Annotated in this window: 53 protein-coding genes and 1 tRNA gene (2 of these 54 only partly in view); 27 read left to right on the top strand and 27 right to left on the bottom strand. The window is 48.1% G+C overall.

Annotation, left to right across the window (positions count from 1 at the left end):
• From parE to nudF, 5 genes are all read right to left on the bottom strand, one after another.
• Positions 1 to 1510 carry the 5' portion of a DNA topoisomerase IV subunit B gene (gene parE / locus K0504_RS01580; RefSeq protein WP_220102380.1) on the bottom strand. The gene continues 380 nt to the left of window position 1, outside the view, so 1510 of the gene's 1890 nt are visible here — the first part of the coding sequence; the start codon lies at positions 1508 to 1510; its stop codon lies off the left edge, out of view.
• A gap of 91 nt (positions 1511 to 1601) precedes the next feature.
• Positions 1602 to 2174, bottom strand: a complete 573-nt coding sequence (locus K0504_RS01575; protein ID WP_220102379.1) for a YqiA/YcfP family alpha/beta fold hydrolase — start codon at positions 2172 to 2174, stop codon at positions 1602 to 1604.
• Entirely contained in the window at positions 2175 to 3005 is an 831-nt protein-coding gene (cpdA, locus tag K0504_RS01570) for a 3',5'-cyclic-AMP phosphodiesterase (protein WP_220102378.1), read from the bottom strand.
• Between the two features lie 4 nt (positions 3006 to 3009).
• Positions 3010 to 3486, bottom strand: coding sequence for a DUF1249 domain-containing protein (locus K0504_RS01565; protein ID WP_220102377.1), 477 nt, complete (start codon positions 3484 to 3486; stop codon positions 3010 to 3012).
• Positions 3479 to 4129: an ADP-ribose diphosphatase gene (nudF, locus tag K0504_RS01560; protein WP_220102376.1), complete on the bottom strand. Its 651-nt coding sequence runs from the start codon at positions 4127 to 4129 to the stop codon at positions 3479 to 3481. Before nudF ends, K0504_RS01565 begins: the two co-directional genes overlap by 8 nt.
• 208 nt (positions 4130 to 4337) lie before the next feature.
• Between nudF and tolC the strand changes: the two genes are divergently transcribed.
• Together tolC and K0504_RS01550 are read left to right on the top strand one after the other, a co-directional pair.
• Positions 4338 to 5666, top strand: a complete 1329-nt coding sequence (tolC, locus tag K0504_RS01555) for an outer membrane channel protein TolC (protein WP_220102375.1) — start codon at positions 4338 to 4340, stop codon at positions 5664 to 5666.
• 351 nt (positions 5667 to 6017) lie between these two features.
• Positions 6018 to 6299, top strand: a complete 282-nt coding sequence (locus tag K0504_RS01550; RefSeq protein WP_220102374.1) for a hypothetical protein — start codon at positions 6018 to 6020, stop codon at positions 6297 to 6299.
• A gap of 77 nt (positions 6300 to 6376) precedes the next feature.
• Here the strand turns inward: K0504_RS01550 and hldE are convergent, their stop codons facing one another.
• The gene (hldE, locus tag K0504_RS01545; protein ID WP_220102373.1) at positions 6377 to 7801 is read right to left on the bottom strand and encodes a bifunctional D-glycero-beta-D-manno-heptose-7-phosphate kinase/D-glycero-beta-D-manno-heptose 1-phosphate adenylyltransferase HldE; all 1425 of its coding nucleotides are present in this window, start codon (positions 7799 to 7801) and stop codon (positions 6377 to 6379) included.
• 131 nt (positions 7802 to 7932) lie between these two features.
• Between hldE and lpxL the strand changes: the two genes are divergently transcribed.
• Positions 7933 to 8871, top strand: coding sequence for an LpxL/LpxP family Kdo(2)-lipid IV(A) lauroyl/palmitoleoyl acyltransferase (gene lpxL, locus K0504_RS01540; protein ID WP_220102372.1), 939 nt, complete (start codon positions 7933 to 7935; stop codon positions 8869 to 8871).
• Between the two features lie 39 nt (positions 8872 to 8910).
• On the opposite strand, the gene K0504_RS01535 is transcribed toward lpxL, so the two are convergent.
• Genes K0504_RS01535 through K0504_RS01525 form a run of 3 tightly spaced genes read right to left on the bottom strand, consistent with a single transcriptional unit; the run spans position 8911 to position 13835 of the window.
• Positions 8911 to 9438 (bottom strand): hypothetical protein, encoded by a 528-nt coding sequence (locus tag K0504_RS01535; protein WP_220102371.1) that lies wholly within the window; start codon positions 9436 to 9438, stop codon positions 8911 to 8913.
• Complete coding sequence (gene glnE, locus K0504_RS01530; protein WP_220102370.1) at positions 9374 to 12277, bottom strand: bifunctional [glutamate--ammonia ligase]-adenylyl-L-tyrosine phosphorylase/[glutamate--ammonia-ligase] adenylyltransferase; 2904 nt, start codon at positions 12275 to 12277, stop codon at positions 9374 to 9376. Before glnE ends, K0504_RS01535 begins: the two co-directional genes overlap by 65 nt.
• Positions 12278 to 12329: 52 nt before the next feature.
• Complete coding sequence (locus tag K0504_RS01525) at positions 12330 to 13835, bottom strand: CYTH domain-containing protein (RefSeq protein WP_220102369.1); 1506 nt, start codon at positions 13833 to 13835, stop codon at positions 12330 to 12332.
• A gap of 144 nt (positions 13836 to 13979) precedes the next feature.
• Here K0504_RS01525 and K0504_RS01520 point away from each other — a divergent pair, with 144 nt between their 5' ends.
• The 4 genes from K0504_RS01520 (at position 13980) to putA (ending at position 20026) form a co-directional block, all read left to right on the top strand.
• The gene (locus K0504_RS01520) at positions 13980 to 14660 is read left to right on the top strand and encodes a TIGR00153 family protein (protein WP_220102368.1); all 681 of its coding nucleotides are present in this window, start codon (positions 13980 to 13982) and stop codon (positions 14658 to 14660) included.
• Positions 14661 to 14690: 30 nt separating this feature from the next.
• Positions 14691 to 15959 carry an inorganic phosphate transporter gene (locus K0504_RS01515; protein ID WP_220102367.1) on the top strand — a complete coding sequence of 423 codons (1269 nt, stop codon included), beginning with the start codon at positions 14691 to 14693 and terminating at the stop codon, positions 15957 to 15959.
• A gap of 142 nt (positions 15960 to 16101) precedes the next feature.
• Positions 16102 to 16701 (top strand): TIGR04211 family SH3 domain-containing protein, encoded by a 600-nt coding sequence (locus tag K0504_RS01510; RefSeq protein WP_220102366.1) that lies wholly within the window; start codon positions 16102 to 16104, stop codon positions 16699 to 16701.
• Positions 16702 to 16897: 196 nt separating this feature from the next.
• Complete coding sequence (putA, locus tag K0504_RS01505) at positions 16898 to 20026, top strand: bifunctional proline dehydrogenase/L-glutamate gamma-semialdehyde dehydrogenase PutA (RefSeq protein ID WP_220102447.1); 3129 nt, start codon at positions 16898 to 16900, stop codon at positions 20024 to 20026.
• Positions 20027 to 20124: 98 nt separating this feature from the next.
• Here the strand turns inward: putA and K0504_RS01500 are convergent, their stop codons facing one another.
• Entirely contained in the window at positions 20125 to 20868 is a 744-nt protein-coding gene (locus K0504_RS01500) for a general secretion pathway protein GspB (protein WP_220102365.1), read from the bottom strand.
• A complete protein-coding gene (locus K0504_RS01495; RefSeq protein ID WP_220102364.1) occupies positions 20869 to 22413 on the bottom strand; it encodes an ExeA family protein in 1545 nt (514 codons plus the stop codon).
• Positions 22414 to 22589: 176 nt separating this feature from the next.
• Here K0504_RS01495 and K0504_RS01490 point away from each other — a divergent pair, with 176 nt between their 5' ends.
• Together K0504_RS01490 and K0504_RS01485 are read left to right on the top strand one after the other, a co-directional pair.
• A complete protein-coding gene (locus K0504_RS01490) occupies positions 22590 to 23834 on the top strand; it encodes a multifunctional CCA addition/repair protein (protein ID WP_220102363.1) in 1245 nt (414 codons plus the stop codon).
• Between the two features lie 99 nt (positions 23835 to 23933).
• On the top strand, positions 23934 to 24125 hold the full coding sequence (locus tag K0504_RS01485; RefSeq protein ID WP_220102362.1) for a hypothetical protein: 192 nt from the start codon (positions 23934 to 23936) through the stop codon (positions 24123 to 24125).
• Positions 24126 to 24193: 68 nt separating this feature from the next.
• Here the strand turns inward: K0504_RS01485 and K0504_RS01480 are convergent, their stop codons facing one another.
• The gene (locus K0504_RS01480; protein ID WP_220102361.1) at positions 24194 to 25345 is read right to left on the bottom strand and encodes an iron-containing alcohol dehydrogenase; all 1152 of its coding nucleotides are present in this window, start codon (positions 25343 to 25345) and stop codon (positions 24194 to 24196) included.
• A gap of 170 nt (positions 25346 to 25515) precedes the next feature.
• Here K0504_RS01480 and K0504_RS01475 point away from each other — a divergent pair, with 170 nt between their 5' ends.
• Entirely contained in the window at positions 25516 to 26394 is an 879-nt protein-coding gene (locus tag K0504_RS01475) for an AraC family transcriptional regulator (RefSeq protein ID WP_225917892.1), read from the top strand.
• 15 nt (positions 26395 to 26409) lie between these two features.
• Here the strand turns inward: K0504_RS01475 and K0504_RS01470 are convergent, their stop codons facing one another.
• The 4 genes from K0504_RS01470 to folB are packed head-to-tail and all read right to left on the bottom strand — an operon-like array spanning position 26410 to position 28544.
• Positions 26410 to 26856 carry a GNAT family N-acetyltransferase gene (locus K0504_RS01470; protein ID WP_220102360.1) on the bottom strand — a complete coding sequence of 149 codons (447 nt, stop codon included), beginning with the start codon at positions 26854 to 26856 and terminating at the stop codon, positions 26410 to 26412.
• A gap of 14 nt (positions 26857 to 26870) precedes the next feature.
• Entirely contained in the window at positions 26871 to 27674 is an 804-nt protein-coding gene (locus K0504_RS01465) for an undecaprenyl-diphosphate phosphatase (protein ID WP_220102359.1), read from the bottom strand.
• A 28-nt stretch (positions 27675 to 27702) separates the two neighbouring features.
• On the bottom strand, positions 27703 to 28185 hold the full coding sequence (gene folK, locus K0504_RS01460) for a 2-amino-4-hydroxy-6-hydroxymethyldihydropteridine diphosphokinase (RefSeq protein WP_220102358.1): 483 nt from the start codon (positions 28183 to 28185) through the stop codon (positions 27703 to 27705).
• A 5-nt stretch (positions 28186 to 28190) separates the two neighbouring features.
• Entirely contained in the window at positions 28191 to 28544 is a 354-nt protein-coding gene (gene folB, locus K0504_RS01455) for a dihydroneopterin aldolase (RefSeq protein ID WP_220102357.1), read from the bottom strand.
• 134 nt (positions 28545 to 28678) lie between these two features.
• On the opposite strand from folB, the gene plsY reads away from it, so the two are divergent.
• Positions 28679 to 29311, top strand: coding sequence for a glycerol-3-phosphate 1-O-acyltransferase PlsY (gene plsY / locus K0504_RS01450; protein ID WP_220102445.1), 633 nt, complete (start codon positions 28679 to 28681; stop codon positions 29309 to 29311).
• A gap of 97 nt (positions 29312 to 29408) precedes the next feature.
• On the opposite strand, the gene tsaD is transcribed toward plsY, so the two are convergent.
• A complete protein-coding gene (tsaD, locus tag K0504_RS01445) occupies positions 29409 to 30422 on the bottom strand; it encodes a tRNA (adenosine(37)-N6)-threonylcarbamoyltransferase complex transferase subunit TsaD (RefSeq protein ID WP_220102356.1) in 1014 nt (337 codons plus the stop codon).
• Positions 30423 to 30622: 200 nt separating this feature from the next.
• On the opposite strand from tsaD, the gene rpsU reads away from it, so the two are divergent.
• The 9 genes from rpsU to K0504_RS01400 all read left to right on the top strand — a co-directional run bounded on the left by rpsU (position 30623) and on the right by K0504_RS01400 (position 42161).
• Positions 30623 to 30838: a 30S ribosomal protein S21 gene (rpsU, locus tag K0504_RS01440; protein ID WP_220102355.1), complete on the top strand. Its 216-nt coding sequence runs from the start codon at positions 30623 to 30625 to the stop codon at positions 30836 to 30838.
• A 34-nt stretch (positions 30839 to 30872) separates the two neighbouring features.
• Positions 30873 to 31322, top strand: a complete 450-nt coding sequence (locus K0504_RS01435; protein ID WP_318837906.1) for a GatB/YqeY domain-containing protein — start codon at positions 30873 to 30875, stop codon at positions 31320 to 31322.
• A 112-nt stretch (positions 31323 to 31434) separates the two neighbouring features.
• On the top strand, positions 31435 to 33201 hold the full coding sequence (dnaG, locus tag K0504_RS01430) for a DNA primase (protein WP_220102354.1): 1767 nt from the start codon (positions 31435 to 31437) through the stop codon (positions 33199 to 33201).
• Between the two features lie 101 nt (positions 33202 to 33302).
• On the top strand, positions 33303 to 35150 hold the full coding sequence (gene rpoD, locus K0504_RS01425) for an RNA polymerase sigma factor RpoD (RefSeq protein WP_220102353.1): 1848 nt from the start codon (positions 33303 to 33305) through the stop codon (positions 35148 to 35150).
• A gap of 279 nt (positions 35151 to 35429) precedes the next feature.
• Complete coding sequence (locus K0504_RS01420; protein ID WP_220102352.1) at positions 35430 to 36581, top strand: efflux RND transporter periplasmic adaptor subunit; 1152 nt, start codon at positions 35430 to 35432, stop codon at positions 36579 to 36581.
• Between the two features lie 10 nt (positions 36582 to 36591).
• Positions 36592 to 39753, top strand: coding sequence for an efflux RND transporter permease subunit (locus tag K0504_RS01415; protein WP_220102351.1), 3162 nt, complete (start codon positions 36592 to 36594; stop codon positions 39751 to 39753).
• A gap of 203 nt (positions 39754 to 39956) precedes the next feature.
• Positions 39957 to 40033: transfer RNA gene (locus K0504_RS01410), tRNA-Ile, on the top strand.
• A 203-nt stretch (positions 40034 to 40236) separates the two neighbouring features.
• A complete protein-coding gene (locus K0504_RS01405) occupies positions 40237 to 41214 on the top strand; it encodes a thymidylate synthase (RefSeq protein ID WP_220102350.1) in 978 nt (325 codons plus the stop codon).
• A complete protein-coding gene (locus K0504_RS01400; protein ID WP_220102349.1) occupies positions 41211 to 42161 on the top strand; it encodes an alpha-glutamyl/putrescinyl thymine pyrophosphorylase clade 3 protein in 951 nt (316 codons plus the stop codon). The genes K0504_RS01405 and K0504_RS01400 overlap by 4 nt, the downstream gene beginning before the upstream one ends.
• Before the next feature lie 10 nt (positions 42162 to 42171).
• Here the strand turns inward: K0504_RS01400 and K0504_RS01395 are convergent, their stop codons facing one another.
• The 7 genes from K0504_RS01395 to K0504_RS01365 all read right to left on the bottom strand — a co-directional run bounded on the left by K0504_RS01395 (position 42172) and on the right by K0504_RS01365 (position 50843).
• A complete protein-coding gene (locus K0504_RS01395; RefSeq protein WP_220102348.1) occupies positions 42172 to 43266 on the bottom strand; it encodes an ImmA/IrrE family metallo-endopeptidase in 1095 nt (364 codons plus the stop codon).
• 390 nt (positions 43267 to 43656) lie between these two features.
• Positions 43657 to 45231 (bottom strand): replication endonuclease, encoded by a 1575-nt coding sequence (locus K0504_RS01390; RefSeq protein ID WP_220102347.1) that lies wholly within the window; start codon positions 45229 to 45231, stop codon positions 43657 to 43659.
• Between the two features lie 242 nt (positions 45232 to 45473).
• Positions 45474 to 45707 carry a DNA-binding protein gene (locus tag K0504_RS01385; protein ID WP_220102346.1) on the bottom strand — a complete coding sequence of 78 codons (234 nt, stop codon included), beginning with the start codon at positions 45705 to 45707 and terminating at the stop codon, positions 45474 to 45476.
• A 269-nt stretch (positions 45708 to 45976) separates the two neighbouring features.
• Positions 45977 to 47233, bottom strand: coding sequence for a TPR end-of-group domain-containing protein (locus K0504_RS01380; RefSeq protein ID WP_220102345.1), 1257 nt, complete (start codon positions 47231 to 47233; stop codon positions 45977 to 45979).
• A 78-nt stretch (positions 47234 to 47311) separates the two neighbouring features.
• Complete coding sequence (locus K0504_RS01375; protein WP_220102344.1) at positions 47312 to 48223, bottom strand: hypothetical protein; 912 nt, start codon at positions 48221 to 48223, stop codon at positions 47312 to 47314.
• A 58-nt stretch (positions 48224 to 48281) separates the two neighbouring features.
• Complete coding sequence (locus tag K0504_RS01370; RefSeq protein ID WP_220102343.1) at positions 48282 to 49514, bottom strand: site-specific integrase; 1233 nt, start codon at positions 49512 to 49514, stop codon at positions 48282 to 48284.
• 381 nt (positions 49515 to 49895) lie between these two features.
• Positions 49896 to 50843: an SDR family oxidoreductase gene (locus tag K0504_RS01365; RefSeq protein ID WP_220102342.1), complete on the bottom strand. Its 948-nt coding sequence runs from the start codon at positions 50841 to 50843 to the stop codon at positions 49896 to 49898.
• A gap of 262 nt (positions 50844 to 51105) precedes the next feature.
• On the opposite strand from K0504_RS01365, the gene K0504_RS01360 reads away from it, so the two are divergent.
• The 7 genes from K0504_RS01360 to K0504_RS01330 all read left to right on the top strand — a co-directional run bounded on the left by K0504_RS01360 (position 51106) and on the right by K0504_RS01330 (position 54346).
• Positions 51106 to 51987 carry an AraC family transcriptional regulator gene (locus K0504_RS01360; protein ID WP_220102341.1) on the top strand — a complete coding sequence of 294 codons (882 nt, stop codon included), beginning with the start codon at positions 51106 to 51108 and terminating at the stop codon, positions 51985 to 51987.
• Positions 51988 to 51991: 4 nt separating this feature from the next.
• Positions 51992 to 52360: a DUF4345 family protein gene (locus K0504_RS01355; protein ID WP_220102340.1), complete on the top strand. Its 369-nt coding sequence runs from the start codon at positions 51992 to 51994 to the stop codon at positions 52358 to 52360.
• A gap of 132 nt (positions 52361 to 52492) precedes the next feature.
• The gene (locus K0504_RS01350; protein ID WP_220102339.1) at positions 52493 to 52705 is read left to right on the top strand and encodes a hypothetical protein; all 213 of its coding nucleotides are present in this window, start codon (positions 52493 to 52495) and stop codon (positions 52703 to 52705) included.
• Between the two features lie 61 nt (positions 52706 to 52766).
• Positions 52767 to 53093: a hypothetical protein gene (locus K0504_RS01345; RefSeq protein ID WP_225917891.1), complete on the top strand. Its 327-nt coding sequence runs from the start codon at positions 52767 to 52769 to the stop codon at positions 53091 to 53093.
• 222 nt (positions 53094 to 53315) lie between these two features.
• Positions 53316 to 53675 (top strand): hypothetical protein, encoded by a 360-nt coding sequence (locus K0504_RS01340; RefSeq protein ID WP_220102338.1) that lies wholly within the window; start codon positions 53316 to 53318, stop codon positions 53673 to 53675.
• A gap of 33 nt (positions 53676 to 53708) precedes the next feature.
• Entirely contained in the window at positions 53709 to 53885 is a 177-nt protein-coding gene (locus K0504_RS01335) for a hypothetical protein (RefSeq protein WP_220102337.1), read from the top strand.
• A complete protein-coding gene (locus tag K0504_RS01330; protein WP_220102336.1) occupies positions 53882 to 54346 on the top strand; it encodes a nuclear transport factor 2 family protein in 465 nt (154 codons plus the stop codon). Before K0504_RS01335 ends, K0504_RS01330 begins: the two co-directional genes overlap by 4 nt.
• Before the next feature lie 99 nt (positions 54347 to 54445).
• On the opposite strand, the gene K0504_RS01325 is transcribed toward K0504_RS01330, so the two are convergent.
• The 3 genes from K0504_RS01325 to K0504_RS01315 form a co-directional block, all read right to left on the bottom strand.
• Entirely contained in the window at positions 54446 to 54802 is a 357-nt protein-coding gene (locus K0504_RS01325; protein ID WP_220102335.1) for a hypothetical protein, read from the bottom strand.
• Positions 54803 to 54926: 124 nt separating this feature from the next.
• Positions 54927 to 56486: an ATP-binding cassette domain-containing protein gene (locus K0504_RS01320; protein ID WP_220102334.1), complete on the bottom strand. Its 1560-nt coding sequence runs from the start codon at positions 56484 to 56486 to the stop codon at positions 54927 to 54929.
• Positions 56479 to 57671: the 3' portion of an ATP-binding cassette domain-containing protein gene (locus tag K0504_RS01315; RefSeq protein WP_220102333.1), read on the bottom strand. The gene runs 535 nt beyond the window's last position; only the last 1193 of its 1728 coding nucleotides appear in the window; its start codon lies beyond the right edge, outside the window; the stop codon is at positions 56479 to 56481. The genes K0504_RS01320 and K0504_RS01315 overlap by 8 nt, the downstream gene beginning before the upstream one ends.

Below are 57671 nucleotides of genomic sequence, written 5' to 3'. Positions count from 1 at the left end.
CGCATAGCAAGGTGGCAATGTGCAATCCGTCGGAATCGGCATCGGCTAGGATACAAATTTTGCCGTATCGCAACCCACTTAAGTCGACGGAGTTTGGATCAATGCCAAGCGCAATGGCAATGTCGTGCACTTCCTGCGAAGCTAAAATCTGTTCAGATTCCACTTCCCAAGTATTCAAAATTTTTCCGCGCAGCGGCATGATGGCTTGAAACTCGCGATCACGTGCTTGCTTGGCCGAACCACCAGCAGAATCACCTTCCACTAAGAATAATTCGCCGCGCATTGGGTCATCGCTCGAGCAATCAGTTAGCTTACCCGGCAATGCGGGGCCCGAAGTGACTTTTTTACGAACCACTTTGGCGCGCGAGCGCATGCGCTTTTGAGCATTGGAAATACACATTTCCGCCAGCGCTTCGGCAAAATCAACATGTTCATTGAGCCAAAGGCTGAATGCGTCTTTCACAACGCCGGAAACAAACGCCGAGCACTGGCGCGACGAGAGGCGCTCTTTGGTTTGCCCAGCAAATTGCGGATCTTGCATCTTCACTGACAAGATATAGGTGCAACGAAGCCAGATATCATCGGGCGTTAATTTGACACCACGCGGCAAGATATTGCGGAATTCACAAAATTCGCGCATGGCTTCCAGTAAACCATTGCGGAAACCATTAACGTGCGTGCCGCCTTGCGCCGTTGGAATCAAGTTAACGTAACTTTCTTGCGGACCATCACCACCTTCGGGTAACCACAACACGGCCCAATCAACAGCTTCGTTGTTGGCCGCCATGGCACCAATGAACGGTGCCTCCGGCAACATGATGAATTCTTTAACTGAATCTATCAGGTAGTCTTTCAAACCGTCCTGATAACACCATTCATGGGTTTCGTCTTTGTCTTTATTAACGTATTTAATCTGCAAGCCTGGGCATAGCACCGCTTTGGCTTTGAGCACATGACGTAGGCGCGTGTCCGAGAAGTTAGCTGAATCGAAATAACTTGGCTCTGGCCAGAAGCGAACGCGAGTACCGGTATTGCGTTTACCAACCGTGCCGGTGACCGTTAGCTCTTGCACTTTTTCGCCTTGTTCAAAGGCAATTTCATGCACTTTACCGTCACGCTTAACCAAGACCTCAAGACGTTTGGTCAGGGCGTTTACGACCGAAATACCAACCCCGTGCAAACCGCCTGAGAACTGGTAATTCTTATTCGAGAATTTACCACCCGCATGCAGCTTACTGAGAATTAGCTCAATGCCGGAAACACCATGCTCGGGATGGATATCGACCGGCATGCCGCGACCATCGTCAATAATCTCCAGCGATTGATCGTCATGCAAAATGACTTCAATCTTACTGGCATGGCCGGCCAACGCTTCATCGACACTGTTATCAATGACTTCCTGTCCCAAATGGTTTGGGCGAGTGGTCTCGGTATACATGCCGGGGCGGCGTTTTACCGGATCTAAACCACTAAGTACCTCAATGGCATCGGACGTGTATTGCTCAGACATAAGACGCTTTGTTAAAAAAAGGATGCCTAATAGTTCAAAAAGGCTGTAGGGATGTCAACTGTGGTAGTGCTCTTAGCGAAGACTACTTGAGCTAACCCATGAGAAACGCCAGCATGCTGGCTAAATCTTGTTCAAAATGCTGGTAACTGTGGTCTCCACCTTGGCGGATTCTCACATCACACCCGACAAAGTAATCTGCGGCTTGCTGATAGTCGAGCACTTCATCTGAAGTTTCGAGCCAAACTTGAACTCGCTCCGGTTGCTGTACCGTTTGCTCAATATTTTTTAGCTGAGTCATTTGCTGCTCGCCAAGCTCAAACTTATTCCCAGTGTAAGGGTTGGTTTGCGGCCCCTGATAATCTTTTAGCAACCGGTAAGGCGCAACGGCCGGATTAATCAATACCGCTTTGAGAGGATAATGTTCAGCCAAAAAGTGGCTATAAAATCCGCCCAGCGACGAACCAATAACAGCCACCGGCTCAGGCATGGCTGCTTCGATCAATTGACGTAACTGTGCGATTGCGGCTTCTGGCTCATCAGCCAAGCGCGGGACTTGGTAAATCACATTGGGGTGGTGCTGCGCTAAATAGCGACCCGTAACTTGGGCTTTATGAGACTGCTCTGAACTCATAAAGCCGTGGATATAAAACAGGTTCAAAGCCAATTAATAACCCTGCGCTCGCAGATCTGGAACAAACGCATCATCCGGCAAGCGTTTCAACTCAGTCAGTAATTGGCCATCTGGATTTAACGTCAGATAGCGATACCCCGGCGGACGTTTATCGAGCGCAAATTGCTCGGAGCGAGGCTTAAACTGAATGCAGGTTGATGGTGTCGCGATCAAGTGTAAATGGTCACGATTTTGCTGCCAGTCTTGATGAACATGGCCCCACACCACACCGCGAGCATTAGGCGCAGCGCTAAGTAGTGACAGTAACGACTCGCCATTTTTCATGCGATGTTGGTCGAGCCAGCGGCAGCCCATCGGTACCGGATTATGATGGACAAAAACCAAGGTATAACGATCGGGGTATTCAGTCAGCGACTCGGACACAAAATCCAACTGCTGCTGCGCCAGTTCGCCGAATGTGAAACCGCGAACTTGCGAGTTCAACATCAGCAACTGCCAATGCTCGGTGAGCACCCGATCAACGCTTGAAAGCGGCTCTGCGCTGAGCAAGTCCGGCATAATTAAGCCGTCATCATGGTTGCCGGGAAGCCAAACAATTGGCTTAGCCAAGGTGGCGATGGCTTCGGCAAAAACCTGATACGAAGCGGGGCTGTCATCCTGAGAAATGTCGCCGGTAACCACAACCAAGTCAAAAGCTTGGTTGTCAGCTTTAACACTTTTTAGCACCGCCTCAAAACTATCTCGGGTATTCACCCCAAGGAGCTCTTTTGCCGGATCACCAAATAAGTGAGTATCCGTGATTTGTAGAATGCGCAGAGGCCCAGCTTCTGACGCTTGTAAAGTCAGATAGTCCTGTGTATTCAATTTGTTACCAATTAATCAATTTTTTATGTAATTCGTTATTTGCACCAACACCGTGGTCAAGACAAAAGCTCAACCACTCGGCAAGAAATTGATTCAGCTGCATTTTTTCGTCACGCTGATGCATCCGAACATTAGGATAATCATAGCGTGCACGAACCCCACAGATCTGCTGACAACTTAACACTTCTGCCATCTGTGCATCATGGTACAAACGCACTTGCATAGTGGGTGCTAAATAATCTGGCATACCCTGTCGGTGCTGAGTTAACAACATCGTGGTGGTGTATGGTGCTTGATCTTCAACGGTCAGGCATAGACTTTCACCGGCTTGACTAAACGTCATGGTGGCTTCACCGGCTAATCCATTGACGAGCTTCAACAAACTGGCATAGTTGCGGGCACAACAGGCGTGCAGTTCCGTTAAGTTAGGAACATAGCGTTTCGCACCGCGCTGTGATGTACCAACACCAAATCTAGCCATTTGAACTAAGCCACAAATCCCGAATGCGTTGATGATTCATTGCCAACCATTGTAACCCGATAATGCTGGCAGCATTGTCAATTTTTCCATCTTCCAGCAGTTTTAAAGCTTGTTGCCGTGAATAGCAATGCACTTTGATGTCTTCGTGTTCGTAGTCTAAGCCGTGTATTCCACCGGCGTTGCGACTATCGATGGCCCCGACATATAAGCTAATGCGCTCGCTACAACCACCCGCACTCGGTAAATAACTGCAGATAAATTCAACTTGGCCGACCGTTAAACCGGCTTCTTCAATTGACTCGCGCCTTGCAACGTCTTCAGCCGTTTCTCCGGGTTCAATCATCCCCGCAACCAATTCAAGCAACCAAGGGTTTGATGATGTCTCAAGTGCGCCGAGCCGAAATTGTTCTACCATAACAACTTGATCGAGTTTTGGATCGTATGGCAGTAACACCACGGCATGGCCTCGCTCAAATAATTCACGAGTCATGACCGATGACCAACCGCCGGCAAATAATCGGTGGCGCAATTGGTATTTTTTCAGCTGGAAGAAGCCGTTATAGGCCAAGTCGGTGGACACAATTTCGACATCGGATGCCGTAAAGCTTTGTTCGCAGGGGCTGACGCTGTCGCCTTTAGTCATCAAGAGTCCTTAGCTAAGCATTGGTGTTACCAACAGAAATTTACATTTTTTCAATTGGAAGATTACGGAATAAGTTCATAATAAACGTGCAAAATCATATACACTATCAACGGGCGGCTGTTGAACATTAATGTTACTGAGTTTTTCAGCAACATTAGCGTTGAACAGCCTCTTGTACCAGTTCAGTATCAGGAATGGGATTACACCAATGACTAAGACACTTCGCGCATTGAGCATCGGAATTGCCCTTGCCGTTAGCAGCGCCGCCACACTCGCTGATGATCTTCACCAAATTTATCAAAAAGCACTTGAGAAAGATCCGGCCTTACGGCAAGCAATCGCCTCAAGAGATGCAGCCATGGAAGCCACGGGTGTTAGCATGGCGGCTTTGCTGCCTCAAATCGCATTATCAGCCGAATTTTACAGCCAAAGCAGTAATCGAGATGCTCGTGAGGTAGACAATCAAAATGCGACGTTGAGCTTGTCTCAGAGCATTTATGATCGCTCGAACTGGGTGAACTTGGATCGCTCCGATAAAGTCGCCAGTCAAGCAGAAACCAGTTATCAAGCCGCGCTACAAGATTTAATGTTGCGAGTGAGCACAGCTTACTTCGATGTACTTAGTGCTGGCGACCAACTTGAGTTTGTACAGGCCACTAAAAAAGCAATTGCTCGCCAACTTGAGCAAACCAAACAACGCTTTGCGGTAGGCCTGACAGCAATTACCGATGTGCATGAAGCTCAAGCTGAATATGACCAGTCCGTTGCCGATGAAATTGTCGCTCTGAACGATTTGGAGAACAGTTACGAAGGTCTGCGCGAAATTACGGGTATGTACCACAAAGATTTGAACGTGCTGAATACAAAACGATTCAGCCCGGTACAACCTGAGCCAAAACAGTCGGCTGACTGGCAGAATTTGGCGACCAATCAAAACTTGAATTTGATCATCAGCCAACTAGGCGTTGATATTGCCATGCAAGACATTGAGCTAGCTCAGTCTGGTCACTGGCCAACTTTCTCATTGTTTGCGCAGCTCAACACCTCTGACAACGATTATGATGATCCGAGTGTTGCCGCTTCTGCTTCATACAGCCACTACACCGACAACGTCATTGGCATCCAAATGGATTTGCCGATTTATTCCGGTGGCGCCACATCAGCAAGCACGCGCGTTGCTCGTGCCAACTATGTTGAAGCCAGTGAGCAACTCAACGAAACATATCGCGGCGTAATGCGCGGTGTGATTAACGCCTATAACAACGTAAAAGCATCGATTAGCGCAGTAAAAGCTTTTGAACAAACCGTTATTTCGCGTGAAAGCTCATTACAAGCAACCGAAGCAGGCTTTGAGGTTGGTACGCGTACAATCGTTGACGTATTGGACTCCACTCGAAACTTATTCGATGCCAAAAGTCAGCTATCAAGTGCTCGTTACAACTACATTCTAAGTGTCCTACAGCTTAAATTTGCAGCCGGCAACTTGTCGGAGCAAGACATTGTATTGATTAACAATGGTCTAACACGCCCAAGCTAATCAAAGGTCACAATATCTCGCATTAAACAGCCGGTCTTAATGACCGGCTTTTTTGTTTTTTAGCTAGAGCATTTAACAGCCCATACAAATGCCGCCAACTCATCAACAATCCGCGATTTTTTACATTCAACGCACGTCAAATTCACAACATCAACACTAAACAAACAAAAAAATTGAAATAAACCCTTTAATTTCAATAACATGAAACTTTATGTGATTTATATCACAAAAACACCTTGACGACTTATGTGATCCACATCACAATAATCATCAATTGGTGAGCACAGACATCACCAACCAAAACATTAAAAACTTGTTTCGTTCAATCGATTAATATTGCTGAGGTTAATTATGAAAACTGTTACTGCTATTGCCGCTACTGTTGCTTTGTTCGCTGCTGCTCCAACTTTCGCTTCTACTTCTTTGAAATTTGTTGCTGCTAATGATCAAGTCGAAACTCAAGTTTGTGTTGCTGCTGTGAAAGATGGCATGCAAGGCGCTGATAAAGTTGGTAAAGAATTAGGTCTGAGCAAATACGAAACTCGCAACGTCATTTGTAATGGTCGTGCAATCGCATCTTTCTCTCGTAAGTACAAAGATGTGAGTGCTGAAGTTGTCAGCACAAAGTCTTAATTTAAAAGACTAAACACGACTCAGCTAATTGCCAGCCACACCGGCTGGCAATAGCGAGTAGTTTTAGAAGTTTGTTTTTATTGACTCTTTATCTGCTCAATAATTTTGCTCGTAGAGCAACCATCTTCAAAGTTCAACACCTGCACATCACCGCCATTCGCCCAAACCGCATCGGCACCAGCAATTTCATCAGGCTTGTAATCACCACCTTTCACTAAGCTATCAGGCAATATTTCACCAATCACGCGCGCCGGCGTATCTTCACCAAATGGCACCACCCAATCGACAGCTCCCAATGCAGCTAAAACGGCCATTCGTCGTTCCAGCGGATTGACCGGACGACCTTCACCTTTCAAACGAGTGACAGAAGCATCATCATTCACGGCCACAATCAGTCGATCGCCCAAAGCTCTCGCCGCCGCCAAGTAAGACACGTGGCCTGCATGCAAAATATCGAAGCAGCCATTGGTCATTACAATGCGTTCACCACGAGCTTTCGCTTGTGCCACCGCAAAACTCAACTGTTGCTCGCTGACCACACCAAAACCGGATTCAGATTGTTCGGCAATAGCTTGTGCAAGCTCCATTTGAGAAACCGTAGAAGTTCCCAATTTCGCCACCACAATACCGGCAGCTACATTTGCCAGGGCGCAGGATTGCGCCATTGACGTGCCAGCCGCTAGCGATGCCGCCAATACCGAAATCACCGTATCTCCGGCACCGGTAACATCGAACACTTCCTTCACCATCGCTGGTAGATGCAATTCATCTTGATCAGCGGTGATTAAGGTCATGCCATTTTCGCCACGAGTGACAAGCAGCGCTTCTAGTTCTAAATCTTGCCGTAGCTGATGGGCTTTATTGACCAAATCGGCTTCAGATTCACAACGCCCAACCACCGCCTCGAATTCACTCAAGTTTGGCGTCATTAAGGTAGCGCCGCGGTATTTCTCGAAGTCAGAGCCTTTCGGATCAACCAATACAATCAAGTCTTGTGCTCGCGCTAAAGCAATTAATTCGGCAACATTGGTCAACGCGCCTTTGGCATAATCAGACAACACAACAACTTTTGCCTGCGCCAACGCCTTGTTATAACTTGCGGTCATCGGGGCTGCATCAATAGCGGCAAAGCTGTCTTCAAAATCCAAGCGAATGAGCTGTTGATGACGGCTCATCACGCGAAGCTTGGTAATGGTCGGTAACGTATCGACTTGCTGAAAGTCAGTGGTCACGCCAACCCCAGTTAACGCCTTAGTTAACGCCTCTGATGCTTCGTCTTTACCTGTCATTCCCAGTAAGCAAGTACCTACTTTTAGTGCCGCCAAATTAAGCGCTACGTTGGCAGCGCCACCCGGCCGATCGTCAAACTGCTCAACCTTCACAACCGGAACAGGCGCCTCTGGACTAATGCGACTGGTTGGCCCTTGCCAATAACGGTCTAACATTAAGTCTCCAGCAACAACTACCTGAGCAGTGGAGTAATCGGGCAAGGTTAATTTCATAGCAATACCGGTTTGAGCTGTAAGGAAAATTAAGTGGCGCACAGTCTAACACAAGGTCTGAGTTGGCAACTATCCATGACGATTGGTATTAGCTAGAATAGCGCCTTTTGCGGCAAGTCTTTTTGAGAGCCATGACAGATAAAACCCCCGGCGATTTTCAATGGTTTATGTTGTACCCAAAGTACTGGCCTGTATGGTTAGGCTATGGCTTGTTGTGGCTAATTGTGCAGTTACCGTTTCGGTGGATTATTAACTTTGGCTATGGCATTGGATCACTGGCCAGCTTGCTTTTACGTCGTCGCCGTCACATTGCTGCAACCAACATTGCGCTGTGCTTTCCTGAACTGACCGAGCGCCAGCGACGCGTCATGCTCAAGCAAAACCTACGTGAAGCCGGTGCCGCCTTAATGGAAACGGGCATTGCCTGGTTTTGGTCCGATAAACGAATGCGCCGCATTACTGAAATTCGAGGCGAACATCACTTCACCCAGATTCAACAACAAGGCCAAGGCGTGGTGATGCTGGCTTGTCATATGATGAGCTTAGAAATTGGTTGCCGCCGCTTTGCGATGGACCATCATGCTGGCGGGATCTATCGGCCAAATAAAAATGCCGTGATGGAATACTTTCAGTACCGAGGCCGGAGCCAGACGGGGGCCGAAATGCTCAACCGCAATAACATTCGTTCAGCCTTTAAAGCGCTCAAAAATGGCACCGCCGTTTGGTACGCCCCAGATCAAGATTTAGGCCGTAAACGCTGTATTTTCGTCCCGTTTTTTGGCGTTGAAGATACCGCCACCACGCCAGCAGCCGGACCAATGGTCTCTCTTGGGAAAGCGAGGTTATTACCGTTTTTTCAGTATCGTAAGCCCGATGGTTCAGGCTACATATTGGAGGTGCAAGCGCCACTTGAAGATTTTCCAAGCGGTGATGAAGTGGTTGATACCACGCGTATCAACAAGTTGATTGAAGCCAATGTGAGACGTTATCCAGAGCAGTATTTGTGGGTCCACCGCCGCTTCAAAACCCGACAAGATCCAACATCACCGTCTCGCTACCGCAAGCAATAGCCCTTCAATGCGGTTCAAATGCTTTGCCGGACGGCAGATCTAATTCGACTCAACCCAGAGCTTTTGAGCAAAGTCATAACGCAGCCGGCGCCAGCCGGCGCTATCGGGATCGGCCAGTTTAATCTGACGAACCAATTCGCCCCAGCGCACATACACGCGATCTTGCTGATCATAGCCTTCAAGAAGGCTGGCTTCGGGCTGCTTGATGGCTAGCTTTTGGTAATGGTTATTAACCCAGCTGTACACCAGCAGCCCTTTAAAATGACCATCGGCTTCTAGCAACATCACTAAATCGGGTTGTGGTTTGCCCGTTAGTTTTTCCAGCCAAATTGCGGAAATTGGCTGATGATAGGCTTCATAAAGCGTTTGCTGCTGGCCTTCGGGCATGGTGAGCGCCAGTTGAAACATGCCGCGCTCACAACTGCCAGAAAAACTTAGCGCCGCACTGACGCCCGCTTTGCTTGCTTCAAAGGTCTGCTGGCAATTTTCTTTGGCGTGACTGCTAAAGACGCTGCTCAACATCAGCAAACAAATGCTGCCATACCGCCATAACTTGCTGACGTTCATCGCCAAACTCCGTTGCTGATACCATTGCTTTTTGATTTTGTAAGGATAGGTGATGACCTCGATTGCGGTAGCTACAGTACGCATGGGTTAGTTGGCCGGCCTGCTGCGTCGTCAACAATTGCTGCTCTGCGGCGGTTTCGAAAATACGCAAATTATCCGACCAGTCGGCCATACTTGGCAGCGCCTGGCCAAATGCCAACACTAAGTATTGGGCGATAAATTCAATATCAGCAATGCCACCCGGATCTTGCTTCAAGTCGAATTTAGACTCATCGTCAGAGCCGAGGTGTTCGCGCATTTTGTGGCGCATTTTTACCACTTCTACAGCAAGCTCATTCATATTCCGTGGCAAACACACTATTTCACGACGTAATTCGGCAAATGCTTCGTGTAATTGCGGCGCGCCAAAGACGGCTCGCGCGCGAACCAACGCTTGATGCTCCCACACCCAAGCCTCTTGTTTCTGATATTCAGCCAATGCATCCAAATGAGTGATTAACAACCCAGAAGCGCCTGAAGGACGTAGGCGTAAATCAATTTCATACAACTCGCCAGAGTGGGTACGCGTGGTCATTAAGTGGCTAAATCGCTGAACTAGCTTGACTAAAAATTGGGTGGTATCTATCGGCTTATCGCCGGTTGTCACGCCGCGCGGCACCATGTGGAAAAAGACAATATCAAGATCCGAACCGTAGCCCAGCTCAAAGCCACCGAGCTTGCCATAACCCAACACCGCAATGCATTGCGCCGCACTATTAATACCATCTGGTGTACCGTGACGCTCGGTGAGCTGAGCCCATGCCGCGTGAACACAATAGTCGAGTAAGACTTCCGCTAAGCGCGTTAAGTGATCGCTTACTTTGGTTACAGCTAAACCGCCAGTTACATCAGCAGCAGCAATCCTCAATTGCTGCGCTTGTTTGAAATGACGCAGCGCTTCCATTTGTTGTTCAAGATCGTCGTCATCAATACGCATCATGAACTGACGTAATTCATCGCCGTACGCTTCTAATTCTGTTGGTCGATAGAGTTGAGCAGGCTCGAGCAATTCATCCAATAGCATTGGATGATTCGCTAACTCAGAAGCAATCCAGCTACTCGACTCACACAAGCTAACAAGCTGTTGCAAAGCTTTAGGGTTTTCTAGCAGTAACTCAAGGTATGTGGTTCGCGTTAGTACCGTCTCGATAACGCCAAGCACCGGCGCCAAGGTAGTTGCGGGCTGCTTGGTTTGGCACACAATAGCCAGAGCAAGCGGCATAACACGCTCTAGTGCATCGCGACCACGCGGGCCAAGCTGACGCTTTTTGGTCTTGTCGTAAAACGTTTGTAGCGGATTGAGGAAGCGCTCCGAAGACTCAATATTTAGCTCCTGACAGGCGCCTTCGACTAACTCTTGTTGCCACACATCGGGCCACAACGGCATCACTTGCAATACTTCTGGCGCTGGATCGTCATCGCCTGGCGGCTCACCAATAACCTGACCGAACGCTTGTCTGACGTGCTGACGTTGTTCATCAAGTGCCTTGTTCAGTTGCTGCCAGTCATCACATCCCATGATGGCGGCCACGCGAAGTTGGGCGAAATCAGTATCCGGTAAAGTTTGGGTTTGAGCATCGGCAAGCCCTTGCAAGGCATGCTCTAATTTGCGTAAGTAACGGTAGGCGTTGGCTAATGCTGCCATGTCCGTATCGGGCAATGCAGCCAATTCATCGATCACTTGTAAGGTTTGCAGTAAGTTGCGACAGCGCAACTCTGGTGCGCGACCACCGCGCATCAGTTGAACCGTTTGCGCCACAAATTCCACTTCTCGAATACCGCCAGCGCCAAGCTTAACGTTGCCCGCTAATTGGCGGCGTCGTACTTCTTGCTCAATCAAGAGTTTCATTTTGCGCAGCGACTGAATGGCTGAGAAATCGATATAACGGCGATAAACAAATGGCATCAGCATTTGTTTGAGTTCGGCGGCATAATCATTGTTGGCGCCAAGCACGCGCGCCTTTACCATGGCGTAGCGTTCCCACTCGCGGCCATGATGCTGATAATAATCTTCCAATGCTGAAAACGGCATGACCAATGGGCCACTATCACCAAACGGGCGCAGTCGCATATCAACTCGAAATACCGAACCATCGGCAGTCGCTTGATTCAGCGCACTGATTAAACGCTGACCTAACCGAATGAAAAATTCCTGATTATCGCGCTGCCGTCGCACACCTTGTGTTTGGCCAGCTTCTGGATAGGTAAAAATAAGGTCAACGTCAGACGACACATTAAGCTCTGCGCCCCCCAACTTACCCATGCCAATGATCAGCAGTGGCTGTGGCTTGCCGTCAGCATTGCTAGGCACGCCCCAACGTTTCGTTAAATCGTGATAGAGCCAGTCATTGGCTTGGCAAATGGCTTCGTCTGCCAATGCCGATGTTGCTTCCAACACTTCATCTAAACTGGCTTCGCCTAATAAATCACGCCAGATAATATGAAATTGAATTTGTTTACGGGCTTTTCGCAGTTGCGACATGAGCGCCGGTTCATTATCAACATCTGCCAGCGCGTCTTGAATGGTCTTGGCTATCGATACATGACTAAGCGGCGTGGCCAGCGTTCCTGCTGCTAACCAGTCGGCGACTATCGCGGGTTGAGCATTGATGATTTCGAAAAGAAAGTCCGATAACGCCATCGCATGACAAAGCTGCTGCTTATAAGGCTCCAAGGCTTCAACATCGTGATCGTCTGCTAATTTTTGCCATTGTTGCAGGCCATGCTGTTGCAGTTCGGCCGTCAAGGTTTGCCAAGGAACCGGCATGGTGACGGGCGAAACGACAGGCTCAATCGCCATAGTTATTCCTTATTGGGAAGCTGGCGAGCCAGCATAAAAAGCAGCCTTGGGCTTAGCGCCAGTAAGGCTCCATCGCTAGCGCGACTTGTTTGCTTTGATCCACTAACTCTAGCCATGACTGGCGCTTACGCATAATCCAACGCTCAAACGCGTCACCATCTTTGAGTTCAATGCCTTTGGCCGTTCGCTGTAAGTAGTCGAGCAGCGCTAATTCCTGACAACCATGCAACATATCTTGCCACGGGCCACGATAAGCCGACTCAGCATCGGGATCGAACAAGCGGCGGAAGCAATTGCCACTCAGCAAAGCCCGCTCTAAACGCTCACACCCTTTGGCGCAATCGGCCGAATTAAGTGATTGCTCGGCCGGAAAACGTTCTGCGACGTAATTTTTTGAATGATCGAGCACCCGCTGCGCCAGTTTAGTCACCGACTCATCAAGTTCAGGTTGCGGCTGGCCTTCTAAACGCCATTGTTGGCAACTGAGCCACTCGCTTAACTGCAACAACCATTGGCTATAGTCGCGGCTGGTTAACAAGGCCGAGGCTAAATTGCTATTGGTAGTCTCATCATTGTCTTTCAGTACTTTGCGGACTTTCTTTTTGTCTTCAAGACGTTTCATGTACTGATCTTTTTGCTCAATGATCTGCTCGCGATACAAGGCATCTGCTACCCATTGCAGTTTTACCAACCAGATTTTGGCATTGGCCAGTAAATTCAACGAGGCTTCGTCCACTACTTCATTAAAGTAGTGGCGAATTTGCAGCATCCACAGCAAACCATGACGCACTTCTTGCAGCGCTTGGATACTGCGATTGGCAAAAAATACATCCTGATTGAGTTGTAAATGACGCAGGGCTGCACTGGATAATTCGATGAGCGCTTGTTCAACCGTGTGGCTTGACGTCAGCGATAACAGCGGGAGCTGCTCAGCCGTTGGATCAGGAGCACCATCAAGCAAGCTATAACCGCGAGCAGCCTTACTGGCTTGGCCGGGTCTGACATCAAACTTTTTGCAAACCTTACGTGCCAGCTTGAAAAGTAATGATGGTGGCCCTTTAACCAACTCCATTTCCATTTCGCAAATCGGTACACAGCGATCACCACTGCATATTTCGCCGTGATCGAGCACCACCTCAACAATGGCATCATCGCTGTAGCTCAAGAGCCAAGTTTGGCGGGTGAAATTGGTCGTGAATTGGGAAATCAGAGCATCTTGGAGGTTATTGAGTTCGAGATCATCAGGCCAGATATCGCGTTCGAACAGGAACAGATCAGGTCGGCGGCCATCAATCGGAATATTATACTCCGGTCGCGCGTGCAGGCCGCCGATGACTTTACCGGCGGTTTTTAAGGTTTGCTCCGAGCGATCATCAACGGTGCGAACACGCAGACCACAGTCTAATTGCCGTAAGCGACGATCAGGCGTATCAAAATAAATGTTGCCAAGTTGGCGTTGATAATTCTTGATGACCTGAGGACGCTGCTGCATCCAATTGCTGAGTGCTAGCAAGTCATTGGGGTCAACCAACAGCTTTAACTCAATCTCTGTATCCATGTTTTTTTTCAGATTCCAAGCAGCTTTAAAGCCGATCGGACTAACAAAATCTGCCTATTCTTATTAAGGGTGTATCAACAGCTAATCGTTTCGGTTAACATGCGCGCCGATCAATAACCGTGCTTGCACGGATAAGGATGAATCATGCCACTAACGAATATTATGGGTGTGTTTGCCCAATCACCGATTAAACCTCTGGTAGAGCATATTAATAAAGTTCACCAGTGCTGCGAAGGGTTAATCCCATTTTTTGAAGCAGTTATCGAAAAAGATTGGGTAAAAGCTGCAGAATTACATCGCTCAATTTCAAAAGCAGAAAAAGATGCCGATGATCTTAAGGCTCAAGCTCGCTCTAAATTGCCTGCTGGTTTGTTTATGCCAGTAGAACGTACCGACATGCTCGAATTGCTCGGTCAACAAGACCGTATGGCCAATCTAGCCAAAGATGTATCGGGCCCGGTCATTGGTCGTAGCCTAGAAATGCCTGTCCCTCTCCAAACTGACTTTATCGCCTATGTTGCTCGCTGTATTGATGCCGTATCTCAGGCGAAGAAGGCAGTCAACGAACTCGATGAACTGCTCGAAACTGGCTTTGCCGGTCGCGAAGCTGATCTCGTTGAAAACATGGTTCGTGAACTCGACGTCATTGAAGACGATACTGACCACATGCAAATTTTGCTGCGTGGTAAATTGCTCAAGCTCGAGTCCGAAATGAACCCTATTGATGTCATGTTCCTATACAAAATGTTCGAGCAAATCGGCTCGATCGCCAACCGCGCAGATTCTGCCGGTGGTCGCTTGGAACAAATGTTGTCTCGCTCATAATAATTACTGATTAAGCGTTGAGGATTTCTCATGGTTGACGTTTTAGTTCAACACGGCCCGATGTTGATTGCGATTGCCGCTATCGTAGGCTTTTTTATGGCCTGGGGTATTGGCGCCAATGATGTAGCCAATGCAATGGGTACATCTGTCGGTTCAAAAGCTCTAACAATTAAACAAGCCATTATCGTGGCAATGATCTTTGAATTTGCGGGTGCCTACTTAGCCGGTGGCGAAGTCACCAGCACCATTCGCAAAGGCATCATTGATTCTGGCTATTACACCGATGTACCCGAATTATTAGTGTTCGGTATGATCGGCTCACTAATGGCCGCAGGTTTGTGGTTATTGGTTGCCAGCTACTTGGGCTGGCCGGTATCCACCACTCACTCGATTATTGGTGCGATTGTTGGTTTCTCTGCTGTTGGTGTCGGTTTTGACTCGGTCAGCTGGGGCAAAGTAGGCGGTATTGTTGGTAGTTGGGTTGTCACACCAGCAATTTCAGGCTTCTTGGCGTATCTCATCTTTCAGTCAGCGCAAAAATTAATCTTTGATACCGAAAACCCCATCCGCCAAGCCAAGCGCTTTGTGCCTATGTACATGGCCTTTGCTGGTTTCGTGATGTCGCTGGTTACCATCAAGAAGGGCCTTAAGCACGTCGGTATTAACCTTGATAACCTAGAAGCCTACACCTTGGCGATTGCCATTGCAGTTGTCATTGGCGCGGTTGGTGCTTTTGTCATTGGTCGCTTGAAGATGGATGAAAAAGCCGATCGCCGCACCATGTTCATGAACCTCGAACGTATTTTTGCGGTTCTGATGGTACTAACGGCTTGCTGTATGGCATTTGCCCACGGCTCCAACGACGTCGCAAACGCCATTGGTCCACTAGCTGCCGTTGTTAGCATTATTCAGCATGATGGTGAAATCACTAAGAAAGCAGCTCTCGCCTGGTGGATTCTGCCTCTCGGTGCCGTTGGTATTGTGGCTGGTCTGGCAATTTTTGGTCATCGAGTCATTGCCACCATTGGTAAAGGCATCACTCACCTGACGCCAAGCCGCGGTTTCGCTGCCGAGCTGGCCGCCGCCTCTACCGTAGTAATTGCTTCGGGTACCGGTTTACCAATTTCGACAACTCAAACCTTGGTGGGTGCAGTATTGGGTGTAGGTATGGCACGTGGTATTGCAGCCTTGAACCTAAGCGTTGTGCGTAACATTGTGGTGTCTTGGGTTGTAACTTTGCCTGCCGGCGCCATCCTATCGATCATCTTCTTCTACATCTTAAAAGGCATTTTTGGCTAGATGCGGATGCCCATGAGCCGTGACTAAGGTCATGGGAACGATGAAACATTCGAGGGAGCGTCAGCTCCCTCTTGTTTTTCTGCTCACATCTTCCTAGCATGGAGCCACCTGATAATAAGCAATGTTCGCTTTATTTGATCTTATGAAATCACTCCGTTCTGTCTCTATTTTTAGTCTTCTCTTAGTCGTTTTGTCGTTTGCTGGGTTAAGCAAAGCAGAAACTCAAAGCAACTATTTTATTAGCGAAGATTTGTACACATTTATGCACAGTGGTGCCGGAAAACAATTCCGAATCGTTGGTAGTGTCAACGCATCAACCCCAGTAATCTTGCTTGAAACCAGTGATGACGGAAGCTTTGTAAAAATCCGTGATGATCGAGAACGTGAAGGTTGGGTTGAAGCCGCCTCGCTGGCGCAAGGTCAAACCTCGCAGCAAATCATTGAGGAATTGAACCAAAAGCTTGTGGCTGTGAGCAGCGATATAAATGCTGATAAAAATGAGATTGCGCAACTGTCCAATCAGATTGACAACTTACAACAGCAGCTCAACCAGCAACAACAATCGGTTCTTGAAGCCAATAAACAACGCGACGTACTGCAGCAGCAACTCAACGGTTACACCGATGAAATTGAGATGCAGTGGTTTATCAACGGCGCACTGGTAGCCGGCGGCGGCTTATTGTTAGGCGTAATTTTGTCTTTCTTACCGCGCCGCAAGAAAAAGCAGGACAACTGGATGTAATGGCACGCAACTCAAACTGAACGGCAGCTCATTACGATTCAGTTGAACGCTTAGGTTAATTGCAAGAGCAGAGTACAAAGGGGGTGTCATGACACTCCCTTGTTATGTCTGCCAACAACGTTCAACACTACCGACAATGTAATGAGGTCTTGTCATGATTCAGGAAGTAGAGATTTCAACTGACGCCAGCAGCCTGATGTTTCCCGCTAAAATCGCTGCAGATAGTATCCAACAGCACATTAGCGCCTTCTTTTTACAACCCGAAAATGACGTCATAAAACAGCTTCTCGCGCTGTTACCTGACGATGTTCAGCTCGCGCATTCTCATAGTGAGCAAGCGGCTCAACTGATCGAACAAGTTCGTCAGAACAATACCGGCGACGGCCTCGACGCATTTCTTCAACAATACAGCCTCGAAACCCACGAGGGCATCATCTTGATGTGCCTCGCCGAAGCGCTGCTCCGTATTCCTGATCCAGCAACAGCCGATGCATTAATCCGCGATAAATTATCAACAGCCGATTGGTCTCAACACTTAAAGTCCAGCGACAGCTTTTTTGTCAACGCGTCCACTTGGGGGCTCATGCTGACCGGAAAAGTCGTTGCCTCGCCAGCTGGATTGGATGACGAACCCGACAAGCTATTCAGCAAGTTGGTGAGTAAAATGGGCGAGCCGGTGATCCGCAAAGCCATGTATGCCGCCATGAAAATCATGGGCAAACAATTTGTGCTTGGCACCACCATTAAGTCAGCTCTAAAAGCGGCTAAAGCCGACCGTAAAGAAGGCTACTGGCATTCCTTTGATATGCTCGGTGAATCAGCACTAACGGCGCTTGATGCAGCTCGTTACCACAACGCTTATATGGCCGCGATTGAACAAATTGCAGAACATAGAGGCAGTGGCAACCCTCATTCGGCGTCGATCTCCATTAAGTTATCGGCCCTGCATCCGCGTTACGAAGAGCCACAAGCAGAGCGTGTGCTATCGGAAATGCTTGATGCCATGTTGGTGCTAATCAACAAAGGCCGTGAATTAAATGTTGGTATCACCATTGATGCCGAAGAAATGGACCGACAAGAGTTGGCTCTGCGTTTGTTTGAACGCCTCTACCACCACCCTGACGTGCAAGGCTGGGGGCAGCTGGGCTTGGTAGTGCAAACCTACTCCAAAGTCGCCCTGCCGGTATTACAGTGGGTAAATGCTTTGGCTCAAGAGCAAGGTGATGAGATCCCAATTCGACTCGTAAAAGGCGCTTATTGGGATAGTGAAATTAAACTTTCGCAACAGCTGGGCTTACCTTACTACCCAGTGTTCACGCGCAAAGCATCAACCGATGTTTCCTATCTCGCATGTGCGCGTTATGTACTCTCTGAAGCCACTAAGGGCAATATTTATCCTCAGTTTGCAACGCACAACGCCCATAGCGTGGTTAGCATCCTGAGCTTTGCGGGCGAGCGAGATTTTGAATTCCAGCGCTTACACGGCATGGGCGAAGATCTATACGCCTTGATTAAGCAAAACCACAACGCTCGCTGTCGAATTTATGCACCCGTTGGTGATCATAAAGACTTGCTGCCGTACTTGGTGCGCCGACTCCTTGAAAATGGCGCCAACACGTCGTTTGTTCACAAATTGCTCGATCCGAAAGTTGCCCCTGAAGCACTTGCAGCTCATCCAGTACTGCAATTAAAAGAAAAAGCGAGCTTGGCCAACGATCAAATTGTGATGCCCGAAGCGCTCTTTAGCGATCGCATCAACTCTGCAGGCATCAATCTACACATGTCGTGCATGCGCGAGCCGTTTTTAGCCGCGTTAGAGGCTTGGTCAAACAATGAGTGGCAAGCGGGCGCCGTGATCAATGGTGTCACCCAGCTCGATACGAGCAGCCGCCCTGTTAACTGTCCGGCTCAGCCCCAAGAGCTAGTAGGTCAGGTACACGATGCCGATAGAAACTTAACCGAACTAGCCATTGCTGCCGCTCACGCGGGATTTGCCAATTGGCATAAAACGCCGATTGAACACCGCGCCGTGGCACTGGAAAAATTAGCCGATCTGCTCGAGCAACATAGTGATGAATTGATTGCTTTGTGTGTGCGCGAAGCCGGTAAAACCTTGCAAGACAGTATTGATGAAGTGCGCGAAGCGGTCGATTTCTGTCGCTATTATGCCCAACAAGGCCGTGCCCTTTTCGCCAAACCCCAATTAATGCCCGGCCCAACAGGGGAATCGAATACCTTGTCGCTCGAAGGTCGCGGAGTGTTTGCATGCATCAGCCCATGGAACTTTCCATTGGCCATTTTCTTAGGTCAGATCAGCGCAGCGTTAGTCGCTGGCAATACTGTGGTGGCAAAACCCGCCGAGCAAACGTCACTGATAGCTCACCGCACGGTGGCATTGATGCTTGAAGCCGGCTTCCCTAATGAGGTGATTCAGCTGGTGCCAGGCCCAGGTGCAGAGGTTGGCCAAACATTGAGTGAAGATGAACGCATTGCCGGCGTTTGTTTCACCGGCTCCACGGCCACCGCTAAACGAATTAATTTAGCGCTTGCGAACAGAGCTGGCGCGATTGTGCCACTAATCGCTGAAACAGGTGGTCAGAACGCCATGATCGTCGATAGTACGGCGTTGCCCGAGCAAGTGGCCAAAGATGCCGTTCAATCGGCTTTTGCTAGTGCAGGTCAACGCTGCTCAGCTTTGCGTGTGCTGTATGTGCAAGATGATATTGCCGAGCGCGTCATCGAGTTGTTACAAGGCGCAATGGCCGAACTACGAGTGGGGCTACCTGCCAGTTATGCCAGTGACTTGGGGCCAGTGATTGATAGTGCCGCTCAACAGAAACTATTGGCGCACATTGAGCACATCAGCGAACACGGCAAATTGCTATATCAAACGCCGTTGCCGTCAAAGCAGTCGGGCTATTTTGTGCCACCTAGCTTGATTGAAATCGATGGTATTAAGCAACTCACAGAAGAGCAGTTTGGCCCCATTCTTCACTTAGTTCGCTATAAAGCGAGCCAATTGGAGCAAGTGATTGCTGACATTAACAGCACAGGTTTTGGCTTAACATTAGGCATCCATAGCCGCAATGAAGGCTTAGCGCAGCGAATTGCCAAACAAGTTCGAGTCGGCAACGTCTACATCAATCGGAATCAAATTGGCGCCATGGTTGGCGTACAGCCGTTTGGTGGTCAGGGCTTATCTGGAACAGGCCCTAAAGCTGGCGGGCCACACTACCTGCAACGTTTCGTGACTGAACGTACCGTCACTAACAACCTCACAGCAATTGGCGGTAATGCCAACTTGTTGAGTTTGGGCGACGCCTAGTTAAACAAACGCCGAACAATTAAAAACGCCGCTACTGTGCAAACAATAGCGGCGTTTTTATAGACACTTGGTTATTTGACTTCGGCTGTGCTCAAAAACTACCAGTCACTTAACGCGGGTAAGGTAAATTGCTCACCCTGCATTTCCATCACGACCTTGTTCGGTAAGATGGCAACAACTTGCACCGAATCGTTAATCCAGCCGCCTTCTTGAATTTCGTTGCCGTTCACTTTGACCATACGTTTACGCGGATCTGACGAGTACGAGTGGGCGCTAAACTCCATAACCGGCACTTGGTTTTGGAAGCTTTGGGACTTACGGGTTAACGGCACCACATCGGCGGTAGCCGCCTCCTGCTGTGCTTGCGGACTGGCATCATGTGTTGCCTCTACGGCTTGTTTGAACAACGCCGCTAGGGCATCACCGCCAAGTCGTTCTTCTTGCTCGTCGGCAGCCACTAACGGCTCTTGTTCACCGTCAGCAATTCCCGCATTAACAGGCTCGCGTGGTAACTCAACAACAGGCTTTGCAGGTTGCGGCGCGATCACTGGCACAACAATGGGCGATCGTGGTTGATAGTCACTGTAATCAATAACATCGAGCACCACGACTCTCGGCTCTGGCGCTTCAACAATTTGCATTTCTGCAGGCTCAGGTTGGCGTGTCCAAGGCTGCAACCAAAAGCTCAAACCACCAGCAATCAGTAGCAATGCCACTGCCGGTTGCCACCAAGTCGAGCGCAACTTAGCCTGATCAATGCCGGCTTGGGTATGTAAGCTGGGCACATCACCCACTTGCGCATCGCTGGCATTGCGTTTGAGCGCATCTAAGATGTACGACATTTACAACTCCTGCGATAACTTAACGGGCACATCACCCATCTGAGCATTGAGCTGGATCAGCGTATGATCACCAGCAATGCCATCCGGCTCTAAATTCTGACTTAATTGAAACCAGCGAATTCGTTCGGCAAGTTGCGCATCGTATTGTTGAAGTACTCGCGGCGCTTGCCCTTGCAGGAAGCTCAACTGAGTTTCAAGCCACTGAATTTGTGATGCGCTAGCATGGGTTCCAATGCTACCCAAATACCCTTGCGGCGGTTGCCACACTAATACCGAAGAGCCCTGATAATGCGCCAGTAGCCAATCCATATCGGTTTCAAGTTGCTGACCCGCCATATGCAAGCGCACGCGCTCACCTTGCACGCCTACCAACACCGCATAAAACTGCATGCCAGACTCGTCTTCCAGTTTCAGCAACGCTGGGTGCTCTAATACCAGCAGCCGATTAATAGGCTGCTGCCCCCATAAACATTGCAGGCCATAACGGCGCAGGCTCTGGCAATCCGAACGCGGTTCATTCACGCCCCAAACTGCTGCTAATTCTTTAAAGCCTTGAGGTAGATTACGGCTTTGCTGAGCGCTAGCTAACCAATCCGACTCTGCTTCAGCCTCAACAACCACGGGTTCAGCTTGTGGCATGGGCCAGAATTGCCAAATGGTCACTACGGCGATCACCACCAAAGCGGCGGCCGAAATGCTCTGCCACAACCAATTGTTACGCGTGCCGGTATCTTCTACCAAGCCTTGCACTTCTCGCGATGCCGCTTTGAGTAACTTGCCGTCCACTTGCCACTGCTGCGCCGCATAGGCTGCCAACATGGCCCGATCACACAGTAAGTTAATTAATCGAGGCACACCGTCAGAGAGCTTATGCAGCTGGTTCAGTGCATTGCGAGTGAAAATAGGACGCTGGCAACCGGCAACTTTAAGGCGATGCTGAACATACTGAATCACTTCTTCACGGCTTAACGGCAACAGGTGATAACGAGCGGTAATGCGCTGGGCAAGTTGTCGCAATTCGCGCTGGCGCAGCAGCTCTTGTAATTCGGGCTGGCCAATGAGAACAACCTTTAACAGTTTTTTCTTATTGGTTTCTAAGTTGGTGAGTAAGCGCAGCTGCTCCAATACTTCCGGTCGCAAGTGCTGTGCTTCATCAATGATCAACACCGTATTTTCGCCATCGTCGTGACGTTCAAGCAAATGATCACGAAGCCGATCGAATAAGATCTTGATGGTGTCCAGATGGGCATCATAAGGCAGGTGCAATTCATCACAAATAGCCGCCAGTAACTCTTGTGCATCCAGTGCCGGATTGAGAATAAAGGCGGTACGAGTATTGGCAGGCAGTTGCTCTAATAAACAACGACATACGGTTGTTTTGCCCGTGCCGACCTCACCGGTAAGCAGCACAAAGCCGCCGGTATCGTTAAAACCAAAGGTCAGATGCGCCAACGCTTCGCGGTGTCGATCACTTAAAAACAGGTAAGCCGGGTCTGGGGCAATGGAAAACGGGACCTCAGACAGGCCGAAAAATTCGGTATACATAATGGCATTCTATCCTTGCGATGGCGTCAAGGTATCGCCTGCACCTACACTTGTCAAAGCAACTCCCCGCAGGCCAAGCCGTCAAACATCAGGGAGCGATTTCCGATGTACGATGTTTTCCAGCAATGGTAGGCTTTGCGATCTATCCAAAGCAGGCAGTTAGTGAAGAGCACAGTATGCAAATTTTTCTGGTAGGTGGCGCCGTTCGCGATCAATTACTTGGCTACCCGGTCATCGATCGGGACTGGGTTGTTGTGGGTGCCACACCAGAACAAATGCTAGCCCAAGGCTTTACCCAAGTTGGCAAAGACTTTCCTGTATTTTTGCATCCACAAACCAACGACGAGCACGCTCTTGCCCGTACCGAACGCAAGGCAGGCCATGGCTACGGCGGCTTTACCGTCAATGCCAGCCCTGATGTGACGTTAGAAGAAGATTTACTCCGGCGCGATTTAACCATTAATGCCATTGCTCAAGCCGAAGATGGCAGCTTGATTGATCCCTACGGCGGGCAACGCGATCTTGCCGAACGCGTGCTAAGGCATGTTTCCGATGCCTTTGTGGAAGATCCGCTGCGGGTATTGCGCGTGGCGCGGTTTGCCGCCCGCTACCATAGCCATGGCTTTACCATTGCCGATGAAACCTTGGCACTCATGCGCCAATTAAGCGGTAATGGCGAGCTTGATCACCTGACCGCCGAGCGCGTATGGAAAGAAACGCAGCGCAGCCTCGTGGGGCCAAACCCGCAAGTTTATTTTCAGACGCTGCGTCAATGCGGCGCGCTTGAGGTATTGTTTCCTGAGCTTGAAGCCTTGTACGGCGTGCCGAACCCAGTTCGCTGGCATCCGGAAATTGATACCGGTATTCACACAATGATGGTGCTAGAGCAGTCTGCCAACCTGACCGAGCAGAGCCACATTCGTTTCGCCGCACTCACCCACGATCTTGGCAAAGCCATCACGCCACCGGAGCACTGGCCATCGCACCGTGGCCATGAAAAACTTGGTTTGCCGCTCATCAATGACATATGTGATCGATTCAAGTTACCGAACGACCATCGTGATTTAGCTTTATTTGTTGGCGAGCTGCACGGCATCGTTCATCGATCGTTTGATTTGCGCCCCGACACCATCGTGAACATGCTCGATAAAGTCGATGCGTGGCGTAAGCCAGAGCGTTTTAACGAATTTTTAGTGGCCTGTGAGGCCGATCATCGGGGCCGATTAAACTTTGAAACCCTGCCTTATCCGCAAGGTGACTACTTGCGGCAATGCTATCAGGCTGCCAGCGCCGTTGATGTTCAAGCCATTATTGCCGATGGCATAAAAGGCCCAGCGATCCGACAGGAGCTAGGAAAGCGCCGCATCGCCGTTGTTGCCGACATCAAACAAGCCCACAGCCATATTCAGCTTCAGGGTTAATTCAAGCCTGAGCATTAATTGCCAGAAACGTGAACCACTGTTCAAAATATGAACACCTCAATCATCATAAGCCATTAGACTTAAATGATGGGGAGGTCGATGATGTTGACGCAACACCCAGGTTTACGGATTCACGGCGAATCACTGCGCAAAGCGATTCGTTGGATGTCTGATTTTCATGCCCATGACTGCCAAGCCGTCGAAGAGGCTTCGCTGCGCTTTGATCTGTCTCCTTTGGAAGAAGAGTTCCTCTTGCAGCACTTTGTATTCCCACCCGATGACATTCGCTGATATTTCCAAACGAGCTAAAAAAACGGCGTGCCTTAAGCACACCGTTGGTCACTGATAACCACTTGAAATTAGTCTGCAACGGCCATCTGCAAAATTTCTCGGCTCTCGCTCAAGGTAATCGATTGATTTTCGCCAAGCTCTAACAAGCCATGGTTTTCTAACTGACCGATGACCGCGTCGATTGCATGTGCCTTGTCGCTCTCGTGCTCGGTTAATTGCGTTGCCACTTGCAAGCTGTGGTAGAACAGCTCGATTTCGACGATGGTTTGCTCGGCTAAATCATCACCGCCGGTTAAGCCAAACACGTTTCGGCCCATTTGCTCTAACTTGCCACGTTTGTATTTCATTTGATTGCGCAATAAGTGCGGCTGCACAATCGCCAATGAGCGGGCGTGATCAACGCCATACAACGCAGTGAGTTCATGCCCAATCATGTGAGTCGCCCAATCTTGCGCAACACCGGCACCAATTAAACCGTTAAGTGCCTGATTGGCCGTCCACATCAAGTTAGCTCGCCATTGGTCGTTGTCTCGCTGATCGAACTGACTGGCTAGCACGCGTAAATTTTTGAGCAGCGCCTCAGCATAACCGTCTTGCACCATGGCGCCTGCTGGGGAAGTTAAGTACTGCTCGCAGATATGAACCCACGCATCAACAATACCATTGGCTAACTGACGTTCAGGCAAGGTTTTCATCACATCCGGATCCATCACCGCAAACTTTGGCTGAACCACTGGCGTAATAAACGCTAACTTGTCTTTGGTGGCCGCTTTGGTCACTACTGCTGCACCATTAGACTCAGAGCCAGTAGCTGGCAGTGTGAGTACACAGCCAAGGGGCAGTGCTTCGGTGACTTGATGCGCGCCGGTCATAATATCCCAGCTATCACCGTCATATTTAGCCGCCGCTGCCGCAAACTTAGAGCCGTCAATCACTGAGCCGCCACCAACTGCCAAAATGTAATCAATGCCTTGTGCTTTGATAATGGCCACGGCCTTGTCCATGGTTTCGCGGGTTGGATTCGGCTCCACACCAGAAAACTCTACCCACTGATGTTCACTCAGAGCGGCAGTCACTTGGTCATAAACGCCATTGCGCTTGATAGATCCACCGCCGTAGATCAGCAGTACTTTGCTCGTCGATGGAATAGATTCAGTAACCGCCTCAATTTGGCCTTGACCAAAATGGATCTGAGTTGGATTAACGTATGAAAATTTCATAATCAGCCTCTGTGTTCTGACAGTGTTATGTTCGGGCTTGCCACCCGCAACCAATGACAAGCATATTAGTGTCAATAAACTTAATTATTAACCGGTATAAATGGCAACTTATTGCCTATTCCTGCCAATTTGTGGTTTCATGACCACAAACAAACTTGCTAATGAGCATCATGCTTGCACATTTAATGCAGTCGTACGTCGACAGCCAACGTCTTAATTCACTGGAAGGCGTGGCAGAAACGACCGTACCCGGCGTACGTTTTTATCGTTCAACCACAGGTTGTGAGCGGCAGCCGCTGCTTTATCAGTCTGGCATCATTATTCTGGGTCAAGGATCCAAAACCATCCACTTAGCCGATCAACACGTGGATTATGGCGCAGGTGATTATTTGGTATTGGGCGTGCCCATGCCCATTGAATGCGAGGCGTTTGCGTTGCAACAGCAGCCTTTACTGGGTCTGAATATCGATGTTGATCCTACGCTGCTGCATCAACAAGTGGATCAACTGCTACGATTTGGCAACGGGCACCCCTGCCAACGCTGTAACCCAGAGCTTGGTTTACGCGCAGCACAACTTGATGCACGCCTAGCCGATGCTGTGGCTCGCTTGCTGACAGCCCTGCAAACAGATGCCGAAGCCAGCATTATTGGGCCAGCAATTGTGGCCGAGATTATCTATTTCACGTTAGTTGGGCCAAACGGCCATGTGCTGTTCGACTTAGCCCAGCATGACGGCCATTACGCACGAATTGCGCGCGTGTTGAACCGCATCCATGCCGCTTACGCCGACAACCTAACGGTGGATGAGCTGGCGACTAGCGCCAATATGAGTGTGTCGGCTTTTCACCGGGCATTTCGGCAAGTCACTCGCGAATCGCCGCTGCAATACCTGAAAAAAGTCAGGTTGAATAAAGCAAAAGAATTGATTGTTAACGAAGGCAAACGTGCCAGTGATGCCGCCCATCAGGTGGGTTACAGCAGCCCGTCCCAATTTAGTCGGGAGTTCAAACGGCATTTCAAAGCCACACCCAAAGCATTATTGAATTGATTGGCAGGCGGTCGCCTAGCGTTGATAGATATTGGGCTGATGACGCATCATCAAGGTGCTGGCATCGGTCACCGTAGAGAAACCAAACTGTTCATACAGGCCGTGAGCGTCTCGCGTCGCCAACATAAACCGGCGCAGCCCTTGTAACTGAGGGTGTTGATTGACGCAGTGCATCAACCATTTTGACAGCCCGCTGCCGCGGTGTGGTGTTAGCACATACACATCAGCCAGATAAGCAAATGAAGCGCCGTCGGTAATCACTCGAGCAAAACCAATTTGCTCGATATAAGTACCTGTTGTTCGGTAGATTCCGAAGCACAGCGACCCTTGAATCGTTCGCTTCACCAGCGACTTAGTGATACCTGCGGCCCAATAACTGCCAGTCAAGTAGTGATGGATAGCATCAAGCTGCAGCTGCGACTTGTCGGTACTGATGTGGTAAGGCCAACAACGCCATTCCATATTGCAGCCCTCCGTTACAGCTGCCACCAGCCAAAGGCCAGTAAGCCAATTCCCAGCAGCGCTCGATAAATCACAAACGGCGTCATGCCAATGCGATCAATCAGTTTTAAGAAGAAGTGAATACACAGATAAGCACTAATCGCCGCCAGTACGGCGCCAAGCAGCAGCATGTTCCAATCCGCTTGCTCCGGTGAATCCAGCAATGCCATTGTACGATTCGCGGTGGCCAACAAAATCACCGGAATCGACATCAAAAAGCTATAGCGAGCCGCAGCCTTACGGGTCATCCCCAACATTAATGCTGCCGTAATTGTAATGCCCGAGCGGCTAGTCCCTGGGATCAGAGCCATCGCCTGTGCCAAGCCCAATATGATGGCTTGGCGCCAACCAACGCTATATTCATCGCGTTCACTTTTGCTGTAACGGTCGGCCCACCACAGCAGCGGTGCAAACACTAATGTCGTTACCGCAATAACCCACGTGGAGCGTAGGTAGCCTTCAATCAACGACGAGCAACTAAGCCCTATAATCACGGCAGGCACAGTGGCAAGAATAACGCTCCAAGCCAGTCGAGATTCGCCGGTCTGTTGCCCCGCCAACGAGCCACACCAGGCTAAAAACAGACTTTTTACTTCGTGACGAAAGTAGCCTACGACAGCAATCAGCGACCCCGCGTGCACCGCCACATCAAACGCCAGACCTTGATCGGCCCAGCCAAAAACTTGTGACGGTAAAATCAGGTGAGCAGAGCTGGAAATTGGGAGAAATTCAGTTAACCCCTGAATCAGGGCTAACATAATGGCTTCGAATACTGACATTGCGCTTCCTTGCAAAAACAATCAATGACTACCAATCGAATGGAATTGGCGTTAACACCTGTTGATGTGGGTAGTTATCCCACATCTCTTGATAGGTTTGGCCGACGACCGGATGACGATGTTGCGGAGCCACCTCGGCCAGCGGCCACAACACAAATGCATTTTCGGTAATTTCGTGACGCGGGATTTGAACGCCTTTGACCGAGATCACATCGTCATACAGCAGCAGATCCAAATCAAGGGTTCGATTGCTGAATTTTTCAGCATTTTTTTTGCGGCCGTTGGCCAGCTCGATTGTTTTTAGCCGTTGCGCAACCGCTTGTGGTGATTCTTGGGTATGGGCGCCAATGACCAAATTGAGAAATACCGGGCCGGCAAAACCAACCGCTTCACTTTCAAAAACGCGAGAGACCAAAAGCTCCCCATAGGCCTGTGCCAACGCTTGTCGCGCGGCACGAATATAAAGCTCCGGCTGCTGGTTACTGCCCACACTAATGAAAATTTGCGCCATATGACTTACTCCGCGGTGCGCACAATGCGCAAACCAACAGATTTGGCAGCTTTGACCGCTCCGGGCTTATGCAAGGTGATTGCGACCTTTGCCACATTGAACTCACCAATGATGAGTTGCGCCACTTGTTCGACTAGGGTTTCCAGCAATTCGACACGAGCGGCCTTTACGTGCGCCATCACTCGATTTGATACCGCTTCGTAGTCCAACGTATCAGCTAAATCATCCGTTGCAGCGGCTGCGGCAATATCAAAAGTCATCTCAATATCAAACAGTAGCGTTTGCTGAATTTTCTTTTCCCAATCGTAAACACCAATGACGGTATCGACGCTCAGACCTTGGATAAACACAGTGTCCATTGATGCTTGAAACTCACAAGTTAGGGGTTGCTGCTATTAGCCTATTTGGCTGGTCGGATAGGGTAAGCCATGCTAGCGTTGTAGGCTACCGCCTTATTTTGGGCCGAATATACCCCAGTTACGCAATGGATCAAATGCTGACAGAGACTTTATTAACAGGACTGATGATTGTTGCCGCTTACCTGTTCGGTTCAATCAGTAGTGCTGTATTAATTTGTCGTGTGGTTGGCCTTCCCGACCCTCGCAGCGAAGGCTCTGGCAATCCCGGCGCAACCAATGTGTATCGTATTGGCGGTACTGCACCGGCCGTCGCCACCTTACTATTCGATATTCTCAAGGGCACCCTCCCCGTTTATGGCAGTTACTTTTTTGGTTTAACGCCATTGAGTTTAGGGCTCATCGCCATTGCCGCCTGCTTGGGTCATATGTACCCGATATTCTTTGGTTTTCAGGGTGGAAAGGCGGTAGCTACGGCATTAGGCTCCATTGGCCCTATTGGTTGGGATATGACCGGTTTACTGCTGGGGACTTGGATCATCACAGCACTGCTGGGCCGATATTCATCGCTGGCATCGCTGGTAACCGTCGCGCTGGCGCCAATTTACGCCTATTGGCTCAAACCTGAATATTGGATTCCGGTACTGATGTTAAGCGTACTGATGGTGGTACGACATCGGGCGAATATTACTCGACTATTAGCCGGTACCGAGCCTCACATCCTTGATAAAACTCAACGCAAAACTAGCCAGCCGCCAGAGCAAAAATAATTACAACGACTGTTACTCGTTCCCGTTGCAAATGCAGGGGCCATAAAGCTTGGTTATGTTTGAATAACCAAGCCTACAACTCATATCGCAAAGACTCTTAAACTGCAGGTAGCGTTTCTAGCGGCCAGCGAGGAAAGACTTCAACGCCTTGTTTCGCCACTTGTCCGGCCTTAAGTCGTTGCATCCCCGCATACGCAATCATGGCGCCATTATCGGTGCACAATTCAGGCCGCGGGTAATATACCTTACCATTGCGTTTGCCCAGCTCAATTTCTAACTGACGACGCAGCTCAATATTGGCGCTCACACCGCCAGCAATCACCAAACGATTCAAGCCCGTTTGCTTAAGCGCCCGACGGCATTTAATGATCAAGGTATCAATAACGGCTTCCTGAAACGCATAGGCGATGTCAGCATGAGTTTGTGGGTCTGCATCATTGGCACGAATGGTATTGGCCGCATGCGTTTTTAAGCCACTAAAGCTGAAATCAAGACCCGGCCTGTCGGTCATTGGCCGTGGTAATTTAAACCGCCCTGGCGTACCAGTAAGCGCCATTTTTGCCAGCGCAGCGCCGCCCGGATAATCGAGCCCAAGTAATTTGGCTGTTTTATCGAACGCTTCTCCCGCCGCATCATCAATGGACTCACCAAGTAATTTGTATTCACCAATGCCATCCACTTCAACCAACATGGTGTGGCCACCCGAGACAAGCAAGGCGACAAATGGGAAGTCGGGAACGTCCTCTTCTAGCATCGGCGCAAGTAAATGGCCTTCCATATGATGAACCGGCACAGCAGCTGTATTCCAAGCAAACGCTAGGCTGTTACCAAGCGTTGCGCCAACTAATAACGCGCCAATTAACCCTGGGCCTGCCGTATAAGCCACACCATCTATCTGATCTGGTGTACAATCCGCCTCGGCCAATACTTCGCGAATGAGCGGAATGGCTTTGCGGACATGATCGCGTGACGCCAATTCAGGCACAACGCCACCGTAATCTGCATGTAACTTAATTTGGCTATAAATGCGATGTGCTAATAATCCTTGCTCATCGTCATAAACGGCAATGCCTGTTTCGTCGCAAGAACTTTCGATACCCAGAACACGCATGAATTAGCCTCTAACTTGTTGTTAAGCGGAGGCGGATTTTAGCCTGTGAAGGATTAAGACGCAAAGGGCCTTTACAATGCCAATCGAGCGGATTACAATGCCGCACCATTTTTCGCCGAGCTCTAATTTCACTCCTTTTACTCTGGGGTAGGGGCTTGATTGATAAACTATTGAAAATACCGTTTTGAGGTGATTGGCTAATGCCTGTTGTTAAAGTCCGTGAAAATGAACCATTTGACGTAGCGCTGCGTCGTTTCAAGCGTTCTTGTGAAAAAGCTGGCGTTCTGTCTGAAGTTCGTCGTCGCGAATTTTACGAGAAACCAACCACTGAGCGTAAGCGCAAAAAAGCTGCTGCTGTTAAGCGTGCCCAGAAGAAACTGGCTCGTGAAAACGCTCGTCGCGTTCGTTTGTACTAATTCGCTACGAATTAGAGACTGAAAAGGTCTGATTGTGTCTGCTTTAATTGCTCAACTTAAAGATCAGCAAAAAGATGCCATGCGCGCTAAAGATAAACCGCGTCTTGGCACCTTGCGTTTGATCTTGTCTGAAGTGAAACAGCAAGAAGTAGACACTCGCACTGAGTTAAATGATGACGATGTCATCGCGATTTTGACCAAAATGGTCAAACAACGTAAAGACTCAGTGACTCAATTTGAAGCAGCTGGTCGCGATGATTTAGCGACTAAAGAATTGGCTGAGATCACTGTTATTGAACAGTTCTTGCCTCAACCTCTGAGTGAGGCTGAAGTCAATGATTTGATTGACCAAGCCATTGCCGATACCGGTGCCGCAGGCATGCAGGATATGGGTAAACTCATGGGTGTTCTTAAGCCTTTGCTTCAGGGCCGCGCCGACATGGGCGCAGTCAGTGGTAAGGTTCGCACCAAGCTAACCGCCTGATTTTGCAACCAAACCACAGATAGCTTTCGAATAAGCCGTGCTTTTTATAAGTGCGGCTTGTTTGTCTTTATCATTTGGTCTTTCTGTAAGACAAAAGGATACCTGACACGGCATGGCTATACTTCGATCATTCATTGACGACTTACTCGCTCGTACCGATATTGTTGACCTGATCGATGCCCGTGTACCGCTTAAAAAAGCCGGTAAAAACTATTCTGCTTGTTGCCCATTTCACAACGAAAAAACCCCGTCATTCAGCGTCTCACCGGATAAACAGTTCTATCATTGTTTTGGCTGTGGTGCTCATGGCAATGCCATTGGCTTTATGATGGAGTTTGATCGGTTAGAGTTTCCCGAGGCCATTGAAGAGTTGGCTCGCGAACACGGCCTTGACGTCCAATACGAAGAACGCAGTGGCAACCAACAAAAGCAACAACCGCGTCAGCTGACCAATGATCAATATGAGCTGATGAACCTGATCAGCCTGCAATATAGGCAAAATCTCAAACAACATGCGCAAGGGCCCAAAGCCGTTGAGTATCTTAAGAATCGTGGCTTAACCGGCGATACAGCAAAGAAATTTGGCATTGGCTTCGCCGGCGCCGAATGGGACAACGTGTTACAAACCTTCGGCTCAACTGAACAGTTACAACGTCAGTTGGTCGAGCTAGGAATGCTCATTCAAAATGATAACGGCCGTCGTTACGACCGATTCCGCGACCGTATCATGTTCCCCATTCGCGATCGCCGCGGCAGAGTGATTGGATTTGGCGGCCGCGTATTAGATCAAGGCGAACCCAAATACCTGAACTCGCCAGAAACACCGCTATTTCACAAAGGTCAGGAATTATATGGCCTGTATGAAGTCAAACAAGCGCATCGCAACATTGACCGAGTGCTCATTGTAGAAGGCTATATGGACGTCGTGGCACTGGCGCAATACGGTGTTGATTACGCCGTTGCTTCGCTTGGTACCGCAACCACGCCGGAACATTTGCAGCTGCTGTTTCGTCAAACCCGTCATGTCACTTGTTGTTACGACGGAGATAAAGCTGGTCGCAGTGCCGCTTGGCGGGCATTGGAAAACGCCCTGCCCTTATTGCGTGACGGCTTAACGCTCGACTTTGTGTTTTTACCTGATGGTGAAGATCCTGACACCTTGGTACAAGCGCAAGGCAAAGACGCTTTTGAGCAACTATTGGCCGAAGCCACGCCATTATCGAAAGTGTTGTTCGACCATTTACTAGCGGAACACAACGCCGCTTCCGATGCCGGCAAAAGTGCATTGGTAGCAGCAGCAAAGCCGCTAATCGAACAACTGCCGCCAGGTGTTTACTTTGACATGATGCAAGATCAGCTCGCACAGCTGGTCGGCATGACCCAAGAGCAACTTGGGCGCCATATTAAACAGCAACATAGTCAAACCAGCACCGCCAACCAACAACACAAAATGACCATGACCCCAGTGCGAAAAGCTATCGCGCTGTTGCTGCAAGTACCCAACTTAGCGAATGCCGTTGAGCCACAACCTGAGTTGGCCAAACTCGATATTGCAGGCGTCGATTTGTTTGTTGACCTGCTAACCACGGCCAGAAATGCGCAGGTCGCCCATGCGGGGCAACTGCTTGAATACTATCGAGAGCACCCAGCATTTGGCGCGCTAGCAAAGCTCGCAGCCATCAGCAGAGAAGGCATTACCGATGACAATGCTGAACTGGAATTTCTCGATACATACAGCTATTTGATTGATAAATACTTAGAGCAGCGGCTGGAACAATTGCTGCTAAAAGAAAAGCAAGGAGAGCTGACGCGCGACGAGCGTCACGAATACATGACACTGCTGCAGGCACTCAAGCCTAAAACAGTGACACCAGAGTAACAATTCAGGCTGGCCGCAGGACAATAATCGGCGTATAATTGTTCGCTTACGTCTGCGTTCAGCACAGCACTAATTTCAATACTGTTTAAGTGGAAGACTCTATGGAGCAAACCCAACAATCTCAGCTCAAACTGCTTGTTCAAAAAGGCAAAGAGCAGGGTTATTTGACCTATGCCGAAGTCAATGATCACCTTCCCGCTGATATTGTCGATTCGGATCAGATTGAAGATATCATCAGCATGATTAACGACATGGGTATTAAGGTGTATGAAACTGCGCCTGATGCCGATGATTTGATTATGGCGGCAGAAGCCAACCAAGACGAAGACGCTGCCGAAGCGGCCGCACAAGCCTTGGCCAGTGTTGAATCTGAATTGGGTCGCACCACGGATCCTGTGCGCATGTACATGCGCGAGATGGGAACCGTTGAACTACTGACGCGCGAAGGCGAAATCGTCATCGCTAAGCGTATTGAAGATGGTATTAATCAGGTTCAGAGTGCCGTTGCGGAATACCCAGCAACAGTCGCTCACTTGATGGATCAGTGGGACAAATTTGAAGCTGAAGAAATTCGCTTAACCGACATCATTATTGGTTTTGTCGATCCAAACGATGATGGCAATGCCGCACCAACGGCTACCCACGTTGGCTCCGAGTTATCAGAAGAAGAACTTGAGGACGAAGACAAAGATCTCAAGAAAGATGAAGACGAAGAGGAAGAAGAAGTCGATACCGGCCCATGTCCGGAAGAAGCGCGCGAGAACTTTTCTGCGCTTCGCGACATCTTTGATGACATGCGCGCAACGTTGGCCAAAAAAGGCCGCGATCACGCTGACACCAAAGCTAAGATCCTCGAATTGTCGGATCTATTCAAAAAATTCCGCCTCATTCCAAAGCAATTTGATCTGCTCGTTAAGAAAATGCGCGCCACCATGGACAGAGTTCGCACCCAAGAACGCCTGATCATGAAGATGTCTGTTGAACAAGCAAAAATGCCGAAAAAAGCATTTGTTTCAGCTTTTGCTAATAATGAAACAGACGGCACATGGATTGAAGTTGCAGCAAACGCAGGCAAAGACTATTCAGCAAGAATTGAAGCTCTGAAGCCAGAACTTCAGCGCTGCATTGGCAAGTTAAATGCGATTGAAGAAGAAGCAAACCTGCCAATTATTGTTATCAAAGACATCAACCGTCGTATGTCGATTGGTGAAGCTAAAGCTCGCCGCGCCAAGAAAGAAATGGTTGAAGCAAACTTACGTCTGGTTATTTCGATTGCCAAGAAATACACCAACCGTGGCTTGCAATTCCTTGATTTAATTCAGGAAGGTAACATCGGCTTGATGAAAGCCGTGGATAAATTTGAATACCGCCGTGGTTATAAGTTTTCAACCTATGCGACTTGGTGGATCCGTCAGGCGATCACCCGCTCGATTGCCGACCAAGCACGGACCATTCGTATTCCGGTTCACATGATCGAAACCATTAACAAGCTGAATCGTATTTCACGCCAAATGCTTCAAGAAATGGGTCGTGAACCAACGCCGGAAGAATTGGCAGAACGGATGCTGATGCCGGAAGACAAGATCCGCAAAGTATTGAAAATTGCGAAAGAGCCAATCTCCATGGAAACCCCAATCGGTGACGATGAAGATTCTCACTTGGGCGATTTCATTGAAGATACAACGCTTGAATTGCCTGCTGAAGCGGCCAACTCAGAAAGCCTTAAAAATGCCACTAACGAAGTGTTAGCCGGCCTAACGGCTCGAGAAGCAAAAGTTCTTCGGATGCGTTTTGGTATTGATATGAATACCGATCACACGCTAGAAGAAGTTGGTAAGCAGTTTGACGTTACCCGTGAGCGTATTCGTCAGATTGAAGCCAAGGCTTTACGTAAGTTGCGCCACCCAAGCCGTTCAGAGCTGCTACGCAGTTTCTTGGATGAGCAATAAGCAAACATTGTTAATAAAAAACGCGGCCAATTGGCCGCGTTTTTTTTCGCCTAAATTTGTCACAATAAGATTTTGAAAAGTTTCGTTACAAAGAACGTAACCACATGTTTTAATTATAGTTAAAATAGAAAACACTAATCCCACACAGTTATTATGTAATTTTTACGCCACAGCAATACAAATTAATTACACCTTCTTACATTTTCTTAATCTTTGTATTACCAATTCCCGTTACTATGATGACAGGAAACAAATAATCACGCTTAGAGCCGACTAGTCATGAATAAAGCAAAATGGATGAAGTGGTTGCTGCCCGTTGCCGTATTAGGCATTGGTGCAGCAGGTATGGCCAGCATTAACGCCACAGCTGGTAAAACAGAGGAAAGTGAGCCTGTCGACACCCGACCTTCGGTACGAGTGATGGCGGCAACGTCTATCACCCATCAAGTAACAATCACCAGCTTCGGTGAAGTTGAACCGCTGGAAAAAACCATGCTGGCAGCACAAGTCGCTGGTGAGATTGTCAGTTGGAATCCGAAATTTGTAGCCGGTGGTTTGTTTAAACAAGGTGAATTGCTGTTCACCATTGAACAAGACACTTACCAAGCTGCTTTATTGCAAGCTCAGGCCAACTTAAGCCAAGCCAAAGCCGCATTGATTGAAGAAGAAGCCTTGGCGCAAGTTGCCAAGCGTGAAGCCGAGCGTTTATCCGATCGCAAAGTCTCCGATCTGTACCTGCGTAAGCCTCAGGTTCTCAGTGCCAAAGCCAACGTACAGTCGGCAACCGCAGCCCTGCGCCTAGCGGAGCGAGACCTTGCCAACTGTGAAGTCCGTGCGCCATACGACGCTCTGGTGATCAGTCGCGATCTAGGCGTTGGGCAGTTCGTTCATGCCGGCGACACCATTGCTGAATTGAGCAGTATTGAAACCGCTGAAGTGGTATTCCCAATCCCTGGCTTCGACAGTGCGTTTGTTCCTCTTGATGCGGAAGGCATTGCTGCCACCGTAACAACCCAGGGCCGCCGCAAAATCAGCCGCGAAGCCACCATCGCCCGAGATTTGGGTATTGTTGATAACGCCACCCGCATGAGCCATTTAGTGGTGCGCATTAACGACCCATACAGCCTTAATAGTGAGAAGCCTCCGCTTAAATTTGGTAGCTACGTTTCAGTCTCATTTGCCGGTAAACAGCTCGCTGGAGTTTTCGAAGTACCACAAGATCTGGTGAGTAATCGCATCCTATGGGTGGTTGATGACGAAATGAAACTCCAACCAAGAAATGTAAATGTGTTGCGCGAAGAAGGTTCGATGTTCCTGATTGATCAGGGCCTTAACGAAAATGATTCTTTGGTCATGACGCCGCCGGAATACCCGCAAACCGGCATGGAAGTCAAAATCATCGATTCAGATACAGAAGTAGCGCAGCGCTAAGGATCCGATCATGGCTGAACCGACACCAGAACAACAAAGTACTCGAACGGGGTTGATCGGATACTTCGCGCATAACTCTGTAGCGGCGAACTTAATGATGTTTTTCATCATCATTATGGGCATCGTCAGCTACATGACGATCCAGCGCCAAATGTTCCCGAACATTGAATCCAACTACATTCACATTTACAGCACTTATCCTGGAGCCTCGCCACAAGAAATTGAAGAGAGCATTCAGATTAAAATCGAAGAAGTGCTCAAGGACGTGACCGAAATTAAGCGCGGCATTTACCGTGCTTGGCGCAACGGCGGTCGGATTACGCTGGAAATTTTTCCAGATAAAGATCTGCCCGAAGTACTCGACAAAATTAAATTACGGGTTGATGGTATTGCCACCTTCCCTGCGGATATGGAGCCGGTCACCATTACACAGGCCGAACGGCGTCAGGATATTATCGAGATGTCGTTGGTTGGAGACTTTCCGCTAACCGAGCTCAAACCGATGGCTCGCGATGTCAAAGATGAGTTGTTGCAGCTTGGCAATGTCTCTCTGGTCGATTTAAGCGCACCCGATGATGAAATCGCCATTGAAATTCAGCCCGACGTGCTGCGCAAATACAACCTAACGTTGCAGGACGTCTCGCAGGCGATTGCCAAATACTCCGCTAATTTCTCGGCTGGCCAACTAAGAACCGATTCTGGCATCATTTCCGTACGGGTAGAAAACCAGTTCTATCGTGGCCATGAGTTCCGCAACATCCCCATTAAAATCGGGGCTAACGGTGCCAAGGTACTGCTTAAAGACATTGCAGTGATTAAAGATGAGTTTGCCGAAGGTGAGCACTACTTTAAGTACAGCGGTGAAAACGCCATCTTCTTGGCGGTAAAAGCCACCAAAGACCAAAACATGGTGCCCGTTGCCGAGTCCGTAAAGAAATACATTAAGCAGCGCAATGAAACCCTGCCCCAAGGCATGGAATTGAAGATCCTGGTCGACATGACGTATTACCTCAATGCGCGTCTCGACATGATGCTCAAAAACTTGGCGCAAGGCTCCATTCTTGTGGCCATCATGCTGAGCTTGTTCTTACGCTTCCGCTTGGCATTTTGGGTCATGGTTGGCTTACCGCTTTGCTTCTTGGGCGCGGTCATGCTCATGCCAGTATTCGGCGTTAGCATCAACATTTTAAGCCTGTTCGCCTTCATCATGGTACTTGGTATCGTCGTTGATGATGCCATTGTGATAGGGGAAAGTGCCTACACCGAAGTGGAGAAAAAAGGCGGCGGCGTCGACAACGTCGTGCGCGGCGCTCGCAAAGTGGCAACACCAGCAACCTTTGGTGTACTCACCACCATTGCCGTATTCGCACCATTTACACTGTCAAGCGGCCCAGAAGGCACCTTTTTCTACAACATTGCCATTGTGGTGATCTTGTGTCTGGCCTTTAGCCTGATTGAATCTAAGCTAATTTTGCCGGCTCATTTGGCCCACACCAAGTTCCCTCCAATCAAAAAAGGCGGCTGGCGTGATCGCTTTAATACACGCTTCTTTGGTTTTGTGAACGGCCGTTATAAGCGTTTTGTGACCCGTTGTACCGAATGGCGCTGGTTGGTGTTTGCTAGTTTCATAGCCTTACTCACCATCAGTTTTGGCTTGGTTTCGGCCAATTATGTGCGCTTCGTACCAAGCCCGAAAGTCCCTCACGACTTCCCAAGTATCTCCATTGAGATGAACGAATCAGTGTCCGATGAGCAGACCATTTATGCCCTTCGTACAATTGAATCGACCATAATGGCGATTGAAGAGCAAACCAAGGCAGAACATGGTCAAGGAATGATTCGAGACATCCTCGCATTCAACGATGGCCGCACCGAAGCACGCTTAGTTGTGCCTTTGGTCGATGAGGAGCTGCGCCCATTTGACACCTTCGAGCTTGCTCGACGTTGGCGTGAAACCATTCCTCCCATCGCCGGTATGAAATCTTTTACCGTATACGATGATGTGAATAGCGGCGGCGATGATGGCGAGTTTGCTTACGTATTGTTCGGCTCAGATATTGACACCTTAAATGCCGCAGGGCGCGAGTTCATCGCCATGCTCCAGCAACAAGAAGGCTTGTTCGACATCAGCTCCACTATCGATCCAGCTTCAAAAGAAGTGCAATTGCGCCTACGCCCTGTTGCTTATGACTTAGGGTTAGATCTGGCGACCATTGCCGCTCAAGTGGGTACCAGCTTCTACGGTGGCGAAGCTCAGCGTGTGTTGCGTGACGGAGAAGAAGTGAAGGTGATGGTGCGCTACCCTCGCCTGACCCGTGAAAAGCTAGCCGAGCTGAAATATGCCGTCGTCACTACGCCGACCGGAGAAGAAGTGATGCTCGGTGATGTCGTCGAGCTCATTGAAAAACCGGGTATTAGCTACATTCGACGCGAAGGTGGCTTCCGCAGCGTTTACGTATGGGGCAACATCGACGAAGAAGTCGTCGAGCCGAATCAGGTGGTTAGCGATATTGAAGACAACCTGTTACCGAAACTTACCGATGACTTCCCCGAAGTGAAAACCGAACTAGGGGGCTCGATTGAAGAGCAGCAATCACAGCAGAATGAACAAATGCTGTTCTTCATTGCCGGTATGATCATGGTGTATGTATTGCTGGCTGTGCCGCTTAAAAGTTACTTCCAGCCCATCATCATTATGTCGGTGATCCCGTTTAGTTTAACCGGCGCGATTTGGGGCCACTTCTGGTTTGGTATCGACATGAGCATGATGTCGACCTTCGGCCTAATTGCCGCAGCAGGTGTTGTGATTAACGACAGCTTGGTGATGACCGATTATGTCAACCAGCGGCGCGCTGCAGGCGTGTGCATTCGAGAGTCAGTCATTGAAGCGGGCTGCGCTCGATTCCGCGCGATTACGTTGACGTCAATCACCACCTTTGCTGGGGTGCTACCGATTATGTTCGAAACAAGCTTGCAAGCCCGTTTCGTCATCCCAATGGCCGTAGCGCTTGGCTTTGCGGTGATGTTTGCCACCATCATCACCCTCGTCTTAGTACCTTGCTTGTACTTAATATTGGATGATTTCGGTGCTATGGGGCGTGCTGTGATCCGGCGTATCAAGCCAAGCAAGCTAGCAAAGCCAGAGCAGCCTGCGATTGAAACTAACCAATAGTGAATCGATTTGCCCCTGCGCGATAACCGCAGGGGCTATCACCCAACAACTCAATAAAACAGCTCAATTTTTCAGCAAAAAGACATGATTTGCCGCGCTTGTTTGATAAAGCCTAACTAGGCCCTAGACAGTCAGCGGCACTGTTCTTATAATCGGCTCCACTTTGTAACAGCGCGCCCGCGCAATCCGTTGCAAATTGTACTGGCCCCATAGCTCAGTTGGTTAGAGCAGTCGACTCATAATCGATTGGTCCCCCGTTCAAGTCGGGGTGGGGCCACCATTTAAAATCAATAGGTTACATTAACTCCACAGCCACAGCCTCACCCCAATGTTTTTCTATGTAGCAAATATGTAGCAACGAATTCTATTGGTTGAGCTCCAACTTTGATCTAAAACTCATAATTCTTAACTAGCATAGCTTTGTTAGCGACTGTTCATGTTAGTCTTCAAACAGTTACCGCTTATATAGTGAATGGATTTGCTATGCATATTTTGGCCCCTACTCTCGATGACTTGCTATATGACACGTTCACATACGTTTTAGAAAACGGACAACAGATAGAGTCTACAAAGGGTGATAATCAGGAAGTAAGAGGTTGCCTCTTAACCCTTAAAAATCCCCGCTCACGGATTAGCCGATCTGAAACAAAAGGAACCATCTTTAGTTGCTTAGGAGAACTTTTCTGGTATTTGTCAGGACGAGATGATGCCGAAATGATTAGCAACTATATAAGGAAGTACGATAGCTACAAAGAGCAAGATGGAACAATACATGGAGCCTATGGGCCGCGATTCTATGGTATGCATGGTAAGTTTGATCAAATTCGATCTGTTATCAGGCTACTAAAAAGAAAACCAAAAACGAGGCAGGCTGTAATTCAGCTATTTGATGCTTCAGATATACATAAGCAATACAACGATACCCCCTGCACCATTAGTCTTCAGTTTATGATCCGCGATGAGCAACTTCATATGTTCACAAATATGAGATCAAATGATGCATATAGAGGATTGCCTCATGATATTTTTGTATTTTCAATGATTCAAGAAATCATAGCCAAGGTCTTAGGCTATGAACTTGGAGAGTACAATCACTTCGTGTCTAGCTTGCATGTCTATGACTGTGACTTACCTAATATTCGGGCATTTCTTAGCGAGGGTTTTATGCCCTCGAAACCGATTATGCCACCAATGCCAGAAAGTAATTTTGGACAAACGAAAGCAACTCTTCTTGAGCTAGAGGAAGCAGTGAGAACCAACCCCTTCAGCAACATAGAAGACTCGGACCTGCCGAGCTATTGGCTGGATATGATCCGACTACTCAGATATTACCACTTGTCAAAGCTTGAAGACCCTCGAACCACACTAGAAATGGAAATCTGTTTAAGCCATATAAAAAACCGTGACTATGAAGCATTTATAGAAAGGCGTAGAGCTAGACTGGAGGAAGAGTGCTCATGACGATGCGCATTAGAAACAATACACTTTTTAATAACTTTAAAACTAAGCTCGACTGTTACTCTAAACAGGAACGCACTCTCGAAGGTCTTCAAACCATCGACAGCTTGGAAGTTTTGAGCTGCCAACTTGTAGACAGCGTGAGGAGAGTAAACTATTTAGCTGCCATTGCTAATCGCCCCATATCTGATACTCGAAAGAACCCCAACAGTTCAATTTTTGATCCTTTGAGAGCCGCAGTACTGCATCTAAACGATGGAAACTTTGATGAAGCTTGCTGGTTAGTATTTTTGTCAACTCATTTTGGCAAAAACATTGATACTGGATGGCAGCTTTGCGCAGATATTTACTCCTGTTACGGAGGAGATGAGCTTTGGAGTTGGCAAAACATTACCGATGATTTCCAAGCTTTTGCAGCTTGGTACCAAGCAACAATTCCGAATATGCTTTTAGATGGAATCAAAAGAAAATTTGGAAACCACAGAAAATATGAAACTCTTCGTATTGATAGCCACCGCTCTACATTACGAGTCTTAAGAAGCTACGTTGAATGGGTAGGAGGGACCAGAAGCCATGAGGTCAGATTTAATGAGTGCGGAAACATTGAAGATCGTTATGCGCTCTTTGATAACCTTTACGCATCACTCAAGTCAGTGAGCTCCTTCGGTCGAACTGCCAAATTTGATTACCTTACTATGCTTAATAAAGTAGGGATTATCGACATCGAGCCAGCCAAACTATACCTAAGTGATGCGACTGGTCCAAAACAAGGCGCTAAGCAACTTTTTTTTGCAAACCCCAACCGAAGTATCACCAACTTAGAGTTAGAGAGTAGATGCGTTGAGCTTGCTGATTACCTACCGATAGAAAAACTAAAAATGCAGGTTCTAGAAGATGCTCTTTGTAACTGGCAAAAATCTCCAGAAAACTACAGGTATTTCGGAGGGTAGCACCTCCGAATTATATCTCTGTTGAATTGATTTGAGACCATTTGTATCTGGTCTTCAACTTATTTAGGTATTTGTAGCTAATCAGGCCCTTATGTTGAAGCTGCCCCAACAATATACCCGGTGATGTTCCGACTCTTTTTGCTAACCTTACGAGTTTTATCCAGTCTTTCGCTCTGAGCTTGTACAGCTCTTTCCTATAGTGTTCAGGAACCAGTATATTCTCTGCAAATTCATTTGCTTCTTTTTCTTCTAGCTCATTAACCTCAAAGTTTCCTTCTAGCCTCACTCTTTGTTTATCATGCATCAATACGTGACCGATCTCATGAAAGAATGTGAACCAAAACTGATCGTCGGTTAAATACCTGAAACTCATCGACACGATCGGAGAACCCGACTGAGTATAATGTGTTGCTCCGCTCGCTCGGCATTTTTGTGGCGTTTTACTCACAGTAAAGTAAACGCCACAAAGGGCTAAAGTTTCTCGCACTTTGGGAATAAAAATTTGGGGACTTTTTACCAGAGTTAATTTTCTTAGGTTATCCAATTGATTATTTAAAAGTGAAGGGTTCCACTTTTCAATACTCATCTTTTCTGTTTGAACCTCTGCCATTCTCAACCACGACAAAGCTGACATTGGCTCAGTATCAAAAGAGTTGGAAGTTCGATAGGCAACTTCTTGGTGCTTGTAAAGATACTTTTCTTCCCATGCATCAAGACAATCAACATCAAAAAAATTCAAGCAGCTAGTTAGCTTTTGTTTGAGGTTAAGCCGTTTGGGTATCCATCCGCCTTTGACTAAATCGGAAGTAGGAAGCGACTCAAGCCATATAATTTCGTCTCTCGAAAGGGCGCTCTCTCGATGACGATATAGGCATTCTCTATTAATCCAAAAAGCAGGAGAACAGTTAAACAAGCTAGCCAACCTCTCAGCTAACTCTTCGCCGATAGATACTTTCCCTTCTAAAAGTGCCATCCCCTTCGATTCGCTAAGACCTAAGTTATTACAAAGCTCCTCTATCGATAGACCATTTTCATCCATCAAGTCGAGCAAGGTATCGGAAGGAGTAGACACCCAAGTAGGATTAAATTGAGCAGAGCTAATCATAGCTTTCCTATTTGAACCAGCTTAATGCGACGAACCTTGAGCCAATCCACATTATCAGTATTGGCCACAGTGGGTATTTTCAAATGACCGACTTCGAAAACAATTTGAAGGTCAGTGAGTAGATCAATGACCAACATATCACCATCAGGACTACATTCAATTCTAGGGTTCCCAGCAGGGACATCTGTATATGAATTAGCCGCAACTAAATCAGATAACCGATTCCTTAATTTCCGCGCAGCAATTACTCCCAGCAATAATTCCGCTTCTTTGGGATCCTCACACAGAGAACGTAAGTTTTTGGTAGAAAAAGATACTTCCAATTCTAGTTATAAGTGACTTTTTTCGCCAGACTACCATAAGCCGTACACTTATTCACAGAACTCCAAGCTAAAGGGCTTTTGGCCCTTTAGAAACCAACTGCCAATCAAACAGACGGGTTATCACTTCCCGCCCATCAACGAGAAGTCCTTTGAGGCGCATCAGCAATCCATCTCCAAAAGCGTTGCCTTTGCATTCACCGGTTTTTTCGTCAACTACGAGCTTGTATAGGATTCGTATAGGGCGGTTGGATGGTTTGCACCATATCCCTCCCATTTTCTGAATGAAGGCACTCCAATTGCCAGAGTCAGCACAATCGAATATTGCTATTAACCTCTCATCAATCAATTTGTTTCGCTTTAGCCTGCGGAGCTCTCGCCATACAGTTACCGAAGCTCCACCGATTTGCTGAAATTGGCGAATTGCCCAGCATGATGCCCATGCATCTACGCGAACTGCGGCTTCTAGCGGCGATTCGCCATATACGCCCTCATCCAAATGCTCGCCATCAATATTCTTCGAAACGTATTTGGCAATGTAGCCTGTTGCACTACCCTTATCAGGATCGATTTCAACAGCCTTGAACCGATGCTCTACCGCCCCTGATTCATTACCATCAATTTCAAAGCAATACTGTTTACAAATATCAAGCAAACGACGTTTCAATTCAGGCTCAACAAACAGCAACAAATGCCAGTGAGGAGTTCCATCATGGTGCGGCTCTGCAACTCGAAAGCCATAAGGCCGAATACCTTCACGGTTCCATTGGGCACGAACCCGAGCAAACAGGGTGCACAGGTATTGCTGCCCCTCATAAGGAGTTGAGCCATCCCACTTTTCATTGCGTTGCCCGTTGAAGCTATGACAAGCATGAAACCTTGATGGGCAGGTGAAGGTTAGAAAAACTCCCGAGTGACCATGCTCTTCAGAAAGCTCTTCGAAGCCTCGCATTCGCATCATCAGCTCAGCTTTGCGAATAGCTGGATTCGATACATTTTTTTCTTGCAACTCTTTGAGAGTGAACTCCTGACCGAGTTGATTCATCACAACCGTGCTGGACAGTAATTTGTCTTGATAGGCCTTCTGGTTCAGTCGGTTTCGTAATGCAAAATCGCTGGCATAAATGCCTTTGAATTTGTTTACGAAGCCGAGTATCTGCGCAGCCGTTTCAACATCTGTAACGTAACGACGTCGAAGCTTGCGCAGCCACCACCCGTAGTTGCACATGCGTTTGATTGCGCCCTCGATGTAAGCTAGGTCTAATCCCGTTAACGTAACAGGTACTGTACCCGTTAACGGGGAATTAGCTGAAGGTGCATTTATTCTGAACCCGTTAACGTAACGAGTCATAGCTTTGAGTTGTTCGATTGTTGAAAGATTCGAGTACTCCAAGCTTTGGCAATATTGTGAGCGCCTTTTCGCTTTTTCTCGAAGCTCTTCTTCGCTCACGTCCAAACGCAAAAACTCGGGACGAATCCCGAGCTTTTGCGCCACTTCCTTGCGTCGACGAAGCAGAGTCAAATTGGCTAAGCGGCGACTCGGCTCATATTTATAGTCGCAAATTAACTTTGCGCGAAAAGCGAGTGGAAAAGCGCCAAGTAAATCATCAACAAACTTTCTATCCTGGGAGTCAATTTCCGGCATTGAGAGCCTCCCTGCCACTGGTAGTTAGTTGGAAAGACTCCCATCTAATCCCGTAGGTGTACTCACTTTCACAGCGTAAATACCCAAATCTCTTCAGATCCCATAGAGTTTTAAGATGCAGCCCTTTCCGAAGCTTTCCCTTTATCGCCCATTCTCCAAAGCTGGCACTTGGCTCTGTGCATATAGAAACGATCGCTCCATTAGCAATATCTTCAAGCAATCGTTTTTTGGCGCCAGTTAGTTTAAGCATTGCGCCCCCCTTGGAACTGACCCAAATGCTCTAACCGCTGAAAGGAAGACAGCCAATTATCTAAGTCACCTTTCATATACCGAATAGAGCGGCCAATCTTGATAAACGGGGGAGCCGGGGTGCGGTTCAAGCGATTGCCGTCCATGCGGGCTTGGCGCAGGAACGAACGGCTCATACAGATGTAATGTGAAGCTTCTGCTTCAGTAAGAACGTTTTTGGTAGTCATTGAAGAACTCCATGAGTGAATGAATGTCATGGAGGATTGAAACCTACTGCAGAGACCACAATGATAGTTTCAGTGCAGAAATGTCATTTGGAGTGCATCAATGATACTTTGTATTGGCGTCCAGTATTTAAAATGCAAGAAGGCCGCTGAGTTCAGCGGCCTTCTAAAAATTGTATTATTCGAACCTCAGTCAAAGCTAAAAGTCAGCCCTACACCCAAGTTTCGTCATTTCGGAAAGTGTTCATGGTAAATCTCCTTTGATGTACTAACTATACAAGTAAATTTTCGCCTTCACCAGAAAATTTCTCCTCAAACCTGTTTTTAAGCTTTTGTCTCACAAACTTTAGATCTGGGTCCTTCTTAGACACCAACAAGTATCGAGGGTTCAACCCACAAGCTTCATCAATCTCAGCAAAAGCCTCTTCAGCTCTCCCCAAAAGAGATAAGTAACACGCAAGATTGAAGTGTATACGAGCTTTTTCGGTCTTGCTATCTAAGATTTTAAAAACCTCTAAGGAGGTTTTCAGCTCTGCAGTGGCCCTTTCCAACAACGATGGACATTTTTCTAATTGCCATTTACGTTTATAGACCAACCCAAAGAAAAGTGAAATACGCACCGATAAGCTCAATGTCTCTCTTGTAAGTTCCCCGTCATCATTAGTCATGATGTTCAACTGCTGCCTTAAAGTATGAACCTTTCCTAAGCTAATCGAAGCATAGCGCTCCATCTCTACTATGTACTCATGAGCCAAAAGTCCCATCTCTTGATTTGGGTCTCCACTTTCTATTTCCTTAAGTGAGCGCTCTAGCTTCGGAATCAACATATAAGCTCTTGTTATGGTTGATTGAGCGACCAATAGGTCTGCTATCAACCTGTTTTTCAACTCTAGCTGATTGATATCATTTGCTCTCTCAGTTACCTCTAGGCTCTTTTCGTTCAGCCGAGAGAGTTTCTCTAAGTATAAATCATGTAGTTCATTGAATTTAGAATTCTGCTTATGAGTCACCCAACCCAGCAAAGCAACAGCAGCGACAACTACAGAGAGAATAGTCAATGAGATTGAAAGATAGTGCCCCAGTGAGCGCTCTAGATGGTAAACATCTCTTTCGACAGCAATAAGTTTAGACTCAACGCCCCTATTTCCAGTTTCAAAAGTTTGATTACTTGTGTTACCTGTCGAACTCGGTTGAGACTTAGGGGGGCTTCCTTCATTAACGTTGACAAAAAGTTGCAAACCACCTAATTCGGCCTTGATTGGGAGTTCTTCTTTCCGAGGAGTGCTGCCCACATCAATCCAAGCAGGCTCTTCACTCTCGCTTGGGCTGGCCGTTAATTCGATGGTTGAGCGAGACGTTTTATCTACTCTGTAGTCGGTAGAGTTGTCAGAAGAGGAGCTAGCTCCAGCTGTCTCTATTGAACCACCTTGTATACTGGCAGTACTTTTTATCTCGATCGGCGGCACGCTTTCACCAGAACTAACTTCACAGCCGAAGAGAACTAAAACGATTAAAAAATTCCATCTCATTACTTATTTTTACCTTTTACATCAATTGATTGATAACTCATCGATGTATAAAAATACCAAATCACTTTGCTGCAAAATCTATTGTGTTTTTGAAGCGATATTCCTGCGAACTTCAGCAATATGATTCCTTAATGTGCCAAGCCGACAATGCCTCTCTGGCTGCTCAGCAAAAACATCCCGCCACACCAGCACGTCATTAACATAATCGAGCAATATAGCTTCAGTGTCGAAAATTCTATCATCTTCCTCCTGAATAACTTCTTTACTCAAAATTCGTAGTACCTGCTTCGGTTTCAACGTTCGGTCATGATCGAGAATTCTTGCTAGAAGCTCATGAAACTGATTTGCAAATTCAAATGATGTTTGGGAAGAGCGTTCGTTGCTATTCGCTTCTAAAGTTACTGAGCTTTCAGAAGAGTCTCCTTCAAACCCCATAAGCTCTTGAAGGTTTTCATGGGTTATACAAATTTCACTCAAGCTGTAACTCTCTCCGATAAACTTAGCTTTCCAGCTTGGAGCTTTACCATCTCTCGCTATCGCGTCCCATATTTCCGCTTCAGTGCCCCCATTTTCAGGAATTATTTTGTGGTGCTCTAAAGCAAAAAAATCATCGCCCTCAATGTCCTCAGGATCTTTTTCTACCCAACCTCTTATGTGACGATTGGGGGGGTAAACAACCTCAGGGCAAACAGTATCAATAAACTCTATCCGCTCTCGTTCTTTCAAAAATAGGATTGTACTTTGAGCTTCTCCCTCTTTTAACAGCTCCACAGAACGCCACTTAGGTAGCTCTACAAGGCCATCATAAAACACACAAGCATGACCAAAAAATATAGGCTGTTGATATGGATCACCAATAAAAAAAGTGCCCTGCGTTCGGTAAAAGAGCAAAGGTATATGCCCACGCTCTATCCAGTATCGAATATCCTCCAGCTCGATTCCATAAAGACGCTTAAGTTCACTTGCGCGGTAATACTCTCTATCTAGCATGACTTCATACCTTCCCTGTGTTTAGTCATTTTAACGAACGTCAATTGAATCAACGGAGCTAAAGTAAACTCACTGCCGCAGCTTTATGCTCGGGCGCAAGGTGCGCATACCTAAGTGTCATTTTCATATCTGCATGGCCTAATAACTCTCGCACTGTATTCAGATCGACTCCTTTCATCACTAATTTACTTGCAAAGTGGTGACGCAAATCATGAAAGTTAAATTCAACAAGTTCTGCTTGCTTTACCACTCCAGCCCAGCCCTTTTTGATATCGGTTAGCGGCTTGCCTTCAGCTCCTTCGAAAACATAAGTTTCGGATGATGTTTGCTTACGCCAATCTTTTAACATTTCGAGCACGGTTAGGTTTAACGGGATATGACGCCCCTTGCCTGATTTAGCAGTACCGCTTTTTACTTCCAAACTAGGTATGGATAAATCGATTGCACTCCAAGTTAGTTGGAAGATTTCTCCTCTACGCATTCCTGTGTTCATGGCCAGAAGAACAATAGGCTCAATGTGATCTGCAAACCTGAATTGCCGAAGATTGGGCAGCAACTCTAAATGACGAACCCTTCTAAACTCGTTGGCACTTTCACGTTTAGACTTCATTAACAGGTCGCGTTCTTGCAGCGCTGCTAACAGTCTTTTTTCTTCTCTGTCAGACAGGTATTTAACCCTCGTATTGTCAACCTTTAGCGCTTTTACTTTACCTATTTCATGCCCTTCAATTAGTCCCCAATCAACCGCACGGCTCATCGCGCCCTTCAAGGTGCTGATGTAGTAGTTAATTGTCGCGGGAGCCATTCCCTCTTTTTTACGCTGAGCACGCCATTTTTCCAAATCCCAAGCTGAGACTTTGGACAGTTGTTTGTCAGCAAGAAAATCAAACGTATTGGTGAGTACATGATTAATCTTCTCTGCCGTTTTTGTGCCTTTTGCTAGCAGCCACGGATAATACTTGTGTTCAACATACGTAGCGAATCGAGTAAGCTTTTCTCGTTCCTGTGTCTGCTTGTTTTCTTTTTTAACTTCCTGAACATCAACTCCAGCAGCGACTTCACCAGCTTTAAGCTTTGCTAAATCTCTTGCTTGGGCAGGAGTGAGAGCACCATGGCGGCCAAGTAGGAAGTTCACCTGCTTGCCATCAAGGCGATAATAGAGGTAATAGCTAATTGAGCCCTTTGGGGAGATTCGAGCGTGAAAACCCTTGAGCTCCGAGTCATTCAATCGGCGATCTTCGGGCTTTAGTTTTCCGATGCTCGTATTGGTTATTTTTGCAGTGACTGGCATTCTGGTGTAGCAAATATGTAGCAGACTGAGTAAATCTCAGGATATTCGAAAGAACACCAATGAACAACATAAATAACTTAAAATAATTTATTTTCATATAGTTAATAGTAAACTTTTGTTTATCACTGTTCATTGGAGATCATCAAAAAACACCCAAAAAAGCCACTCATAATCGATTGGTCCCCCGTTCAAGTCGGGGTGGGGCCACCATTTAAAATCCCAGCCACTCACAAAATAAAACTTAAAATAATTCAGCCTATTACATTCATGCTTGAGTGACGTTCTGGTATTTCAGTCTTTCTTGATACATTCATTCGCACGCGGTACGCCAACAATAAGCCGTTCAACGGCATGTTGTTGTTTTGCATAGGTTCGCCCAAGTTACAGCGGCCACGTCAATGACGTTTTTTGCTCAGATAGGGCCCAGAGTTTAATCGCCATTTCTCTGTCGAGGGCAATACCATCGAGCGGGCACTCACCAACGGCGCCAACTGTCTGCGCTCGTTTCGTTGGGCCATATAGGGCTTCCGGCTGCAGTCCTTGCTGAGTTGCGCACATCACTTCAGGCCATGCGCCCTTCTCAGCAGATTGTGCAATCAAACGCGATAAAATAGACCATAGGATCTTGTTGAACGTGCTGGCCGTGTCCATCAACAAGTTGGTGCGCGAGGCGCCCGGATGGCACACCAACACTTGAACCAACTTACCCGCAGTCTGAATGCGGCGTTGCAACTCGTAGGCAAACATCATTTGCGCTAATTTGCTTTGAGCATAAGAGTCCCAAGCCGTATATTTTTGATCGAAATTTAGGTCGTCAAATTGAATTGTTTTCCGCCCCATTTTGTAGGCATTACTGCCAACAACCACAATTCGACCGCGCGATGCGTCAATGCGCTCATACAATAATCCACACAGTAAAAAATGGCCGAAATGGTTAACCCCCAGTTGGCTTTCAAAACCATCAACAGTAATGCATTGTTTGGCTACCTGCGCGATGGCTCCATTACAGATCAGCGCATCTATGTGTGTCACAGTTTCGAGTAAGTCCACCGCTGCTTGCCGAACGGAGCTCAATTCGGCGAGATCCATTTGCACAAATAGCACATCCGCAGCATTGCCAAATTCCTGTTTCAGCAGCGCAATGGCAGCAATTGATTTCGCAGGGTTGCGATTCATCATCACTACTTTGGCACCCTTTGATAAAAAGATTCGCGCAGCCTCAAAACCAGTGCCTGAATTAGCCCCGGTGATGACATACGTTTTACCTTCAAGAGAGCCGATATATTGTGGTGACCAACCAGTTGCACTAAATCGATTTGGCTTCGCCATGATTCAAATTCCTCGTGTTGTGTGCTCATCCCATCGCAACGAGTCATCGAACCGCGCTCGATTCATGCAGACAGCACTAATTCAACTGACGTGAGGTTGCCCTCCCGTTGCTTAAATTCAATATAAATCTCAGCAATAAGCAGAACTAGGCGACATAATCTTTAAAACATGCCTATTTGTATCAGCAGATTGAGACAACATATTCGCAATGCTAACTTGGCAACATGTTTTATTAAGCCTCTGACTCACTCGGACAAGCGTTATGAGCAAACAACGGATCAAGCAATTGATTGACCGCCGCGTCACTGACGATGGCATGATTGAAACGGGCATACCGGGCGTGAAGTTATTTCGGGTCTCTAGCCCCGTTCGCTGTGCACCCGCAGTCTACGAACCCACCATTGTGGCCATCGTAAACGGGGCAAAAGAAGCCATACTCGATGGCAAACATTATGTTTATGACAGCAATCAGTACATGTGTTGTTCGATTTCCATGCCGGTTGAAGCGGGCACGCCCACGGCCTCAGCAGACAACCCGCTGCTAGGCGCTTATATATCGCTCGATACCAAGGTGATGACGGAGCTATCCATTGAAATGGAACGGACGGCTAGCGCCATTCGAAGCCCTCAAGGAGGCCGACTCCCGCCTGGATTTGCCCTCGCCCATTGGGATCAAGGCTTTACCGACGCACTATTGCGCCTGCTGCAATTGTCCGACGATCCGGCAGATACTGCCGTACTCGGCGATGGCAGATTGCGGGAATTTTATTATGCGGTGCTAAAAGGAGCCGCAGGCGAATCAGCAAGGCGCGCGTTTGGCGTGGGCAATGAAATTGCTCGGTCGATTGAGTATTTGTCGGCTCGTCTAAATGACGTTGTCACCATCGAAGACATGGCTGCACAGGTTGGCATGAGCCGAGCCGTGTTACACCGAAAATTCAAGGAAGCGACCTCGATGTCGCCTATTCAGTTTGTTAAGTCGATGCGGCTTAATACCGCGGCCATGAAGATTGCTAGCGGCATGAATGTAAGCTCGGCGGCATTGTCTGTCGGTTATGCCAGCTCATCGCAATTTAGCCGAGAGTTCAAACGTCTGTATGGGCAATCGCCCAAACAGTGGAGCCATGCGAACTACTTGAGTTAAGACCATGACAGAGAGCCCCTACCTACTAAAATTCATCGGCGCAGCTTTGATTATTGTTGGCATCCTGATGGCTACATTCCCCGAGCTTGTCAGCAACAAACCGGTCCCCACAGACACGTTTAAAGCAGTGGAACGGCGCATATGGTGGGGGTTGTTGATTGGCATAGGTCTTTTATTACAATTTCATCATCAGCTAATCCCGTGGCAAACAACCGTTTCGGCTACCCTCGCATCTTTGTTGGTTGGTTTATTGATCGCCCGATTGATTGGAATAGCTTTGGATGGCTCGGTCGCCAAACAATGGTTCAATGTTGGCATCGAACTCGTTCTATTAGCACCTCTGGTGTGGTGGTACTTTAGTGTTCGGAGCTAATAGCCACTTGCCTGCAAGAATGACCGCCATTTGGCAAAACTAATGGATTTAATCGCTGTTGTTGTTGCCGGTTGATATTGGTTACCATGCTAATCAACGCATTGGCTGTTTAGCTAAAAAAGGAATTTTGGGATGTCGATTAATGCGGCTCTGTTGGGTCAATTCATCTTAGTATTGGCAATTGTTATGGCTGTTGCCTGCTACTACCTCGGAAAAAGAAAAACAAACACCCCTATTCTCGTCTCTGTAATTGGTTTTATTAGTGCCACCGTGCCGCCATTAGCGCTTATCTTTTTAATGCTGCTGGTGCTGAAAAATGATATTCCATCAAAGCAGAACACCTAACCATGTCAGCGCCGAGCGACATTGCTCGCTTACCATTCTCGTGCTTCAGTAGGCTTTCGGTATGTTGAGGTGTTTGTTACTTTTTATCGGATGGTCTTCCATCGTCGGAAGCATTGGCGATGGTGCTCTAGGGCTTTATGCATTCTGGCTGGTCATGTCCTCGGCAGAGCTCAATTTTACCCTGTCGCTCGATGCATTTTTATCGCAATACGTGTCGTTTATTTATTGGGTAAAGCAGGTCGCCTTTTACGTCATGCCCAAGACAATTGCCCATTGGTTATTCGGCTTGCCCGCATTAATTTACTTTCCGTTGCGAATCCTAATGAGCCTTGTCATTGGTTGGTGGGCTTTAGCTCAGGTCAAAAAAATTGATATGGGCAACGGTTAGTGCATTATCAGATTTTAGGTTTATGATTTACAACACGAATTAGATAACACAAATATGCTGTTATAGTTGCTACTGATTATCCACAGAGACGATCACGCAACACTGCTAACGCGAGCGAGAATAAGGATTGGTTCGAATGCAGCTTCAACGCCCCCACTCCTTGTATCAATTGCCACGTAATAAACGAATCATCTTCGGCCTGAACGTTATGGCTCAAGTTGTATGGCAATGCTCGATCACACACAACTCAAACTCGGGGGGAGTATGGGGTTACTCGCTATATTATTGGGCGTCGCGTTGCTCTGCATGCTGGGGTTCTACAAACATATTGATTACTTTAATCAGCTCACTGCGTCACTGGCACGCAGAGGCTTCAATATGGCCAAATTCTCAACGAGCTATTTTGATTTTGGCTCTAAAGGTTGTTTAAAGAAGCTCAGGAAAATTGAATCCATTTTCCATGGTAATTTCACCAATCAGGAACGCGCACTCGTATCAAAATGCAGGTGGGCATTTCGACTACAAGTTATTCCAATTATGCTGTTATTAGGCTCCACGGCATTGGCCTTGATCGAGTCTTAGCCATAACAAAACATGCCATGCAAAGGATTGCTCATGCAAAAAATCGTTGAATTTAAAACTCGTACCTTTTGGTCCAGCAGCATTGATGTTGATAAGTTGAATGACACCATTGTTCAATACAATCAGCAAGGCTGGCTCGTTAGCCAAATTCAGCCGTATTCAAATTTTTGTGGTTTCGTTTGTGGCTATGTGTTGTTGGAGAAAAAATGACTGCCCGCAGCGATAAAGCGCGCCAAAAAGGAAACAAGATGAAGGCTACCTTCAGCCTACTCGCCGCAACGATAATAGTTTTCTGCCAAACGGCACTGGCAACACCTAACAGCAGCGTTGTTGAACGCTTTGTTAACGCGTTTAATGAGCGGGAAGTGACTGCCATGCTCGCTTTGACGACGTCAGATTTACGCTGGATGACCATTACCGGCGAACAACTGTCGACCGAAACCAACAGCCAGCAACAGCTGCAAGAAGCCATGCAAGGCTATTTCAACAGCGTCCCGAGTGCCCGCTCTGCCATTCGCAGCATTGAACAATCTGGCCCTTTTGTTTACACCGTAGAACAAGCATTTTGGTCCGTTGATGGTGTAGAAAAAAGCCAGTGCAGCTTAGCCGTCTATGAATTGACTGCGTCCCTTATCAAGAACGTTTGGTATTTTCCATCCCACGCTTGCTAACGCGTATTTTCCGATGACAAAAAAGCCATGCGACTCTAGATATAGAGTCAAAGCATGGCTTTTCGTTAGCAAAATAATGAATTAGAGCAACGTTTAGCGCTACAAAATGCCTTCAACATAGCCGTAGCTCGTCACTACATCGCCACTGACCAACACACTCAGCATTTTATGTTTCGGCTCAGCTGGTGTTGTCATATCTTCTAGCAGCGCATCTGATTTTTGCTCTTTGGTTTGTCCGCTCGCCAGAAAATAGAGCCATTTTTCATGGGTTTCGGAAATCATCACCTTGCTGTACGGTTCGCCGAAAAGAGAAATGAGGCCAGAGGTTGTGGTTTGGCCTTCGGTAATTTGGCTAATTTTATCTTCGGAAAAGTCATTTCCAACCGAATAAGAATGAGAACAAGCAACAACAGACGCCACCAACAAGCTCAGCAGCAAGGTTTTTATCATCGTCATAACAAGATCCTTTGACACAGTTTTATGGGAAGCATTGGGCTGAAATCAGATGCCCTGACACCAGTGTAGTTTCCTGTGATGAATTTGCTTGCTGGCTTGCTCAGTTAGCGAGCAGCAGGCGCAATTAGTCCAATGAGATTTCAACATCGGCTAATGCGCTCGCAGGCCATTGATGTGATGCAACCACGATTAAATGATTCGATTTGTGGTGATTTAACGCAGCCAATAATGCTTCTCGGGCAGCCTGGTCAAGCCCCTCAAACGGTTCATCCAGCAACCACACTGGCGCGCCCAGCAACATGGCCCGAGCAACGCCTAATCGCTTTATCTCGCCGCCAGAAAGTTGCCGACCACATTCGCCGACCCAGTCATCAAGGGCTTCGGCCAATGAACCCAAACCAACTTCCGATAGCACGGCCATCAATTGCTGGTCGCTGGCGTTAGGCGCGGCCAACAACAAATTTTGTCGCAAGGTGTCGGACAACACGTAAGGAAACTGTTCGACATAATGCAATCGACGAGCCCGCTGTTGCCAACTTTGCTTGGTCACCGATGTGCCATTTAGCGCCAATGCCCCGCCTTGCTCAATCAGGCCCGCCATTGCTAACAGCAACGAACTTTTCCCTGCTCCCGAACTGCCCTTTAGCCAGACAAGCTGTTGGCCAGTTAAGTTGATTGAAACAGGCGCGCCTGCCACGTCTGAGTAGCGCCATTGGAATTCCCGGAGCATTAAGCTATTTACTGGTGAGTTAGCCGGTTCAATCATCTGCTCTGGCTGTTGGTCGGTTTCGGCAACATGAGCCGTTGTGGCAAGCCGCCGCTTCGATTGGCGCCCAGCAACCAAGGGCATCAGCGCGGCAAATGCCAGTCCAAACCACTCTGGCGCAGCAAGTAAGGCAACCACAAACAACATGGTTAGCGCGTTGGCAGTCGATCCGAGGCTCCATAAAAACAGGAGTAGCACAGAGCCTGACAACAGCACGAAGGCTGCTTCATAAAAACCTTGGCGGAGTCGGAATTGGCGCTGCAGCAATTGCCACTGACGGCCATCCTGTATCGATTGATGTAAGCCACCGATCGCTTGCTGAGACCAAACTGGCGCCAGCGACAACTCATTTTCCAACAGGTGGCGCCATTGTCGCTGAACGCTTTGTGTTTGTTTCATCCATGGATCTAACCAAGCGCGATGACGATGGAGCATGAATCCAGCGGCTGCCAGGACGACCAACCAGCCGACAACCCCAGAAGGTAACAACCACCACAACAACACAGCAACGACTAACGACACCAGCAACCCAGCCATGAGCGGGTGCCAACCTGCCAACGCCAAGTTACCTACCTGATTAATATCATGGCTCAATTGCTGCAACTGTTCCGCTCGCACGGAAGCTGTGTCGGGGCGCTTTAAAACCGCTCGAAACAAGCGCATACGCAGCTGCTGTAAATCATCTAACAGTACCGCGTGGCCCACAGCTTTTTCACCATATCCAGCAGCAATACGGGTGATGGCCAACATACGAATGGCCGCTGCAGGCAACAAGTAATTGAACCCAGCTATCGCTTGAGGCAAGCCAGCCAGCGCACACGCTGCAATAAACCAGCCCGACACTAGCAACAAACTAATCGCGGCTAGCGCATTGACTAAGTTAAGACTCCAAGATGCCGCGCGAAGCGTTCTACTCATCACAACCCCCGCCGACAGAGTCGCCACTGATTGAGTCCATCACCTCCAATTGACGATTGTCGATACGCCAATGCTGATCGAACCAGGCTGCGGGCAATGGCTTATGACTCACCCAAATCAAGGTCTTGCCTTGCAGTTGATGGTTTAACAATTCAGCCAATTGATGATGCTGCTCTTGGCACAAATGCGCGGTTGGTTCATCCAGTAATATCACGGGATTGGCATGCAACAGGGCCCGCGCTAACGCCAGCCGATGCAGTTCACCGCCAGATAACGGGGGCTTTTGACCTAGTTCGGTATCGAGCCGCTGCGGCAATTCCTCGATGCGCTGCGTTAATTGCACCTGCGAGAGCGCCTGCCACAACGCATCATCAGTAAGTGCATGGCCTAAGCATAAGTTTTGTCGTACTGAGCCTGAGCCAATCACCGCCCGTTGCCCCAACCAGCTCACAGAACATGGTTCTAGCGCAGCGAGTGAATCTGAGCACTGTGTATTGTCGCCCTGCACGAGTGGTTTTACGTGTTGCTGACCGAGTAACGCTTCAAGCAGTAGCGTTTTACCGGCGCCCGAAGGGCCACTGAGATTAATGCGCATCCCTTGTCGCAAGTGAACCGCTGGCAGTGTCAGCACCACTTGTTGTTGCGCAAGCAACTGGCTCGGCGGCCAATTCAGCGGCAACGCCTGCGCAATCGGTTGTTGGTTTTCAAGCGCCAGAACCGGCTTTAGTTCGGCCGCAGCCCCAATGGCTTCAGATTTGGTGTGGTAAAACCGCCCTAGCAACTTTAGTTCGCTGTAAAAAAGCGGCGTGATCAGCAGCAAGAACAAGCCTTGTTGAAAATCAATGGGGCCTGACCAGCCCACCAGTTGAATTTCGCCCAGCAAACTAAAACCAACAAATACGGCTACCAACGCCACCGCCACGGTGGCAAAAAAATCCAGCACCGAGCCAGACAAAAATGCCATCCGCACCACATTAAGAGTCCGTTCGTTTAGCTCCTGACCGGCGCAATCCAGCGCATCAACTTCCTTCTCTATGGTGCGATTTTTAGATTGAAATAACTGCAATAAACGACGCCCGCGCAAACGGTCCAAAAATCGGTGACTGAGCCGGTCAATCGCTTGAAAATGCTGTCGGTGAGCCGATGCCGCGCCCATCCCGGTCAGCCACATGAATACGGGAATAA

It is taken from the genome of Neiella holothuriorum, assembly GCF_019457915.1.
Taxonomy (GTDB): domain Bacteria; phylum Pseudomonadota; class Gammaproteobacteria; order Enterobacterales; family Neiellaceae; genus Neiella; species Neiella holothuriorum.
Note: the sequence above shows the minus strand (reverse complement) of the source record. Positions and strands in the feature narration are given on the sequence as shown.

Bases quoted from the DNA above. Each gene is read 5' to 3' on its own strand.
- K0504_RS01565 (WP_220102377.1), bottom strand. From the start codon at position 3,486: ATGGCTAGATTTGGTGTTGGTACATCACAGCGCGGTGCGAAACGCTAT.
- nudF (WP_220102376.1), bottom strand. From the start codon at position 4,129: ATGACTAAAGGCGACAGCGTCAGCCCCTGCGAACAAAGCTTTACGGCA.
- tolC (WP_220102375.1), top strand. From the start codon at position 4,338: ATGACTAAGACACTTCGCGCATTGAGCATCGGAATTGCCCTTGCCGTT.
- K0504_RS01550 (WP_220102374.1), top strand. From the start codon at position 6,018: ATGAAAACTGTTACTGCTATTGCCGCTACTGTTGCTTTGTTCGCTGCT.
- hldE (WP_220102373.1), bottom strand. From the start codon at position 7,801: ATGAAATTAACCTTGCCCGATTACTCCACTGCTCAGGTAGTTGTTGCT.
- lpxL (WP_220102372.1), top strand. From the start codon at position 7,933: ATGACAGATAAAACCCCCGGCGATTTTCAATGGTTTATGTTGTACCCA.
- K0504_RS01535 (WP_220102371.1), bottom strand. From the start codon at position 9,438: ATGAACGTCAGCAAGTTATGGCGGTATGGCAGCATTTGTTTGCTGATG.
- glnE (WP_220102370.1), bottom strand. From the start codon at position 12,277: ATGGCGATTGAGCCTGTCGTTTCGCCCGTCACCATGCCGGTTCCTTGG.
- K0504_RS01525 (WP_220102369.1), bottom strand. From the start codon at position 13,835: ATGGATACAGAGATTGAGTTAAAGCTGTTGGTTGACCCCAATGACTTG.
- K0504_RS01520 (WP_220102368.1), top strand. From the start codon at position 13,980: ATGCCACTAACGAATATTATGGGTGTGTTTGCCCAATCACCGATTAAA.
- K0504_RS01515 (WP_220102367.1), top strand. From the start codon at position 14,691: ATGGTTGACGTTTTAGTTCAACACGGCCCGATGTTGATTGCGATTGCC.
- K0504_RS01510 (WP_220102366.1), top strand. From the start codon at position 16,102: ATGAAATCACTCCGTTCTGTCTCTATTTTTAGTCTTCTCTTAGTCGTT.
- putA (WP_220102447.1), top strand. From the start codon at position 16,898: ATGTTTCCCGCTAAAATCGCTGCAGATAGTATCCAACAGCACATTAGC.
- K0504_RS01500 (WP_220102365.1), bottom strand. From the start codon at position 20,868: ATGTCGTACATCTTAGATGCGCTCAAACGCAATGCCAGCGATGCGCAA.
- K0504_RS01495 (WP_220102364.1), bottom strand. From the start codon at position 22,413: ATGTATACCGAATTTTTCGGCCTGTCTGAGGTCCCGTTTTCCATTGCC.
- K0504_RS01490 (WP_220102363.1), top strand. From the start codon at position 22,590: ATGCAAATTTTTCTGGTAGGTGGCGCCGTTCGCGATCAATTACTTGGC.
- K0504_RS01485 (WP_220102362.1), top strand. From the start codon at position 23,934: ATGATGTTGACGCAACACCCAGGTTTACGGATTCACGGCGAATCACTG.
- K0504_RS01480 (WP_220102361.1), bottom strand. From the start codon at position 25,345: ATGAAATTTTCATACGTTAATCCAACTCAGATCCATTTTGGTCAAGGC.
- K0504_RS01475 (WP_225917892.1), top strand. From the start codon at position 25,516: ATGCTTGCACATTTAATGCAGTCGTACGTCGACAGCCAACGTCTTAAT.
- K0504_RS01470 (WP_220102360.1), bottom strand. From the start codon at position 26,856: ATGGAATGGCGTTGTTGGCCTTACCACATCAGTACCGACAAGTCGCAG.
- K0504_RS01465 (WP_220102359.1), bottom strand. From the start codon at position 27,674: ATGTCAGTATTCGAAGCCATTATGTTAGCCCTGATTCAGGGGTTAACT.
- folK (WP_220102358.1), bottom strand. From the start codon at position 28,185: ATGGCGCAAATTTTCATTAGTGTGGGCAGTAACCAGCAGCCGGAGCTT.
- folB (WP_220102357.1), bottom strand. From the start codon at position 28,544: ATGGACACTGTGTTTATCCAAGGTCTGAGCGTCGATACCGTCATTGGT.
- plsY (WP_220102445.1), top strand. From the start codon at position 28,679: ATGCTGACAGAGACTTTATTAACAGGACTGATGATTGTTGCCGCTTAC.
- tsaD (WP_220102356.1), bottom strand. From the start codon at position 30,422: ATGCGTGTTCTGGGTATCGAAAGTTCTTGCGACGAAACAGGCATTGCC.
- rpsU (WP_220102355.1), top strand. From the start codon at position 30,623: ATGCCTGTTGTTAAAGTCCGTGAAAATGAACCATTTGACGTAGCGCTG.
- dnaG (WP_220102354.1), top strand. From the start codon at position 31,435: ATGGCTATACTTCGATCATTCATTGACGACTTACTCGCTCGTACCGAT.
- rpoD (WP_220102353.1), top strand. From the start codon at position 33,303: ATGGAGCAAACCCAACAATCTCAGCTCAAACTGCTTGTTCAAAAAGGC.
- K0504_RS01420 (WP_220102352.1), top strand. From the start codon at position 35,430: ATGAATAAAGCAAAATGGATGAAGTGGTTGCTGCCCGTTGCCGTATTA.
- K0504_RS01415 (WP_220102351.1), top strand. From the start codon at position 36,592: ATGGCTGAACCGACACCAGAACAACAAAGTACTCGAACGGGGTTGATC.
- K0504_RS01405 (WP_220102350.1), top strand. From the start codon at position 40,237: ATGCATATTTTGGCCCCTACTCTCGATGACTTGCTATATGACACGTTC.
- K0504_RS01400 (WP_220102349.1), top strand. From the start codon at position 41,211: ATGACGATGCGCATTAGAAACAATACACTTTTTAATAACTTTAAAACT.
- K0504_RS01395 (WP_220102348.1), bottom strand. From the start codon at position 43,266: ATGATTAGCTCTGCTCAATTTAATCCTACTTGGGTGTCTACTCCTTCC.
- K0504_RS01390 (WP_220102347.1), bottom strand. From the start codon at position 45,231: ATGCCGGAAATTGACTCCCAGGATAGAAAGTTTGTTGATGATTTACTT.
- K0504_RS01385 (WP_220102346.1), bottom strand. From the start codon at position 45,707: ATGACTACCAAAAACGTTCTTACTGAAGCAGAAGCTTCACATTACATC.
- K0504_RS01380 (WP_220102345.1), bottom strand. From the start codon at position 47,233: ATGAGATGGAATTTTTTAATCGTTTTAGTTCTCTTCGGCTGTGAAGTT.
- K0504_RS01375 (WP_220102344.1), bottom strand. From the start codon at position 48,223: ATGCTAGATAGAGAGTATTACCGCGCAAGTGAACTTAAGCGTCTTTAT.
- K0504_RS01370 (WP_220102343.1), bottom strand. From the start codon at position 49,514: ATGCCAGTCACTGCAAAAATAACCAATACGAGCATCGGAAAACTAAAG.
- K0504_RS01365 (WP_220102342.1), bottom strand. From the start codon at position 50,843: ATGGCGAAGCCAAATCGATTTAGTGCAACTGGTTGGTCACCACAATAT.
- K0504_RS01360 (WP_220102341.1), top strand. From the start codon at position 51,106: ATGAGCAAACAACGGATCAAGCAATTGATTGACCGCCGCGTCACTGAC.
- K0504_RS01355 (WP_220102340.1), top strand. From the start codon at position 51,992: ATGACAGAGAGCCCCTACCTACTAAAATTCATCGGCGCAGCTTTGATT.
- K0504_RS01350 (WP_220102339.1), top strand. From the start codon at position 52,493: ATGTCGATTAATGCGGCTCTGTTGGGTCAATTCATCTTAGTATTGGCA.
- K0504_RS01345 (WP_225917891.1), top strand. From the start codon at position 52,767: ATGTTGAGGTGTTTGTTACTTTTTATCGGATGGTCTTCCATCGTCGGA.
- K0504_RS01340 (WP_220102338.1), top strand. From the start codon at position 53,316: ATGGCAATGCTCGATCACACACAACTCAAACTCGGGGGGAGTATGGGG.
- K0504_RS01335 (WP_220102337.1), top strand. From the start codon at position 53,709: ATGCAAAAAATCGTTGAATTTAAAACTCGTACCTTTTGGTCCAGCAGC.
- K0504_RS01330 (WP_220102336.1), top strand. From the start codon at position 53,882: ATGACTGCCCGCAGCGATAAAGCGCGCCAAAAAGGAAACAAGATGAAG.
- K0504_RS01325 (WP_220102335.1), bottom strand. From the start codon at position 54,802: ATGACGATGATAAAAACCTTGCTGCTGAGCTTGTTGGTGGCGTCTGTT.
- K0504_RS01320 (WP_220102334.1), bottom strand. From the start codon at position 56,486: ATGAGTAGAACGCTTCGCGCGGCATCTTGGAGTCTTAACTTAGTCAAT.